54 protein-coding genes and 1 pseudogene (2 of these 55 cut by a window edge) are annotated in these 55,787 nt (G+C 73.9%); 26 read left to right on the top strand and 29 right to left on the bottom strand.

Annotation, left to right across the window (positions count from 1 at the left end; translation table 11 throughout):
* From lnt to ABTZ91_RS03725, 3 genes are all read right to left on the bottom strand, one after another.
* Positions 1–133, bottom strand: partial view of an apolipoprotein N-acyltransferase gene (lnt, locus tag ABTZ91_RS03735; protein WP_352075484.1) — the start only. The gene continues 1,478 nt to the left of window position 1, outside the view; the window shows 133 of its 1,611 coding nt (coding positions 1–133); it begins with the start codon at positions 131–133; its stop codon lies off the left edge, out of view.
* A gap of 287 nt (positions 134–420) precedes the next feature.
* Complete coding sequence (locus ABTZ91_RS03730; RefSeq protein ID WP_352075483.1) at positions 421–984, bottom strand: hypothetical protein; 564 nt, start codon at positions 982–984, stop codon at positions 421–423.
* A 60-nt stretch (positions 985–1,044) separates the two neighbouring features.
* A complete protein-coding gene (locus tag ABTZ91_RS03725; protein WP_352075482.1) occupies positions 1,045–1,830 on the bottom strand; it encodes an aspartate/glutamate racemase family protein in 786 nt (261 codons plus the stop codon).
* A 58-nt stretch (positions 1,831–1,888) separates the two neighbouring features.
* Here ABTZ91_RS03725 and ABTZ91_RS03720 point away from each other — a divergent pair, with 58 nt between their 5' ends.
* Positions 1,889–3,127, top strand: coding sequence for a glycosyltransferase (locus ABTZ91_RS03720; protein WP_352075481.1), 1,239 nt, complete (start codon positions 1,889–1,891; stop codon positions 3,125–3,127).
* 48 nt (positions 3,128–3,175) lie between these two features.
* On the opposite strand, the gene ABTZ91_RS03715 is transcribed toward ABTZ91_RS03720, so the two are convergent.
* On the bottom strand, positions 3,176–3,745 hold the full coding sequence (locus tag ABTZ91_RS03715) for an EF-hand domain-containing protein (protein ID WP_352075480.1): 570 nt from the start codon (positions 3,743–3,745) through the stop codon (positions 3,176–3,178).
* A gap of 174 nt (positions 3,746–3,919) precedes the next feature.
* On the opposite strand from ABTZ91_RS03715, the gene ABTZ91_RS03710 reads away from it, so the two are divergent.
* Positions 3,920–4,936: an endonuclease/exonuclease/phosphatase family protein gene (locus ABTZ91_RS03710; protein ID WP_352075479.1), complete on the top strand. Its 1,017-nt coding sequence runs from the start codon at positions 3,920–3,922 to the stop codon at positions 4,934–4,936.
* Here ABTZ91_RS03710 and ABTZ91_RS03705 read toward each other — a convergent pair.
* From ABTZ91_RS03705 to ABTZ91_RS03685, 5 genes are all read right to left on the bottom strand, one after another.
* Entirely contained in the window at positions 4,933–7,119 is a 2,187-nt protein-coding gene (locus ABTZ91_RS03705) for a cation-translocating P-type ATPase (RefSeq protein ID WP_352075478.1), read from the bottom strand. The two genes, ABTZ91_RS03710 and ABTZ91_RS03705, sit on opposite strands and share 4 nt — an antisense overlap.
* Before the next feature lie 2 nt (positions 7,120–7,121).
* Positions 7,122–7,421: a DUF1490 family protein gene (locus tag ABTZ91_RS03700; RefSeq protein ID WP_352075477.1), complete on the bottom strand. Its 300-nt coding sequence runs from the start codon at positions 7,419–7,421 to the stop codon at positions 7,122–7,124.
* Positions 7,422–7,523: 102 nt separating this feature from the next.
* Positions 7,524–8,459, bottom strand: a complete 936-nt coding sequence (locus ABTZ91_RS03695) for a metal ABC transporter permease (RefSeq protein WP_352075681.1) — start codon at positions 8,457–8,459, stop codon at positions 7,524–7,526.
* Positions 8,460–8,629: 170 nt separating this feature from the next.
* Positions 8,630–9,604: an ATP-binding cassette domain-containing protein gene (locus ABTZ91_RS03690; RefSeq protein ID WP_352075476.1), complete on the bottom strand. Its 975-nt coding sequence runs from the start codon at positions 9,602–9,604 to the stop codon at positions 8,630–8,632.
* The gene (locus ABTZ91_RS03685) at positions 9,604–10,509 is read right to left on the bottom strand and encodes a metal ABC transporter solute-binding protein, Zn/Mn family (RefSeq protein WP_352075475.1); all 906 of its coding nucleotides are present in this window, start codon (positions 10,507–10,509) and stop codon (positions 9,604–9,606) included. The genes ABTZ91_RS03690 and ABTZ91_RS03685 overlap by 1 nt, the downstream gene beginning before the upstream one ends.
* 203 nt (positions 10,510–10,712) lie before the next feature.
* Between ABTZ91_RS03685 and rpmF the strand changes: the two genes are divergently transcribed.
* The 6 genes from rpmF to ABTZ91_RS03655 all read left to right on the top strand — a co-directional run bounded on the left by rpmF (position 10,713) and on the right by ABTZ91_RS03655 (position 17,102).
* Complete coding sequence (rpmF, locus tag ABTZ91_RS03680) at positions 10,713–10,883, top strand: 50S ribosomal protein L32 (RefSeq protein ID WP_282697296.1); 171 nt, start codon at positions 10,713–10,715, stop codon at positions 10,881–10,883.
* A 6-nt stretch (positions 10,884–10,889) separates the two neighbouring features.
* Positions 10,890–12,050 (top strand): GTP-binding protein, encoded by a 1,161-nt coding sequence (locus tag ABTZ91_RS03675; protein WP_352075474.1) that lies wholly within the window; start codon positions 10,890–10,892, stop codon positions 12,048–12,050.
* A gap of 299 nt (positions 12,051–12,349) precedes the next feature.
* Positions 12,350–12,874: a DUF6643 family protein gene (locus ABTZ91_RS03670; protein ID WP_352075473.1), complete on the top strand. Its 525-nt coding sequence runs from the start codon at positions 12,350–12,352 to the stop codon at positions 12,872–12,874.
* A gap of 37 nt (positions 12,875–12,911) precedes the next feature.
* Complete coding sequence (locus ABTZ91_RS03665) at positions 12,912–13,745, top strand: MOSC N-terminal beta barrel domain-containing protein (RefSeq protein WP_352075472.1); 834 nt, start codon at positions 12,912–12,914, stop codon at positions 13,743–13,745.
* Positions 13,746–13,958: 213 nt separating this feature from the next.
* Positions 13,959–14,576, top strand: a complete 618-nt coding sequence (locus ABTZ91_RS03660; RefSeq protein WP_352075471.1) for a hypothetical protein — start codon at positions 13,959–13,961, stop codon at positions 14,574–14,576.
* A 120-nt stretch (positions 14,577–14,696) separates the two neighbouring features.
* Entirely contained in the window at positions 14,697–17,102 is a 2,406-nt protein-coding gene (locus ABTZ91_RS03655; protein ID WP_352075470.1) for a right-handed parallel beta-helix repeat-containing protein, read from the top strand.
* A 110-nt stretch (positions 17,103–17,212) separates the two neighbouring features.
* On the opposite strand, the gene ABTZ91_RS03650 is transcribed toward ABTZ91_RS03655, so the two are convergent.
* Entirely contained in the window at positions 17,213–19,690 is a 2,478-nt protein-coding gene (locus tag ABTZ91_RS03650) for a hypothetical protein (RefSeq protein ID WP_352075469.1), read from the bottom strand.
* Between the two features lie 169 nt (positions 19,691–19,859).
* Between ABTZ91_RS03650 and ABTZ91_RS03645 the strand changes: the two genes are divergently transcribed.
* The 3 genes from ABTZ91_RS03645 (at position 19,860) to ABTZ91_RS03635 (ending at position 21,736) form a co-directional block, all read left to right on the top strand.
* Positions 19,860–20,720, top strand: coding sequence for a DeoR/GlpR family DNA-binding transcription regulator (locus ABTZ91_RS03645; RefSeq protein WP_352075468.1), 861 nt, complete (start codon positions 19,860–19,862; stop codon positions 20,718–20,720).
* Positions 20,717–21,172 carry an SRPBCC family protein gene (locus tag ABTZ91_RS03640; protein ID WP_352075467.1) on the top strand — a complete coding sequence of 152 codons (456 nt, stop codon included), beginning with the start codon at positions 20,717–20,719 and terminating at the stop codon, positions 21,170–21,172. The genes ABTZ91_RS03645 and ABTZ91_RS03640 overlap by 4 nt, the downstream gene beginning before the upstream one ends.
* A 63-nt stretch (positions 21,173–21,235) precedes the next feature.
* Entirely contained in the window at positions 21,236–21,736 is a 501-nt protein-coding gene (locus ABTZ91_RS03635; protein WP_352075466.1) for an SRPBCC family protein, read from the top strand.
* On the opposite strand, the gene ABTZ91_RS03630 is transcribed toward ABTZ91_RS03635, so the two are convergent.
* On the bottom strand, positions 21,696–22,814 hold the full coding sequence (locus ABTZ91_RS03630; protein WP_352075465.1) for a PLP-dependent cysteine synthase family protein: 1,119 nt from the start codon (positions 22,812–22,814) through the stop codon (positions 21,696–21,698). The genes ABTZ91_RS03635 and ABTZ91_RS03630 overlap by 41 nt on opposite strands.
* A gap of 221 nt (positions 22,815–23,035) precedes the next feature.
* On the opposite strand from ABTZ91_RS03630, the gene ABTZ91_RS03625 reads away from it, so the two are divergent.
* From ABTZ91_RS03625 to ABTZ91_RS03610, 4 genes are all read left to right on the top strand, one after another.
* A complete protein-coding gene (locus tag ABTZ91_RS03625) occupies positions 23,036–23,338 on the top strand; it encodes a hypothetical protein (RefSeq protein ID WP_407077890.1) in 303 nt (100 codons plus the stop codon).
* Between the two features lie 292 nt (positions 23,339–23,630).
* Positions 23,631–24,182 (top strand): ATP-binding protein, encoded by a 552-nt coding sequence (locus ABTZ91_RS03620; protein ID WP_352075463.1) that lies wholly within the window; start codon positions 23,631–23,633, stop codon positions 24,180–24,182.
* A gap of 104 nt (positions 24,183–24,286) precedes the next feature.
* On the top strand, positions 24,287–24,871 hold the full coding sequence (locus tag ABTZ91_RS03615; RefSeq protein ID WP_352075462.1) for a TetR/AcrR family transcriptional regulator: 585 nt from the start codon (positions 24,287–24,289) through the stop codon (positions 24,869–24,871).
* A gap of 17 nt (positions 24,872–24,888) precedes the next feature.
* Positions 24,889–25,470, top strand: a complete 582-nt coding sequence (locus ABTZ91_RS03610) for a DUF4865 family protein (protein WP_352075461.1) — start codon at positions 24,889–24,891, stop codon at positions 25,468–25,470.
* Positions 25,471–25,476: 6 nt separating this feature from the next.
* Here the strand turns inward: ABTZ91_RS03610 and cpt are convergent, their stop codons facing one another.
* From cpt to ABTZ91_RS03595, 3 genes are all read right to left on the bottom strand, one after another.
* Positions 25,477–26,019: a chloramphenicol phosphotransferase CPT gene (gene cpt, locus ABTZ91_RS03605; RefSeq protein WP_352075460.1), complete on the bottom strand. Its 543-nt coding sequence runs from the start codon at positions 26,017–26,019 to the stop codon at positions 25,477–25,479.
* 42 nt (positions 26,020–26,061) lie between these two features.
* Complete coding sequence (locus ABTZ91_RS03600; RefSeq protein ID WP_352075459.1) at positions 26,062–26,871, bottom strand: class I SAM-dependent methyltransferase; 810 nt, start codon at positions 26,869–26,871, stop codon at positions 26,062–26,064.
* Between the two features lie 242 nt (positions 26,872–27,113).
* On the bottom strand, positions 27,114–28,349 hold the full coding sequence (locus ABTZ91_RS03595) for an ROK family protein (RefSeq protein ID WP_352075458.1): 1,236 nt from the start codon (positions 28,347–28,349) through the stop codon (positions 27,114–27,116).
* A gap of 162 nt (positions 28,350–28,511) precedes the next feature.
* Between ABTZ91_RS03595 and ABTZ91_RS03590 the strand changes: the two genes are divergently transcribed.
* Positions 28,512–29,738: an MFS transporter gene (locus ABTZ91_RS03590; protein ID WP_352075457.1), complete on the top strand. Its 1,227-nt coding sequence runs from the start codon at positions 28,512–28,514 to the stop codon at positions 29,736–29,738.
* 203 nt (positions 29,739–29,941) lie between these two features.
* Positions 29,942–30,685 (top strand): maleylpyruvate isomerase family mycothiol-dependent enzyme, encoded by a 744-nt coding sequence (locus ABTZ91_RS03585; protein WP_352075680.1) that lies wholly within the window; start codon positions 29,942–29,944, stop codon positions 30,683–30,685.
* A gap of 25 nt (positions 30,686–30,710) precedes the next feature.
* On the opposite strand, the gene ABTZ91_RS03580 is transcribed toward ABTZ91_RS03585, so the two are convergent.
* Positions 30,711–31,475, bottom strand: a complete 765-nt coding sequence (locus tag ABTZ91_RS03580) for a TetR/AcrR family transcriptional regulator (protein WP_352075456.1) — start codon at positions 31,473–31,475, stop codon at positions 30,711–30,713.
* A gap of 369 nt (positions 31,476–31,844) precedes the next feature.
* On the opposite strand from ABTZ91_RS03580, the pseudogene ABTZ91_RS03575 reads away from it, so the two are divergent.
* A pseudogene (locus tag ABTZ91_RS03575) lies at positions 31,845–32,309 on the top strand (nitroreductase family deazaflavin-dependent oxidoreductase); the annotation flags it as partial.
* Between the two features lie 104 nt (positions 32,310–32,413).
* Here ABTZ91_RS03575 and ABTZ91_RS03570 read toward each other — a convergent pair.
* Positions 32,414–33,760, bottom strand: a complete 1,347-nt coding sequence (locus ABTZ91_RS03570; RefSeq protein WP_352075455.1) for a geranylgeranyl reductase family protein — start codon at positions 33,758–33,760, stop codon at positions 32,414–32,416.
* Positions 33,761–33,929: 169 nt separating this feature from the next.
* Between ABTZ91_RS03570 and ABTZ91_RS03565 the strand changes: the two genes are divergently transcribed.
* The 4 genes from ABTZ91_RS03565 to ABTZ91_RS03550 all read left to right on the top strand — a co-directional run bounded on the left by ABTZ91_RS03565 (position 33,930) and on the right by ABTZ91_RS03550 (position 38,604).
* Positions 33,930–35,294, top strand: coding sequence for a dipeptidase (locus ABTZ91_RS03565; protein ID WP_352075454.1), 1,365 nt, complete (start codon positions 33,930–33,932; stop codon positions 35,292–35,294).
* Between the two features lie 84 nt (positions 35,295–35,378).
* The gene (locus ABTZ91_RS03560) at positions 35,379–36,071 is read left to right on the top strand and encodes an MBL fold metallo-hydrolase (RefSeq protein WP_352075453.1); all 693 of its coding nucleotides are present in this window, start codon (positions 35,379–35,381) and stop codon (positions 36,069–36,071) included.
* A 352-nt stretch (positions 36,072–36,423) separates the two neighbouring features.
* Positions 36,424–36,654: a hypothetical protein gene (locus ABTZ91_RS03555; RefSeq protein WP_352075452.1), complete on the top strand. Its 231-nt coding sequence runs from the start codon at positions 36,424–36,426 to the stop codon at positions 36,652–36,654.
* Positions 36,655–36,822: 168 nt separating this feature from the next.
* Positions 36,823–38,604, top strand: a complete 1,782-nt coding sequence (locus ABTZ91_RS03550) for an FG-GAP-like repeat-containing protein (RefSeq protein WP_352075451.1) — start codon at positions 36,823–36,825, stop codon at positions 38,602–38,604.
* 275 nt (positions 38,605–38,879) lie between these two features.
* On the opposite strand, the gene ABTZ91_RS03545 is transcribed toward ABTZ91_RS03550, so the two are convergent.
* On the bottom strand, positions 38,880–39,971 hold the full coding sequence (locus ABTZ91_RS03545) for an NUDIX domain-containing protein (protein WP_352075450.1): 1,092 nt from the start codon (positions 39,969–39,971) through the stop codon (positions 38,880–38,882).
* A gap of 155 nt (positions 39,972–40,126) precedes the next feature.
* On the opposite strand from ABTZ91_RS03545, the gene ABTZ91_RS03540 reads away from it, so the two are divergent.
* Entirely contained in the window at positions 40,127–40,306 is a 180-nt protein-coding gene (locus ABTZ91_RS03540; protein ID WP_352075449.1) for a hypothetical protein, read from the top strand.
* 216 nt (positions 40,307–40,522) lie between these two features.
* Here the strand turns inward: ABTZ91_RS03540 and ABTZ91_RS03535 are convergent, their stop codons facing one another.
* Positions 40,523–41,461 (bottom strand): ROK family protein, encoded by a 939-nt coding sequence (locus ABTZ91_RS03535; RefSeq protein WP_352075448.1) that lies wholly within the window; start codon positions 41,459–41,461, stop codon positions 40,523–40,525.
* Positions 41,462–41,654: 193 nt separating this feature from the next.
* Here ABTZ91_RS03535 and ABTZ91_RS03530 point away from each other — a divergent pair, with 193 nt between their 5' ends.
* Positions 41,655–42,692 (top strand): LacI family DNA-binding transcriptional regulator, encoded by a 1,038-nt coding sequence (locus ABTZ91_RS03530; protein ID WP_352075447.1) that lies wholly within the window; start codon positions 41,655–41,657, stop codon positions 42,690–42,692.
* Between the two features lie 317 nt (positions 42,693–43,009).
* Here the strand turns inward: ABTZ91_RS03530 and ABTZ91_RS03525 are convergent, their stop codons facing one another.
* From ABTZ91_RS03525 to ABTZ91_RS03500, 6 genes are all read right to left on the bottom strand, one after another.
* Positions 43,010–44,653, bottom strand: coding sequence for a serine/threonine-protein kinase (locus ABTZ91_RS03525; RefSeq protein WP_352075446.1), 1,644 nt, complete (start codon positions 44,651–44,653; stop codon positions 43,010–43,012).
* A gap of 81 nt (positions 44,654–44,734) precedes the next feature.
* Positions 44,735–46,024 carry a DUF6986 family protein gene (locus tag ABTZ91_RS03520; RefSeq protein ID WP_352075445.1) on the bottom strand — a complete coding sequence of 430 codons (1,290 nt, stop codon included), beginning with the start codon at positions 46,022–46,024 and terminating at the stop codon, positions 44,735–44,737.
* Positions 46,025–46,190: 166 nt separating this feature from the next.
* Entirely contained in the window at positions 46,191–47,153 is a 963-nt protein-coding gene (locus tag ABTZ91_RS03515) for an electron transfer flavoprotein subunit alpha/FixB family protein (RefSeq protein ID WP_352075444.1), read from the bottom strand.
* Between the two features lie 89 nt (positions 47,154–47,242).
* Complete coding sequence (locus ABTZ91_RS03510) at positions 47,243–48,028, bottom strand: electron transfer flavoprotein subunit beta/FixA family protein (protein ID WP_352075443.1); 786 nt, start codon at positions 48,026–48,028, stop codon at positions 47,243–47,245.
* A gap of 199 nt (positions 48,029–48,227) precedes the next feature.
* A complete protein-coding gene (locus ABTZ91_RS03505; protein ID WP_352075442.1) occupies positions 48,228–48,809 on the bottom strand; it encodes a flavin reductase family protein in 582 nt (193 codons plus the stop codon).
* A gap of 248 nt (positions 48,810–49,057) precedes the next feature.
* Complete coding sequence (locus ABTZ91_RS03500; RefSeq protein ID WP_345490944.1) at positions 49,058–49,369, bottom strand: thioredoxin family protein; 312 nt, start codon at positions 49,367–49,369, stop codon at positions 49,058–49,060.
* 224 nt (positions 49,370–49,593) lie between these two features.
* On the opposite strand from ABTZ91_RS03500, the gene ABTZ91_RS03495 reads away from it, so the two are divergent.
* The gene (locus ABTZ91_RS03495) at positions 49,594–50,334 is read left to right on the top strand and encodes a lysophospholipid acyltransferase family protein (RefSeq protein ID WP_352075441.1); all 741 of its coding nucleotides are present in this window, start codon (positions 49,594–49,596) and stop codon (positions 50,332–50,334) included.
* A gap of 9 nt (positions 50,335–50,343) precedes the next feature.
* Here ABTZ91_RS03495 and ABTZ91_RS03490 read toward each other — a convergent pair whose 3' ends face one another.
* The 5 genes from ABTZ91_RS03490 to ABTZ91_RS03470 all read right to left on the bottom strand — a co-directional run bounded on the left by ABTZ91_RS03490 (position 50,344) and on the right by ABTZ91_RS03470 (position 55,057).
* On the bottom strand, positions 50,344–51,036 hold the full coding sequence (locus ABTZ91_RS03490) for a phenylalanine--tRNA ligase beta subunit-related protein (protein WP_352075440.1): 693 nt from the start codon (positions 51,034–51,036) through the stop codon (positions 50,344–50,346).
* 10 nt (positions 51,037–51,046) lie between these two features.
* Positions 51,047–51,646 carry a transglutaminase-like domain-containing protein gene (locus tag ABTZ91_RS03485; RefSeq protein WP_352075439.1) on the bottom strand — a complete coding sequence of 200 codons (600 nt, stop codon included), beginning with the start codon at positions 51,644–51,646 and terminating at the stop codon, positions 51,047–51,049.
* 89 nt (positions 51,647–51,735) lie between these two features.
* Positions 51,736–52,815 (bottom strand): low specificity L-threonine aldolase, encoded by a 1,080-nt coding sequence (locus ABTZ91_RS03480; RefSeq protein WP_352075438.1) that lies wholly within the window; start codon positions 52,813–52,815, stop codon positions 51,736–51,738.
* Positions 52,812–53,573 (bottom strand): SDR family oxidoreductase, encoded by a 762-nt coding sequence (locus tag ABTZ91_RS03475; RefSeq protein ID WP_352075679.1) that lies wholly within the window; start codon positions 53,571–53,573, stop codon positions 52,812–52,814. The genes ABTZ91_RS03480 and ABTZ91_RS03475 overlap by 4 nt, the downstream gene beginning before the upstream one ends.
* Positions 53,574–53,650: 77 nt before the next feature.
* Complete coding sequence (locus tag ABTZ91_RS03470) at positions 53,651–55,057, bottom strand: DUF6421 family protein (RefSeq protein WP_352075437.1); 1,407 nt, start codon at positions 55,055–55,057, stop codon at positions 53,651–53,653.
* A gap of 274 nt (positions 55,058–55,331) precedes the next feature.
* Here ABTZ91_RS03470 and ABTZ91_RS03465 point away from each other — a divergent pair, with 274 nt between their 5' ends.
* Positions 55,332–55,787, top strand: the 5' portion of a protein-coding gene (locus tag ABTZ91_RS03465; RefSeq protein WP_352075436.1) for a glycerophosphodiester phosphodiesterase family protein. It continues 228 nt past the right edge of the window; only the first 456 of its 684 coding nucleotides appear in the window; the start codon lies at positions 55,332–55,334; its stop codon lies beyond the right edge, outside the window.

Raw genomic sequence — 55,787 nt, 5'->3', positions numbered from 1 at the left:
GCGGAAAGCTCAGGAAGAGCAGCACCCCGGCCAGCACGGCCGCGGCCGGCCGCACCGGCCACCGGGGCCGACGGCTGCGCTCGGGGGCGGCGGGGGTGTCGGGCACGTCGGCGGGGGCGATGGTGGTGCTCACGTGCGGGAGTCTACGGCGCGGGCCCGAGCGCGTGGGCGGTACGCCCCACGAGGCGGGAGCCTCACGGGCCTCCGCCCGGCCGAGGCGGTGCCGGGGTCTCCGTCCCGCCGAGGCGGTGCCGGGGTCTCCGTCCCGCCGAGGCGGTGCCGCTCGCCGCCCTGTTGCGGCCCGCCGTCGCACGAGCGCGGTATCACCCGTTCCTGGGCGGAGCCGGCTGGCTGGTGCGGGCCCCGGCACACGTGCGGAACGCGCCCGCCGGTGCGCCGTCCCGTGTGCCCACCCGTCGCTCAGGCCCCGCCCGTCGGTGTCGGCGGCGTCGTGCGGTGGAGGAGCAGGGTGCGGATGGCGTGGACCGCGGACTCCGCGTCGTCGACCGTCACCGTGAAGGTGCGGCCGTCGCCGAGGCGCAGGACCACGCCCTCGCCGCGGCGGACGACGACCGCCGTGCCCTTCTCGGGGCGCCAGCGGTAGCCCCAGCCGCCCCACTGGCGGGGGGTGACGGAGGGTGCGAAGTCGGCGCCGACGACGTGGGAGAGCGGGATGCGGCGGCGGGGGACGCCCATGTGGCCGCAGCGCACCTCCATGGCGCGGTGGTCGACGCGGACGGCGACGTGGACGAAGGCGAGCGTGCCGAAGAGCACGAGGAGGCCGGCGGCGACGCAGCCGATCACGGCCATCAGGAGCGGGGCGATGCCGGAGGTCCAGGGGGACGCGACGGCGAGGGTGACGCCGAGCGCCATGCAGGCGAGCCCGCCGATGGCCGGCAGCCACTGCATCCGGTTGGTCGCGCGACCGGTCCAGACCGGGGGTGCGGGTCCCTCGGGGCCCTGGTTCTGGGGTTGGTCCCTCATGGTGGCAGCCTACGCACGTTCCGTGGCGACGGCTCCTCGGGCGGAGCCGGCCGGTGACGTTCAGTACGCGGCGGTCGCCGCCCCCAGCAGGCGCCCTTCGGCGTAGCCGAGCGCGGCCTTCGGGAGCTCGCCCTCGCGGCCGCTCAGGAGCACGGTCAGGGCGCCCGTCGGGGCCGCCTCGGGGTCGGCCTCGGCGCCGATCCGCCGGAACGCCTGTGCGGCGACTGCCCCGGCGGAGCCGTGCAAAACGACCGGCGGCCCGTCGGTGCGGTGCAGGGCCGATCGGATGAGGCCGGCGACGAGCTCGTAGTGGGTGCAGCCGAGGACGACGGCGCGTACGTCCGGGGGCGTGAGGGCGGCCGCGGCGGCGACGGCCCGGCGTACGGCCTCGGTGTCGGCGTGCTCGACGGCGTCGGCGAGACCGGGGCAGGGCACCTCGGTGACCTCGGCGCCGTCCGCGAAGTCGCGGATCAGCCCGCGCTGGTAGGGGCTGCCGGTGGTGGCGGGGGTGGCCCAGATGGCGACCTTGCCGCCGCCGACCGCCGCGGGCTTGATCGCGGGGACGGTGCCGATCACGGGGATGCGGGGCTCGAGCTCGGCGCGGAGGGCGGGGAGGGCGTGGACGGTCGCGGTGTTGCAGCCGACGATCAGGGCGTCCGGCGCGTGCGCGGCGGCGGCGCGGGCGACGGCGAGGGCACGCTCGGTGAGGTCCTCGGGGGTGCGCGGGCCCCACGGCATGCCGTCGGGGTCGGAGGAGAGCACCAGATCCGCGTCGGGCCGCATGCTGCGGACGGCCACCGCTGCCGGGAGAAGGCCGATTCCGGAGTCCATGAGGGCGATCTTCACCCGGTCACCCTAGCCGACCACCCTTGATTCCCCGCCAATCTGGGGCAGACTGCGGCGAATGAGCCCGCTTGCCTGGATCGCGTTCGCCTCGCTGGCCGCCTGGGGATGGCTGCTCCTGGGCCAGGGATTCTACTGGCGCACGGACCAGCGCCTGCCCGGCCTGGCCGGTGGCGCCGGCGGGCGCCCGGACGGTTCCGCCGGCCCGGACGACGCCCGCGGCCGCCCGGACGGCGCCTCGGAGCACTCGCCGCGGGTCGTGGTGGTCGTGCCCGCCCGGGACGAGGCCGAGGTGCTGCCCGTCAGCCTGCCGTCGCTGCTCGCCCAGGACTATCCGGGGCTCGCGGAGGTGATCCTCGTGGACGACGGGAGCAGCGACGGGACCGGCCGGCTCGCCGAGGAGCTCGCGGTCAAGCACGGCGGGCTGCCGCTGACGGTGGTTACGCCGGGTGAGCCGGAGCCCGGCTGGACGGGCAAGCTGTGGGCGCTGCGCCACGGGATGGCGCTGGCACGCGCGCGTGGGCCCGAGTTCCTGCTCCTGACGGACGCGGACATCGCGCACGAGCCGGACAGTCTGCGGCTGCTGGTGGCCGCGGCGACGGGGCACCGCCTGGATCTGGTGTCGCAGATGGCGCGGCTGCGGGTGGAGAGCGGCTGGGAGCGCCTGATCGTGCCGGCCTTCGTGTACTTCTTCTGCCAGCTGTATCCCTTCCGCTGGATCAACCGGCCGCGCCCGCGGGCGACGGCGGCCGCGGGCGGGTGCGTGCTGCTGCGGACGGAGATCGCCGAGCGGGCCCGGGTGCCGGAGGTGATCCGGCAGGCGGTGATCGACGACGTGTCGCTGGCCCGCGCGGTACGGCGGGCCGGTGGCCGGGTCTGGCTGGGGCTGGCGGAACGGGTGGACAGCGTCCGTCCGTACCGGGGCCTGGGCGAGCTGTGGCGGATGGTCTCGCGGAGCGCGTACGCGCAGCTGCGGCACCATCCGCTGCTGCTGGCCGGCACGGTCGCGGGCCTCGCGGTCGTCTATCTGGCGCCGCCCGTGGCCCTGGTGGCCGGACTCGCGGCGGGGGACGGTCCGGCGGCGTGGGCCGGGGGGCTCGCCTGGGCGGTGATGGCGGGCACGTATCTGCCGATGCTCCGCTACTACCGTCAGCCGCCCTGGCTCGCTCCGCTGCTGCCCTTCACGGCGCTGCTCTATCTGCTGATGACGGTGGACTCGGCCGTCCAGCACTACCGGGGCCGTGGCGCGGCCTGGAAGGGGCGGACCTATGCCCGCCCCAAGACGGCGCCCGACCGGTGAGAGAACGCCGTCGGGAGCAGCCTGCTGAGCCGCCCCGCCTTGTCGGGCTCAGCCCTGCGGGAGGGTGAGGCGGCCCATCCACCAGTTGCCGGGCGCGTCCCGGTCCGGGCTGGACCAGAACTCGACGACGGCGGCGGTGAACTCGTCCGGTGACAGCCACCCGTCACCGTCGGTGTCGAGGTGCCGGAACGCCTCGGCCGCCTCCTCCTCGGCGAACCTGGGGAAGTGTCCGCGCTGGAAGGCCAGGAACTCGTCCGGGCTGATCCGGCCGTCCTGGTCGATGTCGGCGATCCTGAGGTAGGTCTCGGCGAGCCGGCCGAGGGTCGCCCTCGCGAGCTCGGGGTTCTCGGCGAGCGTCCGGGTCGAGGCCACGAACCGGCTCTTGGGGATTCCCTGGCCGCCGGCCGGGACGAACGGCAGATGCACCTCCCGCCAGATGGCGGTGTAGGCGTCGACGATCCGCTCGGTCTCCGGGGAGCCCTGGGCGTGCCCCAGCGAGGACGCCACCCGGCGGCCCATCTCGACGTGGTCGTCCTCGGTGAGCACGCCGTTGCCGTTCACGTCGAGCTGGTCGAATCCCTGCTCGATCTTCGCCGTCAGAAAGTCCTTGTCCACCACGACCGCTCCTCGCCGCTGTCCGAACACCATGACGGGGCGGACGTCCGCCCCCGCCCCGGGCAACGACGCGGGTGATCGGATGGAAACGGTCTCGTCGTACGGGCGACAGGAACTGCCCGGAACCGGTTCCCCGGGTGTCCCGTCCTGAGCGGTGACGTCGAACGGAGGAGGGCCATGGAGGGCAAAGCGGCGGCAGCGGCCCGGTGGGCGCGGCTCCGGTCCGGACCGCCCGCCGCGGGCGGGGCCACGGGGCCTGACCCACGGTGGGGGCCGGCCTGGCGGAGGGGACGGGTGCTCGCCGCCCTCGCGGTGCTGACGGCCGGGCTCATGGCCTTCCCCCGGGTGGTGCCCGGCTCCGCGGGGCGCCTGGGCAGTCTGCTGGAGACCTTCCTTCCCTGGCTGGGCCTCGTCACCGTGGGGCTGCTCGTCCTGGCCCTGCTGCGCCGTTCGGCGACCGCGCTGGTGGCGCTGCTGCTGCCGGCGGCGGCCTGGACCCATCTCTTCGCCGGGCTGCTCGGGCCGGATCCCGGCCGGGCCGACCTGGTCGTGACGCAGCACAACGTCAGCGACGAGAACGCCGACCCGGCGGGCACGGCGCGGGCACTGGCCCGCGCCGAGCCCGATCTCATCGCCCTGGAGGAGCTCGTGTCCCCGGCGCTGCCGGTGTACGCGCGGACCCTGGCGACGAGCCACCCGCACCACGCCGTCAGGGGAACCGTCGGACTCTGGTCCAGGCATCCGCTGACCGACGTCCGCACGGTGGACGTCAAGCCGCGGGCGATCACGGAGCCCTGGAGTCGCGGACTGCGCGCGGTGGCCCGGACGCCGCACGGCGACATCGCGGTGTACGTCGCGCACCTGCCGTCCGTACGTGTCGGGGCGAGCGGTCTCGCGTCCGCGTGGCGGGACGAGAGCGCGGAGCTGCTGGGCCGGGCGATCGCCGCCGAGGAACACCGGACGGTCCTGCTGCTCGGTGACCTCAACGGCACCGTCGACGACCGTGGGCTGGCCCCGCTCACCTCCCGGATGAACACGGCGGAGCGGGGTTTCGCCTTCAGCTTCCCCGCTTCCTTCCCCCTGGCCCGCATCGACCAGGTCATGGCCCGCTCGGCGACCGTCGGCCGCATCCGCACCCTGCCCGCGACCGGCAGCGACCACCTGCCGGTGACCGCCGGGATCTCGCTGGACTAGCGCACGCGGCGCTCCTCCAGGGGGGCCGCGTGGAGGATCTCGTCGCTGACGTGCGGCAGGTGCGGGGTGTGGTTGACCAGGCGGGCGGAGTTGCCGACGACGGCGATGCTGCTGGTGTTGTGGAGCAGGGCGGCGAGGACGGGGTTCATGGTGCCGCCGGCGCCCGCGACGAGGCCGAGCAGGTTGACGCCGATGGCGAGGCCGTAGTTCTGCCGTACGACCCGCAGCGTGTGGCGGCTGAGCTCGACGACCGCGGGGACCTGGCGCAGGTCGTTGCCCGCGAGGGCGATGTCGGCGGTCTCCAGGGCCACGTGCGAGGAGTGCTCGCCCATGGTGATGCCGACGTCGGCCAGGGCGAGCGCCGGGGCGTCGTTGGTGCCGTCGCCGACCATGGCGACGATGTGGCCCTCGGCCTGGAGGTCGCGGATCAGCTGGAGTTTGGCCTCCGGCAGGGCGTGGGCGTGGACCTCGGTGATGCCGAGGGCGTCCGCCACGACCTGGGCGGTCTCCGGCGCGTCGCCGGTGAGCAGGACCAGCCGCTGGACGCCGAGGTCGCGCAGCTGCCGTACGACGGTGTCGGCACCCGCGCGTACGGCGTCGGACACGCCGAGGAGGCCGATGAGGTCGTTGTCGTGGGCCAGGCAGATGACGGTCTCGCCGCCGCGGCGGAGGTGGTCGGTCCAGTCCTGGGCGGCGTCGGTGAGCTCGATGCCGTGCCGGCGCAGCAGGGCGGGGCTGCCCACCAGGAGCCGGGTGCCGTCGAGTTCGGCGCGCATGCCCATGCCGAGGACGACCTCGCACGCCTGGTGGAGCGGGACGTGCAGGTGCTGTTCCTCGGTGTGGGCGACGATGGCCTGGGCGAGCGGGTGGCGGGCGTGGAGCTCGCCGGAGGCGGCCAGGCTCAGCACCTCGTCGGCGCCGAAGCGCTCGCCGAGGGTGACGACGCTGGTGACCAGCGGCTTGCCGAAGGTCAGGGTGCCGGTCTTGTCGAAGACGACGGCGGTGACCCGGCCGACGCCTTCCAGGTGCGTGCCGCCCTTGATGAGGGTGCCGCGGCGGGCGCCGTTGCCGATGGCGGCGCTGATGGCGGTCGGCGTGGCCAGGCCGGCGGCGCAGGGGCAGGCGATGAGCAGCATCGTCATCGCCCTGCGGGCGTCGCGGGTGACCGCGTACGTGAGGGCGGCGAGCGCGAAGGAGACGGGGACGAAGCGCTGGGTGAAGCGCGCGGCGACGGTCTGGATGGGGGCCCGGTCGGTCTGGGCCTCCTCGACCCGGGTGATGATCCGGCCGACCGTGGTGTCGCGTCCGACGGAGTCGGCGCGGACGGTCAGGGAACCAGAGGTGACGAGGGTGCCGGCGTAGACGTGGGCGCCCTCCCGGGCGTACACGGGCAGCGCCTCGCCGGTGACGGCGGCCTGGTCGACCAGGGCCTCGCCGCCCACCACGTGTCCGTCGACGGGGATGCGGTGGTGCTCGTACACGGCGACGGTGTCGCCGGGCTCCAGCTGTTCGAGCGGCACCTCGACCTCGACGCCTTCCTCGCGGACCAGCCAGACGCGCTCGTCGCCGATGGTGAGCAGGTCCTCGATGGCGCGGCGGGTGCGGCGCAGGGTGAGGGTCTGGAGGAACTCGCCGATGTTCAGCAGCCACAGGACGGTGAGGGCGACGACGTTCTCCCGCAGGACCAGGGAGATGACGGTGGCGGCGGTGACCAGGGTGTCCGTGCCGGGACTGCTCCGGCCGCGCAGGGTGCGCAGGGCGCCCCGGAAGAACGGCAGGCCGGTGAAGACGGTGATCGCGCCGAGGAGACCGGAGGAGCCGACGCCGATCCGGGGCCGGGCGAGCAGTCGGCGCAGGGCCACGACGGCGAGCACGGCTCCGCCGACGGCTAGCCGGGCGACCTCCCCGGTGGAGGAGTCAGGGGCGGACCGGGTGGCCTTGGCGGGTGCGGAGGGCGGCGGGGCTTCGTCGAGGGCGTCGACCAGGGCGTCCACGTCGAGGTCGGCGGGTTCCATCCAGATGACGACGCTGCCGGTACGGGGGAAGACGCGCAGGGCGCGGAAGCCGGAGAGGCCGGTGAGCCGGTCGTCGACGAGACCGGCGCACCCGGGCCGGTCCCGCAGCCAGGGCACGGTCAGCCGGGCCCGCCCCGTCGCGACCGAGCGGACGAGTACGGCGGCCATGGTCAGTGCTCGTGGCCGTGGTCGTCGTGGTCGACCTTGACGGCCGAGGGCGGCGGGACCTCCTCGCCGAGCGAGGTACGGGCCTCCGCCAGCATGTCCCCGGCCTTGAGCCGGGCCTCCTCGGCGGCCGAGGACAGCCACCGGCCGGCCATGATGCCTCCCGCGAGCCCGCCCACCAGCGCCTTGCGCGCGGCCGGCTTCGCGTCGGGCAGTTTCTGCAGGATGAGCCCGCCCACGACGCCCGACACGGCGTAGTGGGCCAGCTTGCCGGCGGTCGCGCCGACGACGGCGAGGGGATGCATGGATGCCTCCTTCCGCGCACGCCCGGAAGGGCGCGACGGGCCTGTTTCCAGTCTGGCCCCGGGAGCACGCGCGGTCGAGCGCACCCCGTCCGCCCCGGCCCCTCACACCCGGGACACGGGCGGGTGTTCGGCGAGCGGCGCCGTCCGGGTGGTGCGCGCGGCCCGCCGGGAGCCCACCAGGCGGCAGCCGAGGTAGATCACGAAGGCGAGGGTCGTCACGTACGGGCTGATGGGAATGCTGCTGCCCACGGCGAGCAGGATGCCGCCCTCCATGGCGACCAGCGCGAACAGGACGCTCAGCACGGGCAGCAGCACCGGCGAGGCGGTGACCCGGGCGGCGGCCGCCGCCGGTGTGACGAGCAGGGCCAGCACCAGCAGGGCTCCCACGATCTGCACGCACAGGGCCACCGCGAGGCCGAGGATCAGCATGAACGCCAGCGACAGGACCCGTACGGGCACCCCGCGGGCGGCGGCCACGTCGGGATCGGCGCCGGCGAAGGTCAGCGGTCGCCAGAGCACGGCGAGGGCCGCGAGCACGACGACGGACGTGCCCACCAGCCAGGCCGTCTGCGGGGTGTCGACGGCGACGATCTGCCCGGTCAGAAGACCGAACTTGTTGGCCGCGCGCCCCTGGTAGAGGGACAGGAACAGCATGCCGAGACCCAGCCCGAACGGCATGATGATCCCGATCACCGAATTGCGGTCGCGGGCCCGGACGCCGAGCAGACCGATCGCGGCGGCGGCAAGCAGCGAGCCGACGATCGACCCGGCGACGACATTGAAGCCGGTCAGCAGGGCGGCCGCCGCACCGGCGAAGGACAGTTCGCTGATGCCGTGCACCGCGAAGGGCAGGTCCCGCGTGATCACGAAGACGCCGACGAGACCGCCCACGAGGCCGAGCAGGGCCCCGGCGAGCAGCGAGTGGTGCACCAGTGCCAGCAGCTCCGCGTAGTCGGTGAAGTCGAAGATCTGCTGCCAGACGCCTGGATCGGCGCCGTCGGCTCCGTCGGGGGCGTCGGCGGCGGCGTAGGGACCGATCGCGCCGGGCGGGTCGGTCGGGCCGATCGCGCCGGTCGGGTCCGTCGACCCGATCACGCCGATCGCGCCGGGCGGGTCGGGCGCGCCGGGCGGGCCGGTCGGGCCGGGCGGGCCGGTCGGGCCGGGCGGGCCGGTCGGGCCGGGCGGGCCGGGCGGGCCGGTCGGCGGTCTCACGGCGGTCCGGCCCCGTCCGGCCGGGCGGTGTGGTGCGGGACGGCGGCCGCGTCCGGCGCGCCGACGACCACGATCCGGCCGCGGACCCGTACGACGTCCACCTGGGTCCCGTACAGCCGGGACAGGACGGCCGAGGTCAGCACCTCCTCCGGCGGGCCGACGCGGAAGCCGCCCCCGGCCAGGTACAGCACCCGGTCGGCCGCCCCGAGGACCGGGTTGATCTCGTGGGTCACGAAGACCACGGCGGTGCCGGCGGCCCGGCGCCTGCGGTCCACGAGCTCGGTGACCGTGCGCTGATGCCGCGGGTCGAGGGAGAGCAGCGGCTCGTCGCACAGCAGGACCCGCGGGTCCGTCGCCAGTGCCTGGGCGACCCGCACCCGCTGCTGCTCGCCGCCGGAGAGCCGGCCGACCGGGACGTCGGCGTAGGGCAGCGCCCCGACGGACTCCAGGAGTTCGTCCACCCGGCGGCGGACCGCCCTGCGGGCGAGCGGCAGGCCCCAGCGGTGACCGTCGAGGCCGAGCCGTACGAGGTCCCGTGCGCGCAGCAGGGTGTGCGCGGGCAGCGCCTTGTGCTGCGGGACATAGCCGATGAGCCCGCCCGCGCGGCCCGGCGGGCGGCCCAGGACCGCGACCGATCCGGTGGTGAGCGGCTGCCGGCCCAGGAGGACGCGCAGCAGGCTCGTCTTGCCCGAGCCGTTCGGGCCGAGCACCGCGAGGAATTCGCCGGGCCGCAGGTCGAGGTCCAGGTCCCGCCACAGCAGACGGTCGCCGTACGCGAGCGCGGCGCCGCGCAGGCTCACGGCCGGCGGCCCGCCGTCCTGCCGCCCCCTCTGCTCCCTCTGCCCCGCCTGCTCCCTCTGCCCCGCCTGCTCCGTCCGCCCCGCCTGCTCCGTCCGCCCCGCCTGCCCGCCCTGCTCCGTTTCGAGCGGAAGCGGAAGCGGTTGCGGCGTGAGGCGGTCGGTGCGCTGCATCAGCGGTCCAGGGCGCGGTCGAGGGCCGTGATGGTGTCCGCCATCCAGCCGAGGTAGTCCTTGCCCTCCGGCAGCGTCTCCGTCACGGGCACGACGGGGATCCCGTTGTCCTCGGCGGCCTCCTTGGCCTGCTCCGTCTGCGCCCCGCTGGTCTGCTCGTTGTGGACGAGGGCCTGGACGCGCCCGCCGGTGAACAGCGCCAGCGTCTCCCGGAGCACCCGGGGCGAGACCTCGTCGCCCTCCTCGACGGCCTCGCTGAACGCGGCGGGCGTCCTGTTCACCAGGCCGCAGGCCTCGGTCAGGTAGAGCGGTACGGGCTCGGTGACCGCCACCGGCGTGCCGGCGTCACGCGCCTCGATCCGGTCCGTACGCGCTTCGAGCCCGGCCAGCTTCTCCTTGAAGTCCTCGGCGTTCTTCTCGAAGACGTCGGCGTCGGCGGGCGAGACGGAGCCGAGGGCCCGGGCGATCCGGTCGGCGACACGGCCCATCGTCGGCAGGTCGTACCAGACGTGCTCGTTGAACTCCCCTCCGTCGTCGGGTTCCTTGCCGGACACCTCGACGGCGGAGATCCGCTGGGCCGAGGAGTTGCCGGAGCTCCGCAGCATCCTGCCGACGAACTCGTCGTAACCGCCGCCGTTCTCGACGACCACTTCGGCCCGGGAGAGCTCCAGTCGGGTGCGCGTGCTCGCCTCGTAGGAATGCGGGTCCTGGGCCGGATCGCCGAGGACGGAGACCACGGACACCCGGTCGCCGCCGACCTGCCCGACGACGTCTCCGTACACGTTCGTGGAGGCGACGACAGGGATCGGAGCGGGCGCCGCGTCCACGGGTCCGACCCCCGCGCAGATCAGTGCGAGGGACGCTCCGAGGAGCGTGCTCGGTGCGCGGATCGGCAGGCCACGCATACGCCCTCCCTGCACGAGGGGAGCCCAAAAATGGCAATCACTTGGATTATCCCCCCGTGCGGCCGGGCTCTCCACAGCGGCGGCGGTCATGAGCGGGGGTGGCGCACGGAGTCGACGGGATGGTTCGATCGGGGCACGATTGGGAATGGCATCCATTTTCATATAGCCTCCCCACGTCACGCACCGGACCGAGGAGTCTCACGATGGCCGTCCCCAAGCGGAAGATGTCCCGCAGCAACACCCGCCACCGCCGCGCCCAGTGGAAGGCGACCACGCCCCAGCTGGTGCCGGTCACCGTCGACGGCGTCGTGCACCAGGTCCCGCAGCGCCTGGTGAAGGCGTACGAGCGCGGCCTGATCCGGCCGGAGGGCTGAGCGCTCATGGCACCCGCCGACCGGCTGCCCGTGACCGTGCTCTCCGGGTTCCTGGGAGCCGGGAAGACCACGCTGCTCAACCATGTGCTCGGCAACCGCGAAGGACTGCGGGTCGCGGTCATCGTCAACGACATGAGCGAGGTCAACATCGACGCCGCGCTCGTGCGCGGCGGTGAGGCGGCCCTGTCCCGCACGGAGGAGCGCCTGGTCGAGATGACCAACGGGTGCATCTGCTGCACCCTGCGCGACGACCTCCTGGAGGAGGTCGACCGGCTCGCCCGCGAAGGTCGCTTCGACTATCTGCTCATCGAGTCCAGCGGCATCTCCGAACCCCTGCCGGTGGCCGCGACGTTCTCCTTCCCCCGGGACGACGGCGCCACCCTCGGTGACCTGGCCCGCCTGGACACGATGGTGACCGTCGTGGACGCCGCGAACTTCCTGACCGAGCTCGACGTCGGCGACGAACTCGCCGCGCGCGGCCTCGCCCCGTACGAGGACGACGAGCGGACCGTCAGCGACCTCCTCGTCGACCAGATCGAGTTCGCGGACGTCATCGTCCTCAACAAGCTCGACCTGGTCGGGCCGGAAGAGGCCCGCCGGCTGCGCGCCACGCTCTCCCGGCTCAACCCGGAGGCGCGGATCGTGCCCGCCGTGCGCGCGCAGGTCCCCCTCGAACACGTCCTGGGTACGGGCCTGTTCGACGTGGAGAAGGCGCAGCAGGCCCCGGGCTGGGTGAAGGAGCTCAACGGCGACCACGTGCCGGAGACCGAGGAGTACGGCATCTCCTCGCTCGTGTTCCGCTCCGACCTGCCCTTCCACCCCGACCGGCTGTGGGCCTTCGTCACCAAGGGCCTCGACAGCGGCACCTTCGGGCGCGTCCTGCGTTCCAAGGGGTTCTTCTGGCTCGCCAGCCGGCCCCGCGTGACCGGGCTGTGGTCCCAGGCCGGCGCCATCGCGCGGTTCGAACCGTCCGGCGCCCGCGACGGGGACACCACGCAAGGCCAGGAACTCGTCTTCATCGGCACCGGCCTGCGCGCCGAAGCCCTCCGCGCGGCCCTGGAGGCCTGCCTGCTGGCACCGGGCGAGGCGGTTCCCACCGAGGACGATTTCCCGGCCTGGGAGACGTACGGGATCGCGGACGCCTGCGAGCACGAGCAGGCAGCCTGAAACCGCGCCCACGCACTCCGGGCCGGACGGTGGTCGCAGCCACGGCACCGTCCGGCCCGGCCCCCTTTTCCTCACGCCCCCGAAGGCGCGGAGCGGGCGGCCGAATCCTTTCAGCGTCCCGCCCATTACCATGCGTTACTTCTCGTTGCCGTAAGGCACTCCCGGCGGGAATTCACAGCCCCTCGCCAAGGGGCTCTTCAACCGCGTTTCAGCAGGTCAGCGAGAGAAAACCTGTCTAAAACGGATGACCCCGAGATTGGGTCTCCCCAACCAGCACATCGTGGGCTTAACTTATGGCCATGACCTCCCCGCGCTCCACCTACGGAGGCGGTTACTACACCGCGCCGTCGTTCCCCGACACCCCGATCTACGACTCCCTCGTCGCAGAACGGGGCACGCCTCAGATCGCCCCGATCCGAGTGCCTTCCGCGTACGACACCCCCAGCGGCTTCTCCGGAAGCAGCGGCCACCTGCCGGCGCTGCCCGCCGCCCTGCCCGCCCTCCCGGCGGCGCCCAGCCCGCAGCCCGCCCCCGCCTACGCCGGCCACACCGGTGGATACGGCTATCCGCAGGCCGCCCCCCAGATGACCCCGGCCGCGCAGATGGCGCCCGTACCGCTGCAGCACACCGGCCCCACCCCGTACATCCCGCAGCAGCCCACCGCCCCGCGCGGCTACCCGGGTCCGCAGGCGCCGCAGCCGCCGCGCCCGATGGCCGGCGGGTACGAGGCGATGCGTCCGGCGGCCCCGCGACCGGCTCCCGCGCCCTCGGGCGCGCCGTACGACGACCCGTACAACCAGCCGTACCAGGGCCGGGGGTACTGACCGTCGGGGACGGCGGAGCGGCTGGCAGGATGAGGGCATGCCGATTCCTGTCTTGCGCTCCGTCCATGTCCATCCGGTCAAGGCACTGCGCGGGTTCGCCCCCGCCGAGGCGGAGGTCCAGCCATGGGGACTGGCCGGTGACCGCCGCTGGACCGTGGTGGAGACCGCGGGCAAGGTCGTGACCCAACGCCAGCACGCACGGCTGGCGTTGGCCTCGGCCGCGCTCCTTGCGGACGGCGGGGTCACCCTGTCCGGCCCCGGCCGCGAGCCGCTCACCGTCGAGGTGCCGAGCCCTTCCGAGGCGAACGGCACGATTCCGGTGGACGTCTTCGGCACGACGGTGGAGGCCGTCCCGGCCGATCCCGCCGCGGACGCGTGGTTCAGCGGCTACCTGGACAGCGAGGTGCGGCTCGTCCACATGGACGACCCGGCCCGGCGCCGGCCCGTCGACCCGGACCATGCCCTGCCCGGCGAGACCGTCAGCTTCGCCGACGGCTATCCGCTGCTCCTCACCACCACGTCCTCCCTGGACGCCCTCAACTCCCTGATCGCCCAGGGCGACCACGCCGACGAGGGTCCGCTTCCCATGAACCGCTTCCGGCCCAACGTCGTCGTCGACGGCACCGCGCCCTGGGCGGAGGACGACTGGCGGCGGCTGTCGATCGGCGACGTGACCTTCCGGGTGGCCAAGTCCTGCGGCCGGTGCGTGGTCACCACCACCGACCAGCTGACGGGCGAACGCGGCAAGGAACCGCTGCGCACCCTGGCCCGGCACCGCAAGGACGGCGGCCGGCTGATCTTCGGGCAGAACCTGGTGCCCGAGCACCCCGGCGTGATCCGGGTCGGCGACCCGGTCAAGATCCTCGACTGACGAGGGGGCGGCCCCCTCCTCTCGTCCGGCCCCCTCCTCTCGTCCGGCCCCTCCCCTCGTCCAGCCCTCCCTCGTCCGGGTGCTTCGTCGATCTCGCGCCCGGTGATTCCCTCCGACAGGCGAGGAACCCACCCCCGGGGCACACTCGTTGGAGGAGCGGAAACCGCCGACGGGCCCTGGGCGGGCCGTCGGCGAGACGAGGGGGTGCGGAGCGTGCGCGCGGCCATCGGACTCTGGCGCTGGCGGCACAACCCCCTGTGCCGGACGACCGACCTGGTCGAGGCCTGGGTGGCCCTGACGGCCGTTCTGCTGCTGTGCCTGGCCGTGCCGCTGGCCGGCTGGGCCGCGGGCACCTCGGCCGACGCCTCGCTGCAGCGTTCCGCGCAGGCCCAGCAGCGGGAACGCGTCCCGACCGTCGCCCGGGTGGTGCGGCCCGCCGACACCGGGGAGGCCAGGCCGTCGGGGCAGCGGACCGTCGAGACCTCCGGGGAGCGGCGGCTCAGGCCCGCCGTCGTGGCCTCCTGGACCGCCCCCGACGGCACCCCGCGGACCGGCACCGTGACCACTCGGCGCGAGCTCGCCGACCCCGGTGACCACTTCCCGCTGTGGACGGACCGGACGGGGCGGGCCGTGACCCCGCCGATGCATCCGGAGACGGCCCGGACGCACGCGCTGATCGCCGGCCTCACCGTGGCGCTGCTCTCCGGACTCCTGGTCGAGTCCGCCAGGCGGATGGTCGTCCACCGGCTGACGCGGCGGCGGTACGCACGTCTCGACCGCGCCTGGGCCGAGGTCGGTCCGGACTGGGGTCGTACGGGCACGGGCAGCTGACGGCGTAGCGGGAGGGTTGCCGACCCGTCAACCCGGCGGCGCCGCGCGCGCTACGGTGGGGCAGCGGATCCTGGATCCGGGTTTCAGCGTCGACGCACGAGGCGGGGGCAGAGCACACCCATGGCACAGGGCACGGTCCAGGTGACGCACACCGGCACGTCGCGGTGGCGGCGCCGCACGGGCGAGTACGCCTCCCTCGCCGCCGCCCTGGAGGCCGCGGGCGACGGAGACGTCCTCACCGTGGCCCCCGGCACCTACCGGGAGAACCTCGTCGTCCGGCGCGCCGTCACCCTGCGGGGCGGCGACGGCCCGGTGCGGATCGCGCCCGCCGACGGTGTGCCGTTGACCGTACGGGCCTCGGCGACCCTGCGGGACCTGCACATCGAGGGGCAGGACGCGGCGGCTCCGGCGCTGCTCGTCGAGGACGGCACGCCCGAACTGCTCGACGTGCGGATCGTGACCCGCTCGGCCGCCGGCCTGGAGGTGCGCGGCGCGGCCCGGCCCACGGTCCGTCGCTGCACGGTCGACAATCCGGCCGGCGTCGGCATCGCCGTACTCGACGGCGCGGGCGGGGTGTTCGAGGAGTGCGAGGTCGTGGCCGCCGGCCAGTCCGGGATCTCGGTGCGCGGCGGGGCCCACCCGCGCCTGGAGCGGTGCCGGGTGCACCACGCCTCCGGCGCCGGGATCACCGTCAACGGCGAGGGCAGCGGCCTGGAGGGCATCGGCTGCGAGGTGTACGAGATCAAGGGCTCCGGTCTGCAGATCGCCGCGCGGGCCACCGCCCACCTCAGCGACTCCGCCGTGCACCGCACCTCGGCCGACGGCATCACCCTCGACACCGACGCGGTGCTCACGCTGTCCGACTGCGACATCCACGACATCCCCGAGAACGCCGTGGACCTGCGCTCGCGGTCGGTGCTCACGCTGACCCGTTCGACGGTACGGCGGTTCGGGCGCAACGGGCTTTCCGTGTGGGACCCGGGGACCCGGGTGGACGCCAACCAGTGCGAGATCCACGACAGCACCGGTGACTACCCGGCCGTCTGGGTCAGCGACGGGGCGACGGCGGTGCTCGAATCCTGCCGGGTGCACGACGTGCCCGACGCCCTGTTCGTGCTCGACCGGGGTTCGCGCGCCGACGTCGTCGACAGCGATCTGTCGCAGGTCCGCAACACGGCCGTGTCGGTGAGCGACGGGGCGACCGCGCAGCTGGACGACTGCCGGATCCGGGAGGCGTCCACGGGCGCGTGGTTCCGTGACCACGGCAGCGGCGGCACGCTGGGCGGCTGCACCATCGACGCCGTGCAGACCGGTGTCATCGTCACCAAGGGCGCCGACCCGACGATCGAGCGGTGCACGGTCACCTCCCCCGCCGAGGCCGGGTTCTACGTGTCGGCGGAGGGCCGCGGCTCCTTCCACGGCTGCCGGGTCACGGGCAGCGGCGGCTACGGCTTCCACGTGATGGACGGCTGCCGGACGATCCTGCGCCAGTGCCGTACGGAGCGGTGCGCGCGCGGCGGTTACGAGTTCCCGGAGGAGGGGCCGGTCGCCGAGGACTGCACCAGCGACGAGAGCCAGGTGCGGGCCGGGGCCCCGGAGAGCTCGATGCTGACGGCCACCCGGCCGGGCGGGCTGCTCGGCACCCTGCCCGTGCCCCGCTCCCCCGCCGTGACGCCGGCCGCGGTGCCGGTCCCGGCGCCGGAGCCGCCAGCCGCCCGTTCCTCGCAGGAGGTGCTCGGCGAACTGGACGCCCTGGTGGGCCTGGAGAGCGTCAAGCACGAGGTGCGCACGCTCACCAACATGATCGAGGTGGGCCGCCGGCGTCAGGAGGCCGGGCTCAAGGCGGTCTCGGCCCGGCGCCATCTGGTCTTCACCGGCAACCCGGGGACGGGCAAGACGACGGTGGCCCGGCTGTACGGGGAGATCCTCGCGTCCCTCGGGGTGCTGGAGCGCGGTCATCTGGTGGAGGTGTCCCGGGTCGACCTGGTCGGCGAGCACATCGGCTCGACGGCCATCCGCACCCAGGAGGCCTTCGACCGGGCGCGCGGCGGTGTCCTGTTCGTGGACGAGGCGTACGCGCTGTCCCCGGAGGACTCCGGGCGGGACTTCGGCCGGGAGGCCATCGACACGCTCGTGAAGCTGATGGAGGACCATCGGGACGCGGTCGTGGTGATCGCCGCCGGTTACACGGCGGAGATGGAGCGCTTCCTGACGGTCAACCCGGGTGTGGCGTCGCGTTTCTCACGGACCATCACCTTCTCCGACTACGCGCCGGAGGAGCTGTTGCGGATCGTGGAGCAGCAGGCGGAGGAACACGAGTACCGACTGGCGCCGGGCAGTGCCGAGGCGCTGGTGAAGTACTTCACCGAGCTGCCGAAGGGGCCGACGTTCGGCAACGGGCGGACCGCGCGGCAGACGTTCGAGTCGATGGTGGAGCGGCACGCGGGCCGGGTCGCCGCGCTCGCCGAGCCGAGCACGGACGACCTGACCCTGCTCCATCCGGAGGACCTGCCCGAGCTGCCCTGAAGCGGTACTTCCGGGAGCGGGGCCTACAGGGGCGGGGCTACTGAAGCGGACCTCCCTGGAGCGGGGCTTTCCGGCACGGGTCCTCCTGAAGCGGGGCCTCCTGAGCGGGCCTATGGGAGCGGGGCTTGCCGGGGCGCGGTTTCCTGGCGCGGTATGTCCGGGAGCTGCGGCTCGTCGTCGCGCTGGCGCGGCAGCGCGGGCGGCAGCCGGTCGAGGAGCGCCGAGCGGGCGTCGGCGAAGGCCGGGTCGGCCTGGTAGTCGGAGTGGCCCAGGATCGGTTCGGGCAGCGGGTGCCGGCGGGTGCGTCCGTACGCGACGGGGTCGAGCAGCTCGTCCCGGTCGACGGCCGGGCGGTCGCCCTCGGCGGGGACCCGTACGGGACCGCCGATGGGGTCGGTGGAGCGGTACAGGTTGCTCCAGCAGTGCACGGTCCGGTGCAGGTCGCGCAGGGAGGCGGGGCCGAAATAGGCGGGGAACCAGCGCCCGTAGAGACGTTCGAGCGGCGAGCCGTACGTGAGGAGGGCGACCCGGCCGCGGGTGGCGGGCGGCAGCTGCCAGACCGCCGCGGCGGCGAGGACGCTGCCCTGGGAGTGGCCGGAGATGACGAGGCGCCCGCCGGTCTGCCGGGTCCAGGAGCTCATCCGCCAGGTGAGGTCGGGGACGGCCCGCTCGGCGTAGCAGGGCGGGGCGAAGGGGTGGGCGGCGCGCGGCCAGAAGGTGCCGACGTCCCACAGGATGCCGATGGTGCGGCGCGCGGAGGCGTCCTTGTAGGCGCGGCGGCCCCAGGTGACGAAGAGCAGGAAGCCGAAGCCGATCATCCAGGAGCCGAGGGCCTGGGCGGCGGTGGCGGCCGAGGCGATCGCCGGGTGGGCGCCGTCGAAGGCCCGCCCGGGGACGTTGTCGCTGGCCCAGGCGCCGGCGACGGAGGCGGCGCCGAGGAGCAGGGTGGCGCCGGAGACGACGCCGACGAGGACGGGTGCCGCGTCGGTGAGCCCGGCGCGGGCCCGGCTCGCCGCGATCTGGCCGGTGCGCAGCCGGTCGGGGTCCTCGGTGCCGTAGTCGGCGTCGACGACCGGGCGGAGGCGGCGGGCGGCGAGGACGGTGCGGGCGACGAGCAGGGCGCTCGGTATGAGGAGGAGCAGGAGGAGGACCGGGATCACGGAGGCCTGCCAGCTGAGCAGGACGGGCGGCCCGGTGATGAGCCCGTCGCCGGTGCCGGGGGTGCCCGGCCCGTCGAGCCAGTCCGCGACCCGTTGGGCGACGCCGCCGGACATGACGCCGCCGAGGGCGCAGGCCAGCATGGCGACGGCGGGGCCGCCGAGCCCGTACAGGGCGGTGCGGGGGTGGCGGCGAGGGCGGTGCAGGAGCAGGGCGACCACGCCGAGGGCGACGACGAGGCCGCCCTGGACGAGGGTGAGGACGCCGAAGACGGTGTCGCCGGGCAGGGTGCCGGAGGAGCGCCAGCCGGGGCGGGCCCAGGCGGTGTGGACGGCGGTGAGCGCGAGCAGCAGCAGGGCGGTGGCGGGCAGCCAGGAGACGACGGCGCGTTCGATCCTCAGGTCCAGCCGGTGCTCGCTGCGGCCCCGGCGGCAGACCACCCAGAGCACGACGGCGGCGAGCACGCCGATGCCGCTCTGGACGGTCCAGCCGATCGCCTCGCGCGCCGAGTCGGCGAGGGCCCGCTGGTCGTGCCCGGCGGCCGCCCCGGAGAGGGCGGCGGCGACCGTGAGGAACCCGGCGGCGGTGTGCGCGGCGCGCAGCCGGGCGACGAGCCGGCGCCCGTACCAGAAGCCGGGCCGGCCGAGCGCGGGCCTCAGCTCGGTGGGGGCCTCGCTGTCGGCGGCCTCCGTGTCGACGGGGGCGACGGGGGCGGCGGTGGTGGCGGGGGCGGCGGGCGCTTCGGCGGCCGGGGTGCCGGGTGCCGGAGCGTCGGGTGTCGCCGGGTCGGTCTCGTAGCCGGTCGGCGGGCGCTGCGCCTCGTAGGCGCTCCAGGTGCGGTTGGACAGGTACCAGAGGAGTCCGACGAGGGCGGTGGGGACGAGGGCGGCGAGCGCGAGGCGGCGGCCGGGCTGCGACCACCAGCCGGCGCGCTCGGCGGACAGGAAGCCGAGCCAGGACCGCTGCCCGGCGCAGGGGCCGGAGCCCGCGCACTGCCAGGCCGTCAGGTCGAGCGCGACCTCGCAGGCGGCCGCGGTCAGCAGCACGGTGAGGCTGAGCGCGACGAGCCGGACGAGGACGCCGTAGAGCCGTACGAGCCCGGCGTGGCCCTCGGTGGCCGGGCGCATCCAGTGGGCGAGGTTGGCGACCATGAAGGGCAGGAGCAGCAGCCACAGGGCGCGGGTCCCGTTGCCGGAGGTCAGGTTGGACCAGCAGTACGCCTCGGGGACGGGCCGGTCGGCGTACCGCTCGGGGTGGTCCTCGGCGTCGACGTCGTCCCTGCGGCGGTGCATCGCGGCGGTCCGGTCGCCGGTGACCCGTACCGTGCGCGGGTCGTCCAGCATGTCGGCCGCGGTGGCTCCGCCCACGCCGTGGACGAGCAGTTCGAGCGCCGCACCCCCGCTCTTCGGGTCGGGTGTGGCAGGGGACACTTCGGGGACTCGCTCTCTGGGTGGGAGGATGCGACGGCGGGCACCAGGATCGCGGACGGCCGCGCCGCACGGCGCGGTCCTCACCGAATCCGACGTCCCTCTACGCCTTTACCCCTTCATCCAGTTCCTCAGTTCCCCAGTTCCCCTTCGGAAAGGACCGGCCCCGGCGGTGAGTGACAATCAGAACCTCCTCGCGGAACAGCGGCGCGCCCTGATTCTCGACGAGGTGCGCCGGCGCGGTGGTGTACGGGTCAACGAGCTGACGCGCCGTCTCAAGGTGTCCGACATGACGGTGCGCCGGGACCTGGACGCGCTCGCGCGGCAGGGCGTCGTGGCCAAGGTGCACGGCGGCGCGGTGCCGGTGGTCGAGGCGAGCACGCACGAGCCGGGCTTCGAGGCGAAGTCGGCGCTCGCGCTGGGCGCCAAGGAGGAGATCGCCCGGGCCGCCGCCGCGATGGTGCGGCCCGGCACGGCCATCGCCCTTTCGGGTGGCACGACGACGTACGCGCTGGCCCGGCATCTGCTGGAGGTGCCGGACCTGACGGTGGTGACGAACTCGGTCCGGGTCGCGGACGTCTTCTACGAGGCGCAGTACGCGGGCTCGGGCGGCGAGGCCCGGCCGGGGGCGGCGACGGTGGTGCTCACCGGCGGGGTGCGGACGCCGTCGGACGCCCTGGTCGGCCCGGTGGCCGACCAGGCGATCCGCTCGCTGCACTTCGACGCGCTGTTCCTCGGGGTGCACGGCATCTCGGTGGAGGCCGGGTTGTCGACGCCGAACCTGGCGGAGGCCGAGACCAACCGGCGGCTGGTGCGTTCGGCCCGCCGGGTGGTGGTGGTCGCGGACCACAGCAAGTGGGGGACGGTGGGCCTGAGTTCCTTCGCGACGCTGGAGGAGGTGGACACGCTGGTGACGGACGGCGGCCTGTCGCCGCGGGTGCGCGAGGAGATGGCGGAGCATCTGCCGGGCCTGGTGGTGGCGGGAGAGGAACCGGCCGACGGCGAGGGCGAGGGCGAGGAGGACGCGGAGTGAGCCGGTTCCGCGTCGAGCGGGCGGTGCCGCTGCCGCCCGCCGAGGTGTGGCGGCGGATCACGGACTGGCCGGCGCACGGCGCGCGGATCCCGTTCACCACGACCACCGTGCTCACGGAGGGGCCGAACGGGGTGGGCACCCGCTTCTCGGCGCGGACGGGTGTGGGGCGGCTCGCCTTCGACGACCCCATGGAAGTGGTGCGTTTCGATCCGCCGGTGGCGGGCCGGCCGGGTGTGTGCCGGCTGGTGAAGCGGGGGCGGGCGGTGCGGGGTTCGGCCGTCTTCGAGGTGACGGGCGGCGAGGGCGGCTCGGGGAGCCGCGTGGTGTGGGTGGAGGAGCTGCGGCTGCGCGGTGTGCCGGCCGCGCTCGATCCCGTATTGGCCGTGGCGGGACGGCTGTTGTTCGGACGGGCACTGGACGGACTTCTGGGCAAGGACGCGACCGTCGGCTAGGGTGTGCGCTTCGCTCGGTCCCGCCCCCACGGAGTCCCACGAGTCCCCACGGAGGTACGGTCCATGGCACGCCGACTGAGGCCGGTGGAGCTCGACTTCCTCGCGTCCGCTCCCGTCCGTCTGGTGTTCTCGGCGCAGGTGGCGGCCCCGCCCGCCGCCGTCTACCGCTCGCTCGCGGTGGAGGTGGGCAGCTGGCCCGCGTGGTTCTCGGCGGTCAGGTCCGCCGCCTCCAGCGGCGAGGGGGCGGGGCGGACGATCCGGCTGCGCGGCGGGGTCTTCTTCGAGGAGACGGTCATGGCGGCCGACCCGGAGGCGCGCTACGCCTACCGGGTCGACGCGACCAACGCGCCGGGCGTCACGGCGCTCCTGGAGGAGTGGGCCCTCTCCCCCGCCGCGGGCGGCACCCGGGTGCGGTGGACGATGGCGGCCGACGGCAGTCGCCCCTTCGCCGTGGGACTGCGGCTCGCGCGGCCCGGGATGGGCCTGTCCTTCCGGGACGCGGTCCGCCGCCTGGACCGGCGGCTCACTCCGGCCAGACACCCGTCGCCAGGAACCGGTCGATAGCGGCGGTGTAGGGCGCGATGTCGAGGCCCTGGGAGGCCAGCCAGTCGTCCGAGTAGTACTTGTCGAGGTAGCGCTCGCCCGGGTCACAGATCAGGGTGACGACGCTTCCCGTACGGCCCGCGGCGACCATCTCGGCGACGATCTTCAGCGCGCTCCACAGTCCGGTGCCGGTGGATCCGCCGGCCTTGCGGCCGATCGCGGCCTCCAGGGCGCGGACGGCGGCCACGCTCGCCGCGTCGGGCACCTTCATCATGCGGTCGATGGCGCCGGGGACGAAGCTCGGCTCCATCCGGGGGCGGCCGATGCCCTCGATGCGGGAGCCGCGGTCGGAGGTGGCGTGCGGGTCGCCCTGCGTCCAGCCGTCGAAGAAACAGGAGTTCTCCGGGTCGGCGACGCAGATGCGGGTGTCGTGCTGCATGTAGTGCACGTAGCGGGCGATGGTCGCCGACGTGCCGCCGGTGCCCGCCGTGGCGACGATCCAGGCGGGCTCCGGGTACCGCTCCAGCCTCAGCTGCTGGTACATCGACTCGGCGATGTTGTTGTTGCCGCGCCAGTCGGTGGCCCGCTCGGCGTAGGTGAACTGGTCCATGTAGTGGCCCCCGGTGCGCTCGGCGAGCGCGGCGGCCTCCTCGTACATGGTGCGCGAGTCGTCGACGAAGTGGCACTGACCGCCGTGGAACTGGATGAGCCGGCACTTCTCCGGGCTGGTGGTGCGGGGCATGACGGCGATGAAGGGGACGCCGATCAGCTTGGCGAAGTACGCCTCGGAGACCGCGGTCGAGCCGCTGGAGGCCTCGATGACGGGCGCGCCGGGGCGGATCCAGCCGTTGCACAGGCCGTAGAGGAAGAGCGAGCGGGCGAGCCGGTGCTTGAGGCTGCCGGTGGGGTGGGTCGACTCGTCCTTGAGGTAGAGGTCGATGCCCCAGCTCTCGGGGAGCGGGAAGCGCAGCAGGTGGGTGTCGGCCGAGCGGTTGGCGTCGGCCTGGACCTTGCGGACGGCCTCCTTGAGCCAGGACCGGTAGGCGGGGTCGCTGCGGTCGACGTCGACGGTGGCCATGGGGCTGTCGATGGTGGTCATGCGTGCGTGCCTCTTCTCATGGTGCCCACGGGGGTGGCCCGCTGCCGGGTGCCCACTGCCCGACGATACCGCTCTCACCTGGGCAAACGTTCCCTTTGAGGGTCCATAGGAGTGCCTTGCACCCGGCCCTTCTGGTGCCGGTGGCGGGCGCCCGGCACACTGGGGGGGAGGCAGTCTGCGCGAAGGGGGCGGAGTCCATGTCGGAGGTCACCTCGGATCCCATGCCCGAGCCCGTGTCGGAACCCACGTCCGAGCCCGACTTCATGGCCACGGGGGTGCGGATCGACCGCTGGCCCCGGTCGTTGACCCGGGCGGGCGAGGTCCGCATCGAGGACGGGCGCCTCTCCCTGCTGACGAGTTACGGCAGCGAGATCGACAGCGCCCCGCTGGGCACGGTCCGGACGGGCCGGCCGTGGTTCGCGAAGCCGGACGAGGCGGTGGCGACGGTGAACGGCACGCGCTACCGGATCTCGGGCTCGGGACGCCTCCTCGAAGCGCTCCAGAAGGCGACCGACGGTCACTGAGCGGCCCTGCCCGCGATACTTTCCCGGGCACGGACGGGGGCATCGACCCGGCACTGATCCGGAGCGCCCGCCGGTTCGGCGCGCGGTCGGTTCGCGCTGCGGCTCGCGACACACCGCTGACCTGCGGCGGGTCGCCGCGAGTTGCGGGGCGGTCACCACTGGTTCAGGCTGGAACCACCTCACCGAGGGTTGACCGGCGGTGACGCTGTGATCACAGCCCGCCGCCCTGCCACACCGTATGACAGATCCGAATCTCCGTCTTCTTCCGGACCCACTTCGGGGAGTCGCAGCCGTGATCAGTGAACCCAGCAGGTACTGCACGGTGGAGCTCCAGGCCCTGCCGTCGCGGATCGGACAGGTCCGCAGAATCATTTCGGCGCACTTGCGTCACTGGCAGGTCGACGCGTTGATCGACCATGCCACGCTCGGTGTCACCGAGCTTCTGACGAATGTGCACCTCCACGCACAGCCCGACAAGACGTGCACGGTCGAGGTCGAGCTGCTGCTCGACCGGCTGACCGTCTCCGTGCGGGACAACGACCCGCGACTGCCGGACCTGTGCGAAGCGCGCGGGGACGGCGACGAGTTCGCCACCTCCGGACGCGGCCTCGCCATCATCCAGGCGATGAGCGAGAGCTGGGGAGCCCGCCCCCACGGCGACTCCGGCAAGGTCGTCTGGTTCACCCTCCAGGCCCCTGCCTCCTGCCTCGCCCCGCCCCCGCGCGAGCGCGCCGTGTACGGCGCCACCACCACGGGCCCCTTCACCGACCGCCCGCTGGAGACGATCCGCTTCGGCGTCCCGGACGAGCCGCTGCGCGCACCGGCGGTGGCACAGTCGGCCTGACGCACCGGCGCACGCGGCCGCCCGGCTTCGCGCGTACGACGGAGGGAGCAGGCACGCCTCGCATGCCTGCTCCCTCGGTTCTCCGGCGCTGTGTACCTACTGGTATGTACAGTGGAACCATGAGCGCCAACGCGTCCGAGCGACTGATCGAGGCCACCCGCTCCCTGCTGTGGGAGCGCGGCTACGTCGGCACCAGCCCCAAGGCGATCCAGCAGGCGGCCGGGGCCGGGCAGGGCAGCATGTACCACCACTTCAGCGGCAAGCAGGACCTCGCCCTCGCCGCGATCCGGCGGTCCGCCGAGGAGATGCGGGCCGCCGCTGAGCGGGTGCTCGGCGGGGAGGGGTCGGCGTACGGGCGGATCGAGGCGTATCTGCTGCGCGAGCGGGACGTGCTGCGCGGCTGCCCCGTCGGGCGGCTCACGATGGACCCCGAGGTCGTCGCGGACGACGAGCTGCGCGCGCCGGTGGACGAGACGCTGGACTGGCTGCGCGGGCGGCTCGCCGGGATCGTCCAGGAGGGTCTGGACAGCGGGGAGTTCGGCGGCCCCCTGCGGGCGGAGGAGATCGCCTCGGCCGTCGTCGCGACCGTCCAGGGCGGCTATGTCCTCGCCCGCGCCTCCGGCTCCCCCGCCGCCTTCGACGCCGCCGTACGCGGCCTGCTCGCCCTGCTGACCCCGCGCACCCCGTGACCCGAGGAGCCCGAACCGTGCACGCCATGCAGTACGACATCACCCTGCCCGCGGACTACGACATGGGGATCATCCGCAAGCGGGTGGCGACCCGCGGCCATCTCCTCGACGACTTCCCGGGCCTCGGCCTCAAGGCGTACCTGATGCGGGAACGCGAGGACGGCTCACCGGTCAACCAGTACGCGCCGTACTATCTGTGGGCCGACCCGGCGGGGATGAACGCCTTCCTGTGGGGCCCCGGCTTCCAGGGCATCGTCCGCGACTTCGGCCGACCCGCCGTCCAGCACTGGACGGCGCTCGCGTACGACGAGGGCCCGGCGGCCTCCGCGGCGCCCCGGGCCGCCACCCGGCGCCGGCGGCCGCTGCCCGAAGGAGCCGCGCCGGCCGACGCGGTCGCGGAGGCGCTGGACCGGCACACGCGTGAGGCGGCGGCGGACGGGGTGGTGGCGAGCGCCCTCGCCGTCGACCCGCGTCACTGGGAACTGCTGTCCTTCACCCTGTGGGCGGCTCCGGAACCGCAGGACGAGGGCGAGCACTTCCAGGTCCTGCACCTGTCGGCGCCGGGACGCGGGCGGTTGCGTCCGGGACGGCTGTGGTGAGCCGGGTCAGCGGACGACGCGGGCGGCGATGAGGCGGGCGCACTCCAGGGCCTCGGTACGGGTGGTGTCGACCTCCAGGTCGTAGACGACGCCCTGGTGGACCAGGTCCGCCTGCTGGGCGGCCATGCCCGAAGTGCGGTCGCCCCGGGCGATCTCCCGGCCGGAGGCGACCGCGCTGTCACACCGGACGCCGACCCACAGCACGTCCGCGTCGAGGTCGCCGAGGGCCTTGCGCCAGCGTTCCTGCGAGGCGGGACCGCCGAGGAAGACGTCGTCGACGACGATCCTGGCGCCGGCGCGGGCCATCGTCACGATGCCCTCCGTCCAGGCCGCCTCCAGCGTCCGGAAGTCCTCCCCGACGCTCACCCCGCCGTCGTCCGCGAACACGATCCCCTCGTCCGAGGAGCGCATCGCGGCGGGCAGCGCGTCCACGAAGGAGTCGCAGCCGAAGGCGAGCCAGGGGTCGGGGAGCACGGCTTGCAGACACCGTACGATCCCGGACTTCCCGGCACTGGAACCGCCGTTGAGGATGATCATCTTTGTGGCCATCGCGTCACCGTAGGCGGCCGGCGGCGGGTCATCAACCGCTTTTCAGCCGACCGGCACCAGGGTGAGGTAGGCGATGCCGAGGATCTGGCGGTAGCCCAGCCAGGCCGCGCGCTGACGGTCGACGCGCGCGCGGGTCTCGGCGGCGAGCGGATGGTCCGGGTGGGCGGCGAGCCAGAGCTCGGTGGCGTGGCGGTAGCCCGACTCGAACTCCTCCCACTCCTCCGGGCTCGCCGTCTCCACCCACGCGGGCCGGAAGCCGGTCTCGATCGCGAGGTCCACGAGGGCGTCCAGCGGAAGGTGGTCGTCGGCGTGGGCGCCGGGCCACATCCGGGTGAGCTCCGCGTCGGTGGGGGTGCGCTGCCAGAAGCCCTCGCCGAGCAGGACGCGGCCGCCGGGCCGTACCAGCCGGCGCAGTTCGCGCAGCACGGCGGCCGGATCGTACGGGCCCTCCGGGTCGCACAGCGCCTGTCCGGAGCCGAGGCACAGCACGGTGTCGGCGGGGCCGCGGGTGGTGGCGAGCGCGGACTCCTCGGCGTACTCGACGCGTTCGGCGAGGCCGCGTGCGGCGGCGAGGCGGCGGCCGAGGGCGAGGTCCTCGCCGTTGATGTCGATGCCGAGGCCCTGGGCTTCGGGGACGGCGGCCAGGAGGCGCAGCAGCAGTTCGCCCCAGCCGCAGCCGATGTCGAGGACGGTGCGGGGCGAGGCGTCGGCGAGGCGCGCGACGATCCGGCCGGCCCGGGCCTCCGACAGCGGGCCGTGGAAGGTGAGTCCGGCGCCGAGGGGCGGCGGGTCGGTGGGGGGTGCGGCGGCCGTGGCCGTACCGGATGCGAGGGTGGCGCTCGGATCGATCATGTGACCGGACCCTAGTCGGCACGGGCCGTCGCGCCCAGCGCTTTACGCCGGACCTGGTCGGCGGGGCCGCACGAACCCTGGTCGCCGCAGGCCGCCCCGCCCAGCGCCGCGAGCCGGACCGGGGCCTGGTCGGCCCTGGCCGTACCGCCCGGTGCTGCGCGGACCGTCGCGCCGGGCGCTGCGAGCCGGACCGGGTCCTGGTCGGCCCTGGCCGTACCGCCCGGTGCTGCGCGGGCCGGGCCCTACTCGGCCCCGGCCCTGCCCCCCAGCGCCGCGAGGGGGTCGTCGAGGACCGGCTGCCAGGCGAGTTCGGCGGCGCCGACCAGGCTGTTGTGGTCGAGGGTGCACGGCAGGATCGGAACGCCGCCGCTGCGGCCCCACAGGCTGCGGTCGGCGACCACGGCCCGCAGCCGGTCGGGGTCGGCGCCCAGGAGCTCGCGGTGCAGGCCGCCGAGGATGATCCGGTCCGGGTTGAGGATGTTGACGAGGCCGGCCAGACCGAGGCCGAGCCGGTCGATCAGCTCTTCGGTCGCGGCCCGCACGCCCGGGTCGTCGGGGTGGTCGCGCAGCAGGTCACGGGCCTGCTGAAGGAGGGAGACCTCGGGGCCCGGCTCGCGGCCGGCGACGGTGAGGAAGGCGAGCGGATCGGTCTCGACGTCGAGGCAGCCGCGCGAGCCGCAGTGGCAGGGGCGGCCCTCGGGGTTGACGGTGAGGTGCCCGACCTCCAGGGCCAGGCCCGAACTGCCGGTGTGCAGGCGGCCGTCCAGGACGAGCGCGCCGCCGACGCCACGGTGGCCGGTGGCGACGCAGAGCAGGTCCTTCGCACCGCGTCCGGCGCCGTGCCGGTGCTCGGCGAGGGCGGCGAGGTTGACGTCGTTGCCGGTGAAGGCGGGGCCCTCGATCCCGGCGGCGCGGACCTGCTCGGCGAAGATCTCGCGGACCGGCGCGCCGGCGGGCCAGGCCAGGTGCAGCGGGTTGAGCGCGGTGCCCTCGGGCTCGGCGACGGCGGAGGGCGCGGCGAGCCCGGCTCCGACGCAGTGCCGTCCACTGGCGCGCAGCAGCGCGGCGCCGGCCTCGACGACGGCGCCGAGGACCTGCGCGGGGTCGGCGGAGACGGTGACGCAGCCGGGGGCGGTGGCCTCGATGGTGCCGCCGAGGCCGACGAGCGCGGCGCGGAAGCCGTCGGCGTGGACCTGGGCGGCGAGCGCGACGGGGCCTTTCTCGGCGACCGCGAGGCGGTGCGAGGGCCGGCCCTGGGAGCCGGCGGCGGCACCGGGGTTGGAGTCGACGCGGATGAGGCCGAGCGCCTCCAGTTCGGCGGCGACGGCTCCGGCGGTGGCACGGGTGACGCCGAGCTCGGCGGTGAGCACGGCCCGGGTGGGCGCCCTGCCCGTGTGCACCAGTTCCAGCGCGGGGCCGAGGGCGCTGCGCCCCCTGTCCAGCCGTGTCCGCGTCGCCGTCGTCGCCTTGCCGTTCATGGGGCCGAGTCTCCCATGATCGGCAGGTCCCGGGTCGCCCCCGCCCGGCTTCGGCCGGGACCCGGCCCTCGTCGTCCGGATCCGGCGCCGTGCGCGCCCACCGACGCCGTACGGGCGGACGACGGGTTGAAACCGTCCGGCGGAGGCCCCTATCCTGAGTTTGTGCCGCTACTAAACAAAGTACGGACGGCCGCATCGGGGGAATCCCGCGGAGACACCGCCTCCCTCCCCCTGTCCCGCCTCCGCCTCGCCCTGACCCTGTTCTTCGCGCTCGACGGCTTCCTCTTCGCCGGCTGGGTGGTCCGCATCCCGGCCATCAAGCAGCAAACCGGCGCCTCCGCCGGCGATCTCGGACTCGCCCTGCTCGGCGTCTCCGCCGGTGCCGTCGTCACCATGACGCTCACCGGACGCCTCTGCCGCCGCTACGGCAGTCACCCCGTCACCGTCGCCACCGCCGTCCTGCTCTCGCTCTCCCTGGCCCTGCCGCCACTCACCCGCTCCCCGCTCTCCCTGGGGCTCGTCCTGCTGGTGTTCGGCGCCGCCTACGGCGGCATCAACGTGGCGATGAACAGCGCCGCCGTCGACCTCGTCACCGCCCTGCGCCGGCCGGTGATGCCGAGCTTCCACGCCGCCTTCAGCCTCGGCGGCATGCTGGGCGCCGGGCTCGGCGGCCTGGTCGCCGGGATCCTGTCGCCCACGGCGCACCTCCTCGGCCTCACCGGGGCCGGACTCCTCCTGACGGCCGCCGCGGGGCCCGTACTCCTGCGCCACCCCTCCCCCGCCCCGCCCGAGTCGGTCCCGGCGGAGCCGGCCGGCCCCGCGGACCCGCCCGCCGCGCCGACCGCCGGCCATCGCCGCACGGTGCTCCTCTTCGGCGTGATCGCGCTCTGCACGGCGTACGGGGAGGGCGCGCTGGCCGACTGGGGCGCCCTGCACCTGGCGCAGGACCTGCACGCGCACCCGGGCGTGGCGGCCGCCGGATACTCGCTGTTCGCGCTGACCATGACCGCGGGACGGCTCTCGGGCACCGCCCTGCTCGAACGGCTCGGCCAGACCCGCACCCTGGTCGCGGGCGGTCTCACCGCCGCCGCCGGCATGCTGCTCGGGGCGCTCGCCCCGACGGTGTGGGCCGCCCTGCTCGGCTTCGCCGTGACCGGCCTCGGCCTCGCCAACATCTTCCCCGTCGCCGTCGCCCGCGCCGGCGCCCTCGCCGGACCGGGCGGGGTCGCGACCGCCTCCACCCTCGGCTACGGCGGCATGCTGCTCGGACCGCCGTCCATCGGCTTCCTCGCCGACTGGTTCTCGCTGCCGGTGGCCCTCACGACCGTCGCCGTCCTCGCCGCCGGCGCGGCCGTGATGGGCTACGCCGCCCGTCCCGCCCGTGGGTAGGGGGCGGGCCGGCGCCCCCGGTTCGTAGCCACGGGCCCCACCCCGCCACGCCCTTGGGCAGCGGGCGGGCCGGCGCCCCGACGTCGTAGGCCACGGGCCCAAGTCGGCCAAGCCCTTGGCCAACGGGTGGGCCGGTGCCCCGGCTTCGTCGGCCACGGGCCTGAAGTCGGGGGCAGGGAGCCATAATCCGGTTCATGGACACCCTGAGCATCGACGCCCACATCGACGCACTCGACACCGCGGGCAAGGCACTCCTGGAGGCCGCGGCGGCGGCCGGGCCGGACGCCGAGGTCCCGACCTGCCCGGGCTGGCGGGTCCGCGACCTGCTGCGGCACACCACGATGGTCCACCGCTGGGCCACCGCCTTCGTCGCCGAGGGGCACACCTCCTACCACCCCGACGGCGGCGAACCCGACCTCGACGGCGACGCGCTCCTGTCGTACGTACGCGACGGGCACGCCCGCCTGGTCTCCGCCCTGCGGGAGGCGCCCGGGGACCTGGAGTGCTGGACCTTCCTGCCGGCGCCGTCGCCGCTCGCCTTCTGGGCCCGGCGCCAGGCGCACGAGACGACCGTGCACCGGGCCGACGCCGAGTCCGCGCTGGCCGCCGGACCGGGCCCGGTGGACCCGCGGCTCGCCGCCGACGGCGTCGACGAACTCCTGCGTGCCATGCACGGCCGCGACCGCAGCCGCGTCCGCACACCCGAGCCGCGCACGCTGCGGGTGCGCGCCACCGACACCGGTGACGTGTGGACCGTACGGCTGTCGCCCGAGGCGCCCCGGACCCGCACCGACGCGGAGGGCCCGGCGGACTGCGAGCTGAGCGGCCCCGCCGACCTGCTCTACCTGACGCTGTGGAACCGGCTGCCGCAGGAGGCCGTGACCGTGACCGGCGACGCGTCCCTGGCCCGGCTGTGGCGGGAGAACTCCGCGATCACCTGGTCGTAGACCGGGCGCGTGGGGCGGGCCGAGGTCAGGGCTTGGGCTTGGGCCTGGGCCTGGGCCTGGGGCTGGGCTTGGGCCTGGGCTTGGGGCTGGGCTTGGGGAGCAGGCCGACCTCGCGGCCGAGGCGTTCGGCGGCGGTGGTGAAGAAGGCGTCGCGGTCCTCGACGATCCGGTTGAACTGGCCGAAGACCTCGAAGGAGACCACTCCGAAGAGCTGGGCCCAGGCGAAGACCAGGGCGACGGCGAGGGCCGGCGGGAGGTCCGGCGCCAGGTCGGCGGCGAGCCGTTCGGCCTCGGGGTGCAGGGGGGCCGGGAGCGGCGGCAGGGCGATGCCCTGGTCGCGGTAGGCGGCGCGGGCGATGGAGACGAGGAGGAGGCCGACGCGCGAGGCGGGGGCGACGGTGTCCCGGGGCGCGGTGTAGCCGGGGACCGGGGAGCCGTAGATGAGCGCGTACTCGTGGGGGTGCTCGACGGCCCAGGCGCGAACGGCGCGGCAGACGGCGGTCCAGTGGGCGAGGTGGTCGCCGGGCGCCGCCGTCTCGGCCGTGGCGTGGGCCCGTTCGGCGGCGGCGCCGACGGCATCGTAGGCGTCGATGATGAGCGCGGTCAGGAGGTCGTCGCGGCTCGGGAAGTAGCGGTAGAGCGCGGAGGAGACCATGCCGAGCTCGCGGGCCACGGCGCGCAGGGAGAGTTTGGCGGCACCCTCGGCGGCGAGCCGGCGGCGGGCCTCGTCCTTGATGGCGGCGGTGATCTCGATCCGGGCGCGGGCGCGGGCTCCTTGAACGGCGGTCATGGAGAGCAGTGTGCCATGCCTGGAGCACCGCTCTTAAGAGAGATCGGTGTTCGAAAGAGAGATCGGTGTTCGCAGGAGAGATCGGTGCTCTTGCTTGGGAGCACCGATCCGTGCACACTGGACCCAACCGAGAGCAGTGCTCACACTTCAGAGCAGCGCTCCACCCATCCATCCGGAGGCCCGATGTACGCCGCCACCACCCCGCAGCCGCCCACCGGTCCCGTCAACCCCACCAACACCACCGCCCCCGTCGGCCCGGGCAGCCCGGCCGGTCCCCCGAGCCCCACCGAGCCTGCCCATCCCACCAGCCGCACCAGTCCCGCTGGCCCCACAAGCGCCACCGCCCCCACCGCCCCCGCCGGCCCCCTCCACGTCCTCAAGCCCGGCTGGTTCACGGTCAACGTCCTCAACCGGGCCGTCGCCTGGGTGACCCGCCGGGGCATCAGCGTCTGGGGCTCCCGAGTGCTCGCCGTACGCGGCCGCAAGAGCGGCGAATGGCGCCGCACCCCCGTCAACGTGCTGACGGTGGACGGCGCCCGCTACCTGATCGCCCCGCGCGGCCACGTCCAGTGGACCCACAACATGCGGGCGGCGGGCGGCGGTGAGCTGCACCTCGGCAGGCAGGTGGAGCCGTTCACCGCCATCGAGGTAGCGGACGACGACAAGCCCGTACTGCTCCGCGCCTACCTCAAGCGCTGGAAGGCGGAGGTCGGCGTCTTCTTCCAGGGCGTCGGACCGGACTCCACGGACGCGGAGCTGCGCGCCATCGCGCCCAGGCACCCGGTCTTCCGGATCACCACCACCCGGATCACCACCGCGCCCCCGAACGCCTGAGGGCGGCACGGAGATCCTCCGCACCGCCCCCAGGAGCCACGCCTCGACCGTCGCCAGGCACGCCCCAGGCTGCCCCGGTGAGGCCCAGGCCGCCCCAGTACGCCTCAGGACGCCTCGGGCGCGCCGTCCTCCTTGCGCGGCGCGACACCCCGCCCCACCGGGCCCACGCCCGCCGAGGTGTCGATCCGGCGGTCCAGCAGGTCGAGGGCGCGGTGGGCGAGGCCGTTGCCACGGACCAGGCCGGCCAGGGTCGTCGCACCGCGCGTGATGTCCGTGAACGCCCGCCACGCGGGCCGCAGTCCCGTGATCGCCGCGTGCAGCAGACCGGGCCGCCGCTCGAACACGGCGAGCATCCGGCGTCCCACGGCCATCTCCACACCGAGGCCGGCCTTGATGGCGAAGGCGTAGTTGAGCGCCTGCCGGCGCGCGTCCACCGCGTCGCCCGCCTCGGCGATCCGGACCGCCCACTCGCCCGCGAGCCGCCCCGAGCGCAGGGCGAAGGAGATGCCCTCGCGCGTCCACGGCTCCAGGAGGCCGGCCGCGTCGCCGCAGACCAGGACCCGGCCGCGGGAGAGCGGGGAGTCGTCGGTGCGGCAGCGGGTCAGGTGCCCGGACGAGATCGCCGGTTCGAAGCCGGCAAGACCGAGCCGGGCGATGAAGTCCTCCAGATAGCGCTTGGTGGCCGCGCCCTCGCCGCGCGCCGAAATGACGCCGACGGTCAGCGTGTCGTCCTTGGGGAACACCCAGCCGTAACTGCCCGGCAGCGGGCCCCAGTCGATGAGGACCCGGCCCTTCCAGTCCTCGGCCACCGACGGCGGCACGGGGATCTCCGCCTCCAGACCGAGGTCGACCTGGCCGAGCTTGACGCCGACGTGCGCGCCTATCCGGCTCGCGCTGCCGTCGGCACCGATCACGGCGCGGGCCAGCACGGTCTCCCCGTCGGCGAGGACGACGGCGACGGTCCGGCGGTCCGGCACGGCCGGGCCGTGCTGTTCGACCCGCGTGACGGTGACTCCGGTGCGCAGCTCGGCGCCCGCCTTCTGGGCGTGCTCGACGAGCCGGGCGTCGAACTCGGGCCGGTTGACGAGACCGAACAGCATCCGCCGGGAACGGCGGGTGCGGGCGAAGCGGCCCTGGTGGGAGAAGGTGACGGCGTGCACGCGGTCCTGGAGGGGCAGTTCGAAGCCGGGCGGCAGCGCGTCGCGCGACGGACCGATGATCCCTCCGCCGCAGGTCTTGTAGCGGGGGAGCTCGGCCTTCTCCAGGAGCAGGACCCGGCGTCCGGCGACGGCCGCCGCGTACGCCGCGGAGGCGCCGGCGGGCCCGGCGCCCACCACGACCACGTCCCAGACGGAGCTCCCGTCCGGGGCCGCCGCCCCCGATGCGGCCTCCGCGGACCCTTCGGTCCCTTCGGCCTCTGCCGCTCCGGCGTCTGCGTTCTCGCTGCTCACGATGTGCTTCTGCTCCTGATCCGACCGGTCGTTCCTGCTCTGCACGCATCCTACGGCTCGGTAGCGGGGCCCGGCCGTGTCGCCCTGCGCCGTAGGATCGGCCATGCGTTCGCCGTACAACCGAACACGGCGTCGTCCTGACAACGTCGCACCCACCAGGAGCGTGCCCATGACCGCGAATCCGATCGCCGAGACCGTCGCATCCCTGATGCCCCGTGCCAAGGCGGAGCTGACGGAGCTGGTGGCCTTCCAGTCGGTCGCGGACGAGGCCGTCGCCCCCCGCAGCGAGTGCGAGGCCGCCGCGAACTGGGTGGCGGACGCGCTGCGCGCCGAGGGCTTCGAGGAGGTGGCGCTGCTGGACACCCCGGACGGTTCGCAGTCGGTGTACGGCGTGCTGCCCGGCCCGGCCGGCGCCCCGACCGTCCTGCTGTACGCGCACTACGACGTGCAGCCGATGCTGGTCGAGTCGGCGTGGGTGACGCCGCCGTTCCAGCTGACCGAGCGGGAGGACGGCCGCTGGTACGGGCGCGGCGCGGCCGACTGCAAGGGCGGCTTCATCATGCACCTGCTCGCGCTGCGCGCCCTGAAGGCGAACGGCGGGGTGCCGGTCACCGTCAAGATGATCGTGGAGGGCTCGGAGGAGCAGGGCACGGGCGGTCTGGAGCGTTACGCGGAGGCGCACCCCGAGCTCCTCGCGGCGGACGCGATCGTCATCGGCGACGCGGGCAACTTCCGGGTCGGTCTGCCGACCGTGACGGCGACGCTGCGCGGCATGACGATGATCCGGGTGACCATCGACACGCTGCAGGGCAACCTGCACTCGGGGCAGTTCGGCGGGGCCGCGCCGGACGCGCTGGCGGCGCTGATCCGCGTACTGGACTCGCTGCGGGCGGAGGACGGTTCGACCGTCATCGACGGGCTGCCGGCGGACGCGGTGTGGGAGGGCCTGCAGTACCCGGAGGCCGACTTCCGCAAGGACGCGAAGGTGCTCGACGGGGTGGAGCTGCCGGGCAACGGCACGGTCGCCGACCGCATCTGGGCGCGGCCCGCCGTGACGGTCATCGGCATCGACGCCCACCCGGTGGCGGGCGCGACGCCGTCGATCCCGGCGACGGCCCGCGCGCAGATCAGCCTGCGCGTGCCGCCCGGCCAGGACGCGGCGAAGGCCACGGAGCTGCTGTACGCGCACATCGAGAAGCACACGCCGTGGAACGCGCGGGTCAGCCTGGAGCAGGTGGGCCAGGGCCAGGCGTTCCAGGCGGACACGTCGAGCCCGGCGTACGTCTCGATGGCGGAGGCGATGAAGGTCGCCTACCCGGGCGAGGAGATGCAGACGGCGGGCATGGGCGGCTCGATCCCGCTGTGCAACACGCTGGCCACGCTCTACCCGGAGGCGGAGATCCTGCTGATCGGCCTGAGCGAGCCCGACGCGCAGATCCACGCGGTGAACGAGTCGGTGTCGCCGCAGGAGCTGGAGCGGCTGTCGGTGGCGGAGGCGCACTTCCTGCTGAACTACGCGCGCTCGAAGGCCTGATGGTGGCACGGTCACGCTCTGGGCGGAACTCGCCCAGAGCGTAGACCGGGCCGGAAAGGGGTGCCGGGCACGTACGTTCACGGCATGGACTTCGTAGAGATCACTCCTCGCCTGCACATGCTGCGTTTCCCGATCGGCCAGGCCTATCTGTGGCGCGACGGCACCGGGGACGACCCGGAGCTGACCCTGATCGACGCGGGCTGGGCGGGCGCGGCCGACGAGATCGCGTCGGGGCTGCGCGGGGCCGGCCTCGACCCGTCCCGCATCCGGCGGATCGTACTCACCCACTGCCACCGCGACCATGTGGGCGCGGCCGGGGAGCTCGCGGACCGCTTCGGTGCCGAGATCCTGGCGCACGCGCTGGACGCCCCGGTGATCCGGGGTGAACTCCCGGTCCCGGAACCGGACCTGCTCGACTGGGAGCGGCCGCTGTACGCCCACGGGCTCACCGTCCCGGAGGCGCCGCCGACCCGGGTGGACCGGGAGGTCGGGGACGGCGAGCCGCTCGGCTTCGGCGACGGCGCCGTGGCCCTGCACACCCCCGGCCACACGCCGGGCTCGCTCGCGGTCCATCTCCCGCGCCACGGCGTGCTGTTCACCGGCGACACGGTGGCGTCGGTGCCGGACGTGATGTTCGGCGTGTTCCACGTGGACCGCGCCGAGGCCCTGTCCTCGATGCGCCGGCTCGCCGGGCTGCGGCCGTCGGTGCTGTGCTGCGGCCACGGCGATCCGGTGACCGTCGACACGGCGGAGCGGCTGGCGAAGGCGGCGAGCTAGGAACTGCCCGGCCGGTCATGTGACCGGACCGTGCTCGGGTCGCCCCGTGTGGCCCTGGGGCGGGGTGATCCGAGGGGTGCCGAGTGGTCGACGCCACCGCGTACGGCCCGCTCGTCCCTCCTGCCGGGTTGCCGGGTCCCGGCAGTATGCCCCGCGGGAGCCTGCCGCGCTCTGCCCGTGCGCAGCACCTGGTGGTGCACCATCATGAGGGCTCGGCCGCACGGAGCCGAGGCGTTGCGACGTGGTCCGTCCGCCGGGTCGCCGCCGCACGTGTGCGACGGCGACCGTGCACCGACCTGCCCGGGCAGCCTCGCCCCCCTGGGGCGGCCTTGACCAGCGGAGGGGGAACCAGATGACCGCCGTCCTGATCCTGTTCGGCTCGCTCGGGGGAATCGGCCTCCTCCTGGTCATCCTGGTACTCCGCCGCTCCAGCAGTCGAACGGAATCCGCCGACGGGCTGCGGATCGAGCATGAGGCGCGGCGCCAGGCGCAGCTGGACCGTGTGTCGTACAACGCCCGCGCCGTCCACAACTCCCTGCCCACCGCCGGCGACAGCTACCAACGACGCCATCGCCGCGGCTGAGCCGGGGTGGCTGCCGGCAGGCCCGGTTGACGCCGCACTTCGTCCCGGGACGAGCGGTGAGGGGGCGGGCGCGGGCAAGCCCCTGCCCCCAGCCGCCGTTCCCGGGCGGCGTGCCTAGACTCCTCAAGATCCACGGCCGGTGCGGCCTGGAGGTCAAGGGGAGGGACAGTGAGGAAGTCAGCCGTCAGGGCGGTGGGCGCGTTCGCCGCCGCGGTGATGTTGTGGGGCGGTACGCAGGCCACCGGCGTGCAGGCCGCGGAGGCCGGGACCGTGGGAGCCGCGATCACGACCGCGCCGTATCCGGGTGAACTGCGGGTCGTCAGCTGGAACATCTGCGGGGAGGCGGGCGGTGCGCGCGGCCAGGTCGGCTACTGCGCGTACCGCAACGCGCCCGAGGTTAAGGCCGATCAGGTGGCCGGGCTGGTCGCCGAGCAGCAGGCGAACGTCGTGATGCTGCAGGAGGTCTGCGGCTACGACGAGGAGGTGCCGGAGGCCCAGCGGCGGGCCAACTGGCCCAAGAGCCACATGGCGTTGCTCAAGGAGCGCCTGGGTCCCGGCTGGTCGTTCGCGCACGCGGTGGGCAACCGGGAATCGGACCTGGACTCGCGCTGCCGGGGCGAGGCGCTGGGCGGCGACCTCGGTGTGCTGCTCGCCGTGAAGGGCACCTTCGACGGGCCCGTCGAGCGGGTGGAGACGGTGCCCGCCGAGCTGTCGGCCCGCAGGCTGCCGCTGCTGTGCGCGCGGATGACGGGGTACGCCGACACGCTGTGCACCACCCATCTCGTTCCGGACGAGCCGGAGATCGCCCGGCGGCAGGCGGAGTTCGTCCGCGATCACCTGGCCCAGGCGCATCCGGCCGGTGCGGTGATCGGCGGTGACTTCAACCGCAACTCCGAGGCGGCGGAGCTCGCTCCGATCGCCGGGACCATGAGCCGCTGCGTCAACGGCGACCACACCTACCAGTACTGGGGCTCCACCGCCGCGAGCCCGAGCAGGCACCGCCTCGACCACCTGTTCGCGACCAAGCGGACGCGGGGCGGCAGGTTCGTGACGTGCGGGGTCGACCACTCCCGCCTTGACACCACCCAGAACACGGGCACGGAGCTGACGAATCCGCCGAACGGCTACTCCGACCACGCCCCGGTGATCGGCTACTTCCGTGACGCCCCCGTCCCGGGCGACCTGAGCGGTGACGGCCGGCCCGACCTGGTCGCGGTCGACGACGCGGGACGCCTGCGTCTGTACCCGGGGCAGGGCTCCGGCGCCCTCGGCTCGTACACGCTGATCGGTACGGGCGGCTGGGCGGGTGTCTCGGTCACCCACCGCGGGGACTGGACCGGGGACGGCCGGGAGGACGTGGTCGCCCGCGTCGGCGAGGAACTGCGCGTCTACGCCAACCGCGGCGGCGGGGCCCTCGCCGCGCCGGTCGTCGTCGACCGGCTGCCCGTGACGGCGCGGATCGTCGGTGTCGACGACCACACCCACGACGGTCACCCGGATCTGGTGGTCTCCCACGACGACCGGCTGTGGCTGTACGCGGGCGTGCGGGGCGACGTCCCGGACGTGGCCGTTCCCGTGCTGATCGGCGCGTCCGGGTGGAACGTGATGACGCTGACCTCGCCCGGTGACGCCGACCGCGACGGCCGCACCGACCTGCTCGCCCGTGACACCCGCAACGGTGACCTGTGGCTCTACCGGGGCTTCGACGACGGCGGTTTCGGCGCTCGCACCCGCTACGGCCACGGCTACGGCACGCTCAACCGGCCGCTGCTCGCCGGCGGCGCGGACGCCGACGGCAACGGCGTGGCGGACCTGTGGGCCACCACCGACGAGGGCACCGGCACCCTGATGTTCTACGCGGGCGGGACGAACGCGTCGGGCGACCCGGTGGACGGGACCCGGACGACGGTCGGTCTGGGCAGCTGGAACACGATCCGTTCGATCGGCTAGCGACGGCGGATCCGAGTGACCGGGTCGTGAGCGACCAGGTGCAAGGCGACCGGGGCCGAAGCGACTGGGGCCGAGGGGACCGGGGCGTGACCGACCAGGTCCGAGGAGACCGCGTCCGAAGTGACTTGGCCTGAGCGACCGGGGCCTGAGCGACCGGGCCTGAGCGCCGCCCGTGTCCGCGTTCGCGGGCGGCGCCGGGACCGGCCGGAGTCTTCCCGGGGATCGAGGAGACGACCGGGGGGACGACCGGGGCCGCCCCGAGAGGGTGGCCGGGGTCAGCCCACCGGGACGCCCGCCTCCAGGTTCAGGACGGTGCCGCGTTCGCGGGCGCGCAGGGCCCAGCGGAGGCGGTGGTAGCGGACCGGGGGCAGCAGGTCGGCGGCCTCCTCCTCGGTGACGAAGCGCCAGGCGCGGAGCTCGGCACCGGGCAGGAGGAGGCGGTCGGCGTCGGCGGCCGGCAGCCGGCCGCCGTCGAAGAGGAGGCGCAGCCCGCCGTAGCCGGGAGGCTGCGGGCGCTCCCAGTCGACGAGGAGGAGGCGGGGGACGGCGTCGAGTTCGAGGCCGATCTCCTCGGCGACCTCGCGCATGCCGGCGCGGGCGGGCGGTTCGCCGCGTTCGACGACGCCGCCGGGGAACTCCCAGCCGGGCTTGTAGGTGGGGTCGACGAGCAGGAAGCGGTCCTGCTCGTCGAAGAGGAGCACGCCCGCGGCCAGGGTCTCGCCGGTGGGTTCGGGGGTCTGGACGATGCCGCAGGGGGCGGCGTGGCCGGCGGCGACGGCGTCGGCGACGGCGCGGGCGGTCTCGGCGGCGGTGAGCGCGGAGTTGTCGACGGCGTAGGCGTCGGCGGAGAGCCAGCCGTCGAGGGCGGCGCGGTAGGGGTCGATGTGGTCGAGGCACCAGCGGCGGGCGCGGGCGACGGCCTCGGCGGCACTCTCGTCGCCGTGCGGGGTCCCGGCACCGGTCTCGTCGGGGTCCGCTTCGCCGGCGAAGGCGGCCCGGCTGTCGATCCGGCCACGCAGGATCGTTTCGTCGGGTGTGAGCACCACATGCCGCACCTCGATCCGCCGGGCGGCGAGCCCGCCGAAGATCTCGTCGCGGTACTCCTGGCGGAGCAGGGTCATCGGTACGACGAGGACGCCGCCCATCTCCGCGAGCAGCGCGGCGGCGGTGTCCACGACCATGCGGCGCCAGATCGGCAGGTCCTGGAAGTCGGTCACCTCCGCGAGACGTTTCCGCGGGAGCATCCGGCCGATGGCGCCGCCGGTGAGCTCCGGGTCGTACAGCGTGCTGTTCGGGATCAGATCGACCAGCTCGCGCGCGGTGCTGGACTTCCCCGCGCCGAACGCACCGTTGATCCAGACGATCACGATTCCCCCTCTTCGGTCGGCCCCAGTGAGCCCCCAGTGGACTGCCCGCACCACCCTGCCACCAAAACCCCCCGCGGGAACCGGGCTCCCCCGCCACGGCGTAACACTTCACGAGGCGCCGTCGTTGGAAACGGCGAGCACAAGGGGGTGCGGAGATGGACCGAACGGTACTGGAGCGTTTTCCGGCGGGCGGCCCGCGCGGCAGCTGGCCCGCGGAGGAGTTCGCCAACGCGCGCCGCGAGGAGGGCCTGCCCGCGCGCGTGGTCATGGATCTGGAGGCGGACGCCTTCCTGGTGATCGTGGAACAGCGTTCCCCGGAGTCGGTACGGGGCTGAGGCCGGAGCGGACCGGGAGGCGTACGGCTCACGGAGCAGCGGTCGGGCGACGGAGGCGTACGGCTCACGGGGCAGCGGTCAGGCGACGGAGGCGTACGGCTCACGGAGCAGCGGTCAGGCCCTTTTGGGGACGGCCGGCGGCGGGGAGTGCGGCCCACGGGGGCGGGGCAGGCCGGGGCCCGGGATGCCTGCGCTCGCCGGGGCGGGCGGCCCGGCTCAGTGGACGGTGCCGTCCGGCAGTGCCGCGGCCGCGGCGCCCAGCAGTCCCGCGTCCGTGCCGGTACGGGCGGGGACCACGGTGAGTCCCCGCACGAAGGACAGCGTGGCGTACGAGCGGAGGCTGCGCCGCAGCGGTGCGAAGAGGACCTCGCCCGCGCCGGCCACTCCCCCGCCGATCACCGCGATGTCGACCTCGACGAGGGTGGCGGTCGCGGCGATCCCGGCCGCGAGGGCCTGGGCGGCGCGCTCGAAGGAGGCGACCGCCACGGGGTCGCCCGCACGGGCGGCGGCGGCCACCGCCGCGGCGGAGCGGTCGCCGTCGGGGCCCGGGCGCCAGCCGTCGTCCCGGGCGCGTCGGGCGATGTGCGGGCCGCTGGCGATCCGTTCGACACAGCCGCGTCCGCCGCAGGCGCACGGGTCACCGTCGAGGTCGACGCTGATGTGGCCGATGTGACCGGCGTTGCCGGTGGGGCCGGGGTGGAGGCGTCCGCCGAGGACGAGTCCGCCGCCGACGCCCGTGGAGACGACGAGGCACAGCGCGTTGTCGTGGCCGCGGGCCGCGCCCTGCCAGTGCTCGGCGGCGGTCATGGCGACGCCGTCGCCGACGAGGGTGACGGGCCGTCCGCCGGTGGCCCGGTGGACCCGTTCGACCAGCGGGAAGGCGCGCCAGCCGGGCACGTTGACCGGGCTGACGGTGCCGGCCGAGGCGTCGACCGGGCCGGCGCTGCCGATGCCGACGGCACCCGCCGACGCCCAGAGCGGCGAGCCGGAGAGCTCGTCGAGCACGTCCGTCACCGCCCGCATCACCGTCTCGCCGTCCTCCCGGGCGGGCGTGGGCCGCTGCGAGCGGACCCGGATCCGGCCCTCGGCGTCGACCAGCGCTCCGGCGATCTTGGTGCCACCGATGTCGAGGGCGACGACGAGGTCAGTGCGCATGGGCTCCGTGTCTCCGTGGGGGCAGTGGATGTGACCTACAGTCTTCCCGGCTCTGACAACGTTGTCCAGGTCCTATGCTCGACAGCAACGAGATCGAGATCGACACCGGGACCGGGCCAGGCCGAAAGCGAGACCGGCATCGGTACCGGGACCGGGACCGACGACCCCGCACACGACGGAGGAACCGCGCACCGTGGCCGACATCGCCCGCCGCCCCGAGCACCGTTACGGCCATCGGCCCACGATGAAGGACGTCGCCGCGCGGGCCGGGGTCGGCCTCAAGACCGTCTCGCGGGTCGTCAACGGCGAGGCGGGCGTCACGCCGGACACCGAACGCCGCGTGCAGGAGGCCATCGACGCGCTCGGCTTCCGCCGCAACGACAGCGCGCGGGTGCTGCGCAAGGGACGCACGGCGTCGGTCGGGCTCGTCCTGGAGGACCTGGCCGACCCCTTCTACGGGCCGCTCAGCCGCGCCGTCGAGGAGGTGGCCCGGGCGCACGGGGCGCTGCTCATCAACGGTTCCAGCGCGGAGGACCCGGACCGGGAGCGGGAACTGGCGCTCGCGCTGTGCGCCCGGCGGGTGGACGGACTGATCGTCATTCCGGCGGGCGCCGACCACCGTTACCTGGAGCCGGAGATCCGGGCCGGCGTGGCGACCGTCTTCGTGGACCGCCCCGCGGGCGGCATCGACGCGGACACCGTCCTCTCGGACAGCTTCGGCGGCGCCCGGGCGGGCGTGGCGCACCTGATCGCGCACGGCCACCGCCGCGTCGGCTTCATCGGCGACCGGCCCCGCATCCACACCGCGACGGAGCGCCTGCGCGGCTACCGGGCGGCCATGGAGGACGCGGGCCTCGCGGTGGCCGACGCGTGGGTGTCGCTCGGCCCGACCGATCCGGAGCGGGTGGCGGAGGCGGTCGACGCGATGCTGTCCGGTCCGGAGCCGGTGACGGCGCTGTTCGCGGGCAACAACCGGGTGACGGTGACCGCGGTACGGGTCCTGGCGGCGCGGGAACGGCCCGTGGCCCTCGTCGGCTTCGACGACATCGAGCTCGCCGACCTGCTCGGCATCACGGTCATCGCCCAGGACGCGGCGGCGCTGGGCCGGACGGCGGCGGAACGGCTCTTCCGCCGCCTCGACGGGGCCGAGGAGCCCCCGGCGACGGTCGTCCTGGAGACGAAGCTGCTCGCCCGCGGCTCGGGCGAGATCCCGCCCCCGGCGGAGCGCTGAGGGCCGCCGGAAGGGCGGCCGGCACGTACGTCCGCCACGGCGTCGGCCTCGGGCGCGCCTTCGCGCGCGCACCGGCCCTCCACCAGCCGCTGCCCGGCGAGCCGCCCGGCCGGGCCAGGCCGACGGCCGACGCCGCCGCCGTTCGGCGCGATCACCGGGGTCGCCGGGACCTCAGCGTCGTCCAGGTGCCGCCCGACATGCCGCCCGGTCAGGCCGGCGGCCGACACCGCCGCGCCGCCGTTCGGCGCGGTCGCCGAAGTCGCCGCGACCGCGGCGGTCGTCCACCTCATGGCGGGGTGGCCGACCGCCGCCGGGGCTCAGCAGACCGGCAGGCCCGGCAGCGGCTGGTCGTTGTCGCCGCCCTTGATGTAGACAAGGCTGAAGTACACGTCGGTGTTGCCGCTGTCGTCGTCGGTCCTGGCCCACCAGACGTTGCTCCACTCGCCGTAGGTCTCGCGGCGGCCGAGGTTCGTCTGGCAGTAGAAGTAGTTGGTGCCGGCGTTGAGGACGCCCATCTGGGCGCCCCCGTGGCTGTACGTCTTCTCGGTGCGCCACACCTGGCAGTCGTACTTCCCGCCGCCGCGCGAGAAGCAGACGGGTGCGGGTGGCGGGGCCGCCCCGCCCCCTCCGCTGGTCGTGGTCGAGCCGCCGGTCGTCCCGCCGCTGCCGCCCGTGCTCCCGCCGGACGCGCCGCCCGGAAGGGGCGCCTTGGAGGTCCTGGCGGAGGGCGAGGGGGAGGCGGAGGCGGTACGGAGCGGGAACAGCGGGCCGACGGGCATCGGCACCGCGCCGTGTCCGCCGGGCCCGCCGTGAGGAACCGGCCCAGCGAACGGGGACGCCGCTTCGGGCCCCGCCACCGGACCACCCGTCATACCGGACGGGACCGCCCCACCGAACCCGGACGCCGGGCCACCCGTCATGCCGTACGCATCCGGCCCGCCGAACCCGTACGCGCCCGCCGGCCCCGCGGCGGCCGTCCCCTGGACGCCCGCACCGCCCTCCGGACGGAGCGGTACGGCGGCGGGCTCGGTCGGCACCCACAGGTGCGGTGCCCCGCCGTGCCCGCCGGAAGGCGCGCCCGGCCCCGTGCCGGGCCCGGTGGTCATCGGCGGAACCGCCGGCTCCGTGCCGTCGGCCACCGCGGCCAGCAGGCGTGCCGCCGTCCGGGCGTCGGGGCGCCGGGACGGGTCCTTGTCCATGAGCTGCCGGAGCACCGGGCCGAGCGGGCCCGCGTTGCGGGGCTCGGGCAGGGGCTCGACGACGATGGCGTTGAGCGTGGACCAGGTGGAGGTGCGGCGGAACGGCGAGGCGCCCTCGACCGCCGCGTACAGGGTCGCGCCGAGCGCCCAGACGTCGGAGGCGGGGCCGGGCTGCTGCCCCTGGGCGCGCTCGGGCGCCAGGTAGTCCAGGGAGCCGACGATCTCGCCGCTGCGGGTCAGATGGGTGGCGGAGCCGTCGCCGGGGTCGTCCATGGCGGCGATGCCGAAGTCGGTGAGGACGATGCGGCCCGACCGGTCGAGCAGGACGTTGCCGGGCTTGACGTCGCGGTGGAGGACACCGACGTCGTGGGCGGCGGCCAGGGCGTCCAGGACGGCGGCGCCGATCCTCGCGGCCTCGCGCGGCGGGAGGGTGCCGCGTTCGCCGAGGACGCCGTCGAGCGAGGGCCCGTCGACGAGTTCCATGACGATGACGGGGCGGCCCTGGTGCTCGGTGACGTCGTGGACGGCGACGACTCCGGGGTGGCGGACCCGGGCCGCGGCCCGCGCCTCGCGCTGCATGCGCAGGCGCAGGTCGTCGAGCTCGGGGCCCGAGGCGTCGTTGTAGGTGCGCAGTTCCTTGACGGCCACCTCGCGGCCGAGGACCTCGTCGACCGCGCGCCAGACGATTCCCATGCCGCCGCGCCCGAGCTGCCGCACGACGCGGTAGCGGCCGGCGAGCCGCTCGTTCTCCCCCGAAGACACCCGTGCCCCGTTCCCTGTTCGGCTGTGATGAACGCGTACAGGGTACGGGGCGGGGCGGTCGGGTCCGCGCGGGCCTCGGGGCTACTGGGCGGTCGCCGTCAGGTCGCCGCGGCGCGGGGCGGCGAAGCGGGCGAGGTCGGCGCGGGTGAGGCCGGTGAGGGCGTCGACCTCGGCGGTGTCGAGGGCGCCGCAGTCGATGCCGCGCAGCAGGTAGGAGCTGAGGGCCTTGGCGGTGGCGGGCTCGTCCATGACGTCGCCGCCGGCGTGGTTGGCGTAGGCGGACAGGCGCTTGGCGGCGGTCTCGAAGCCCTCGCGGTAGAAGGCGAAGACGGCGGCGTAGCGGGTGGGGATGTGGCCGGGGTGCATGTCCCAGCCCTGGTAGTAGGCGCGGGCCAGGGCGCGGCGGGTGAGGCCGTAGTGGAGCTTCCACGCCTCGTGGACCTGGGCGGTGGGGCCGACGGGGAGGACGTTGGTGGAGCCGTCGGAGACGCGTACGCCGGTGCCGGCGGCGGCGACCTGCATGATCGCCTTGGCGTGGTCGGCGGCGGGGTGGTCGCTGGCCTGGTAGGCGGCGGAGACGCCGAGGCAGGCGCTGTAGTCGAAGGTGCCGTAGTGCAGGCCGGTGGCGCGGCCCTCGGCGGCGTCGATCATGCGGGCGACGGTGGCGGTGCCGTCGGCGGCGAGGATGGCCTGGCTGGTCTCGATCTGGATCTCGAAACCGAGGCGGCCGGCGTCGAGGCCGTGGGCCTTCTCGAAGGCTTCGAGGAGGCGGACGAAGGCGGTGACCTGCTCGGGGTAGGTGACCTTGGGGAGGGTGAGGACGAGGCCGTCGGGCAGGCCGCCGTTCTCCATGAGGCCGGTGAGGAAGACGTCGGTGGTGCGGATGCCGCGGTCGCGTACGGCGGCCTCCATGCACTTCATGCGGATGCCCATGTACGGGGCGGCGCTGAGGTCGGCGTAGGCCTCGGTGATGATCCGGGCGGCGCGGGCGGCATCGTGGTCCTCGTCGCTGCCGGCGTAGCCGTCCTCGAAGTCGACCCGCAGGTCCTCGATGGGCTCGCGCTCCAGCTTGGCGCGGACGCGGCCGTAGACGTCCTCGGCGAGGTCGTCGGCGAGGCCGAGGACGGCAGCGAAGGTGGCGGCGTCGGGGGCGTGCTCGTCGAGGGCGGCGAGGGCCTGGTCGCCCCAGGAGCGGATGGTTCCGGCGTCGAAGGCGTTGCCGGGGACGTAGACGGTGTGGACGGGCTGGCGGGTGCCGGGGTCCCCTGGGTAGCGGCGGTCCAGCTCGGCGTCCACGGCGGCGAGGGAGGCGCTGATGTCCTCGCTGACCGCGCCCGCGAGGCTCGTCGACACCTTCTCCTGCTGACCCATCCCACATCCTCCTGTTTTCCGCTGCACGGAATCAACAATCCGTATAGCGAAGTTAGTAGTCCGCCGGGACCTGCGTCAATGGTTGTCCGAAACGGCGCGGGGCCGCACGGCGAGAGTTCGCCGTGCGGCCCCGGGTCCGACAGAACCGCTGGTCAGCCGCTGGTCATCAGCCCTTGCGGGACTTGACCTCCTCGGTGAGGGCGGGGACGACGTCGAAGAGGTCGCCCACCACGCCGTAGTCGACGAGGTCGAAGATCGGGGCCTCGGCGTCCTTGTTGACGGCGACGATGGTCTTCGAGGTCTGCATGCCGGCGCGGTGCTGGATCGCGCCGGAGATGCCCGCGGCGATGTAGAGCTGCGGGGAGACCGACTTGCCGGTCTGGCCGACCTGGTTGGAGTGCGGGTACCAGCCGGCGTCGACGGCGGCGCGGGAGGCGCCGACGGCCGCGCCGAGGGAGTCGGCGAGCGCCTCGATGATCGCGAAGTTCTCGGCACCGTTGACGCCGCGGCCGCCGGAGACCACGATCGCGGCCTCGGTCAGCTCCGGGCGGCCGGTGGACTCGCGCGGGGTGCGGGCGGTGATCCTGGTGCCGGTGGCCTTCTCCGAGAAGGAGACGGACAGCGCCTCGACGGTGCCGGCGGCCGTGGCGGCCTCGACGGGGGCCGAGTTCGGCTTGACCGTGATGACCGGGGTGCCCTTGGAGACACGGGACTTGGTGGTGTACGAGGCGGCGAACGCGGACTGCGTCGCGACCGGGCCCTCGGCACCGGCCTCCAGGTCCACGGCGTCGGTGATGATGCCGGAACCGATGCGGACCGCGAGGCGGGCGGCGATCTCCTTGCCCTCGGCGGAGGACGGGACGAGCACGGCGGCCGGGGACACGGCCGCGTACGCGGCCTGGAGCGCGTCGACCTTCGGGACGACGAGGTACTCGGCGAACTCGGGGGCGTCGGCGGTGAGGACCTTGACGGCGCCGTGCTCGGCGAGGGCGGCGGCGGTGTCGGCGGCACCGTTGCCGAGGGCGACGGCGACCGGCTCGCCCAGGCGGCGGGCCAGCGTCAGCAGCTCCAGGGTGGGCTTGCGGACGGCTCCGTCGACGTGGTCGACGTAGACGAGAATCTCAGCCATGGGACTTCAATCTCCTGCGAACGAAAAGGGGGCGGTCTGGTGGCTCTGCGCGAGCCCGCCGGTCCCGGGGCCGCGCCCCGGGAGTCCGGCTAGATGAACTTCTGGCTCGCGAGGAACTCGGCCAGCTGCTTGCCGCCCTCGCCCTCGTCCTTGACGATCGTGCCCGCGGTGCGCGCCGGGCGCTCGTCGGCGGAGTCGACCTTGGTCCAGGCGCCCTCCAGGCCGACCTCGTCGGCCTCGATGTCGAGGTCGGAGAGGTCCAGGGACTCCACCGGCTTCTTCTTGGCGGCCATGATGCCCTTGAAGGACGGGTAGCGGGCCTCGCCCGACTGGTCCGTCACGGAGACGACGGCCGGAAGCGAGGCCTCCAGCTGCTCGGAGGCGGTGTCGCCGTCACGGCGGCCCGTCACCTTGCCGTCCTCGACCTTGACCTCGGAGAGCAGGGTGACCTGCGGGACGCCCAGGCGCTCGGCGAGGATGGCCGGGAGGACACCCATGGTGCCGTCGGTGGAGGCCATGCCGGCGATGACCAGGTCGTAGCCGGTCTTCTCGATCGCCTTGGCGAGCACCAGCGAGGTGCCCATGACGTCGGTGCCGTGCAGGTCGTCGTCCTCGACGTGGACGGCCTTGTCGGCACCCATGGACAGCGCCTTGCGCAGGGCGTCCTTGGCGTCCTCCGGGCCGACCGTGAGCACGGTGACCTCGGCGTCGTCCGCCTCTTCGGCGATCTGCAGCGCCTGCTCGACCGCGTACTCGTCGAGCTCCGAAAGGAGGCCGTCGACGTCGTCGCGGTCGACCGTCAGGTCATCGGCGAACTTCCGGTCGCCAGTGGCGTCCGGCACGTACTTCACACAGACAACGATCCTCAAGCTCACGCCGGCTCTCCTACTGCATCGTCATAACTGGGCTGCGTTGCTGCTCGCAGCATAGGCGCCTGAAGGGCGGGTTTCCGGTCGGGGCCTCCGTAGCCCCACCGGAAATATTACTCGTCAGTACAGCCAGTTCGTTACCGGTGAGCAAGCGCTCAGCCATGTGACCTTGCCAACGCCGCCGCGGTCGGCCGTACGGGAACTCTCAGTCCCGCAGCGCGTTGAAGCGCCCCTGGTGGTACAGCAGCGGACGGCCGGCCTCGCCGGGGCTGCCGTCGCCGGAGCCGGCGGCGCGGGGATCGCCGGCGACCACCTCGGCTATGACGATCCGGTGGTCCCCGGCCGGGACGCGCGCCACCACCCGGCCCACCAGCCAGGCGAGCACACCGTCGAGGACGGGAACGCCCTCGGGGCCCGGGCCCCAGCGGGTGGGCGGGGCGAAGCGGTCGGCGCCGCTGCGGGCGAAGGTGGTGGCCAGCTCCCGCTGGTGCTCGCCGAGTATGTGGACGCCGACGTGCTCGGCCTCGGCGAGCACGGGCCAGCTGGAGGAGCCGGTGCCCACGCCGAAGGAGATCAGCGGAGGGTCGGCGGCCACGGAGTTGAGCGAGGTGGCGGTGAAGCCGACCGGCCGCTCGCCGTGCGCGGTGATGACCGCGACTCCGGCGGCGTGCTGCCGGAAGACGGAACGGAGCAGGTCGGGAGAGCCGGTGCGGGGTGCGCCGACGGCGGGGACGTCGGTGCGGCCGGGAATCGTCGGCAGCGTGCGGAGCTCGGGCGAGACCGTCATGGAGTCGTCCTTCAGCGGGGGCGGCGGGAGGGGGGTCGCGGGTTCGTCAGACACCCGGACAGCGCGCGCTCGCGTTGCGGGCGAGGTCCACGTGGGCCCGGCCGTGAAGAAGGAGTTCTGGCACCATTGCGCCAGCCTGACGATCGTTGACGTGTGCAGTCAAGTGCGGACCGTCAGATGGGAGCAGGGTCACCACGTGGCACGGGCCGCCACGTCGGATGGGCCACCGCGTCACACGGACCACCAGGTCAGACCGCGCGCCCGAGGGCGGCGATGACGTCGGCCTTGCGGGGCTGCCCGGCGGCCCTGCGGACGATCCGGCCGGACCGGTCGAGGACCAGCACCGTGGGCGTACGGACGATGCCCAGGTCCCGTACGAGATCGAGGCGCTCCTCGGCGTCGATCTCGACGTGTCCCACGCCCTCGACCATGGCGGCCACCTCGGCGAGGGTGCGGCGGGTGGCCCGGCAGGGCTGGCAGAAGGCGGTCGAGAACTGGACCAGGGTGGCCCGCTCCCCCAGCTCAGCGCCGAGCTCCGCCGCGCCCAGGACCTCGGTCATCCGTCCGCCTCCTCGCCTGTCGTCCACACCGGATCAAGCGTCCCACGGGACCGTTCGATTCCCGCCACGGCGACCGGGAGTGACGAGAATCTCCCCGTACGAAGCCGTCAGGGCTGGTTATGAGCCCCCACATGGGGCACGATCTGCCCAAAGCCGAAAACCTACGGCCGCGTAACTTCGCCGGGAGAACCCTCCCGAGGCACAGACGAAGGGTTTCCCTCCAGATGGCAGAGCTTGTCTATCGACCGGTCATCGGCGCCGCACTCACGATGTTCAAGGCGCTGGACCTGAAGATCGACACTCAGGGTTCGCAGCACATCCCCCGCCAGGGCGGGGCGGTCCTCGTGAGCAACCACATCAGCTATCTGGACTTCATCTTCGCCGGTCTCGCCGCGCTGCCGCAGAAGCGGCTGGTGCGGTTCATGGCGAAGGACGCGGTGTTCCGGCACAAGGTGTCCGGGCCGCTGATGCGCTCGATGAAACACATCCCGGTGGACCGCGCGCAGGGCGAGCACGCCTACGAGCACGCGCTGAGCGCGCTGCGGGCGGGCGAGATCGTCGGTGTCTTCCCCGAGGCGACCATCTCGCAGTCGTTCACGCTCAAGAGCTTCAAGTCGGGTGCGGCGCGCCTCGCGCAGGAGGCCGGGGTGCCGCTGATCCCGATGGCGCTGTGGGGCACCCAGCGCATCTGGACCAAGGGCCGGCCGCGCAACTTCCGGCGCAGCCACATCCCGGTCACCATCCGGGTCGGCGAGCCGGTGGAGGCGCCGGCCGACCAGTACGCGGGGGCGATCACCCGGCGGCTGCGCGGGCGGGTCCAGGAGCTCCTGGAGGCGGCGCAGCGCGCGTACCCGGTGCGCCCCAAGGACGCGGCTGACACCTGGTGGGTGCCCGCGCACCTCGGGGGCACGGCGCCGACGCCGGAGGAGCTCAAGGCCGCCGAGCGCGGCGACGGGATCCAGTAGGACCGCCGGTCACTCCGGGTCGCGGACGGTGATCCGGGCTCCGGGGCTGACCTTCTGGAGCAGTTCGGCGAGTTCCTCGCCGGCGGTGCGCAGGTCGCCGAGGGTCATCGGCTCCAGCGACTCCAGCAGGAACAGCGCGTCGGTGGTGTCGTCGTCGATGCGGGTGCGGGGGCCCTGGCGCCAGTTCCAGCGGCGGCAGGTGACGCCCGCCTCGTCGCACCAGACGACCTCGCCGGGTTCCGGGTGCTCGATCGTCTCCTCGCCGCCCGCGACGGTGACGAACTCCTCCCGGCCGGTGGCGCGGACGAGCCGCATGCCGCCCTGGATCCTGTTCAGGTCCTCGCCTCCGACGGGGATCAGGTGGGCCACGCTGATCGCGTTGTAGGCGTCGACGAGCCGGTTGATCCGGGGCAGGCCGCCGTCGGCGAGGGCGCGTCGGGCGAGCGCCTCGGCGGAGTTGCGGGTGCGGGAGGGCTTGGCGCCGAAGGCGGAGTACGCGGCGCGCCAGGCGGCGACGTGCGGGTCCTGGTCCGGGGTCCGGCCGGCCAGGCGCTCGGTGAGCCGGCGGGCGGCGTCGTCGAGCAGGGCCGAGCTGGTCGCGTCGCTGGGTCCGTTGACGAGTCCGTGGGCCTCGACGGCGAGGTGGGTGAAGCCGGGCACGAGGGTGCGAACCTCGTCGGAGACGGTGAGGGTCAGAGTCATGATCCGCCGTTCAGAGTTGGCTGGGAAGCAGCGTCCACAGGTGGGGCCGGTCCCGTGCGGCCCGCAGGGCGGCCAGGACGGCCGGATGCGGTTCATCATAGAGCACCGGATAGTCCACTTCATTGAACTCCGGTCGTACGGGCCAGGCCAGCCGCTCCTCGTCGAGCGAGAACCGCGCGTCCACCACTCCCGCCAGGTTGCCCCGGGGGTCCTGCCGCGCCCAGCGGTCCTGTCCGGGCAGCTTCACGGCGACGAGGCCGTGGATCATCGGGTTCGCCCCGTCGTCGGCGAGGCGCTGGTAGCAGAAGGCGGTGGGGATGGACCGGGCCCGGAGCAGGGCGGCGAGGGCGTGCGACTTGGCGGAGCAGGTGCCGTTGCGGGTGGCGAGCACGTCGGAGGCGCGCCAGGTGACGCGCGGGTCCCCGGAATCGGCGGAGTGCGGGACGGCGTCCCGTACGTACTCGTAGGCGGCCTTGGCGTATGAATATGCGTCCGGATGGTCACTCCACAGTCGGTCGGAGCGCTCCCGCACCACGGGGTGCTCATGGTCGACGGCTTCACTTGCCGCCAAGTAGGCGGCGATGTCCGGAGTCTTCTGGATGAGTTCCATGATCCGTGAGCATAGGAATGCGGCCGGACGCAAGTCAATGACTTTACATCCGGCCGCATACTCATGCACCCTCGGGGAGGATGGATCGCTCAGCGCGCCATCTCTTCCTTCAGCGCTTGGAGGAAGGCGTCCACGTCGTCCTCCGAGGTGTCGAAGGAGCACATCCAGCGCACGTCACCGGCCGCCTCGTCCCAGAAGTAGAAGCGGAAGCGCTCCTGGAGTCGGCGGCTGACCTCGTGCGGGAGCCGCGCGAAGACCGCGTTCGCCTGGACCGGGTAGAGGATCTCCACCCCGTCCACGCCCCGCACGCCCTCCGCGAGGCGCTGGGCCATCGCGTTGGCGTGCCGGGCGTTGCGCAGCCACAGGTCCTTGGCGAGCAGCGCCTCCAGCTGGACCGACACGAAGCGCATCTTGGAGGCGAGCTGCATGGACAGCTTGCGCAGGTGCTTCATGTGGCTGACCGCGTCCGGGTTGAGGACGACCACGGCCTCGCCGAAGAGCATGCCGTTCTTGGTGCCGCCGTACGAGAGCACGTCGACGCCCACCGCGTTGGTGAACGCCCGCATGGGCACGTTCAGCGACGCGGCCGCGTTGGCTATGCGGGCGCCGTCGAGGTGGACCTTCATGCCCTTGGAGTGGGCGTGCTCGACGATGGCCCGGATCTCGTCGACCGTGTAGACGGTGCCGAGCTCGGTGTTCTGGGTGATCGAGACGACCTGGGGCATCGCCCGGTGCTCGTCCTCCCAGCCCCAGGCCTGCCGGTCGATCAGCTCGGGGGTGAGCTTGCCGTCCGGGGTGGGCACGGTGAGCAGCTTGAGGCCGCCCATCCGCTCCGGCGCGCCGCCCTCGTCCACGTTGATGTGCGCGGACTCGGCGCAGATCACCGCGCCCCAGCGGTCGGTGAGCGCCTGGAGCGCGGTCACGTTCGCCCCGGTCCCGTTGAAGACCGGGAAGGCCTCGGCCGAGGGGCCGAAGTGGCTGTGCATGATCCGCTGCAGGTGCTCGGTGTACTGGTCCTCGCCGTAGGCGACCTGGTGGCCGCCGTTGGCGAGGGCGATGGCCGCGAGGACCTCCGGGTGGGCGCCGGCGTAGTTGTCGCTGGCGAAGCCCCGGACCGACGGGTCGTGGTGACGACGGGCGTCGGTCCTGGAGCCCAGGGCCGTGGTCACGGCTTGGGGGTCAGCCACAGGCGCTGTCCATTCACTTCCTCGGCGGGCCTGTCCCACAGTCCGGCGATGGCGTCGGCCAGGTCCGTGACGTCGGTGAAGCCCGCGAACTTCGCATTCGGGCGCTCGGCGCGCATGGCGTCGTGCACCAGTGCCTTGATCACCAGGATCGCAGCAGCCGCCTGCGGACCCTCGTCGCCCCCCGCCTTGCGGAAGGAGTCCGCGAGGGCGAGCGTCCACGCCTCGGCGGCGGCCTTGCCCGCGTTGTACGCGGCGTTGTTGGCCAGCGGCTTGTGCGCGCCGACCTGGCTGACCAGGGCGTAGCGGCCGCGGCCGCCGCTGCGCAGCAGGCCGTCGTGGAAGGCGAGCGAGGTGTGCTGGACCGTACGGATCAGGAGCTTCTCCAGGAAGTCCCAGTCCTTGAGGTCGGTCTCGGGGAAGGAGGAGCTGCCGCGCCAGCCGCCGACGAGGTGGACCAGGCCGTCGATCCGGCCGAACTCCTTCTCGGTCTTGTCGGCCCACTCGCGGGTGGCGTCCAGGTCGAGCAGGTCGACGGTGTCGCCGGTGACGGTGGCACCGCCGTGGGCGTAACGGGCGGCGTCGACCGCCTCGGCGAGCCGTGCCGGGTCCGCGTCGGAGGCGACGACGGTCGCCCCCGCCTCGGCCAGGCGCAGGAGGGCCGCCCGGCCCGCGGGGCCCGCCGCGCCGGCGACCGCGATGACGGCTCCGTCCAGCGCTCCGCCGTTTCCGTTGCCGCTCATGGTCGTCGCCTCCTGCTCCGTCGCCTGGGTGGGTCCGGTGGACCCGTCGTTCGCCCGTGCCGTGTGGGTCGCGTCGGTCACGCGGCGGCCTGCTCGGCCGGCGCGGTCTTCGCGGCGGTGATGCCCTTGGTGGAGGCGATCACGCCCTTGAGCTTCTTGGCAAGGGCCTCATAGAACATGCTGAGCGGAAACTCGTCAGGAAGCACGTCGTCCACGAGCTTGCGCGGCGGCTGGGTCAGGTCCAGGGCGTCGGGGCCCTTGGCCCAGGTGGAGCCGGGGTGCGGGGCGAGGTAGGTGGAGACCAGCTCGTACGCCTTGAACCAGTGGACGAGCTTCGGGCGGTCGATGCCGTCGCGGTACAGCTTCTCGATCTCGCCGCAGAGCTGGTTGGTGACCTCGGGGGCCCGCTTCCAGTCGATCTTCAGCGTGTTGTCGGTCCAGCGCACCACGTCGTGCTTGTGGAGGTACGCGAAGAGCAGCTGGCCGCCGAGACCGTCGTAGTTGCGGTTGCGGTCGCCCGAGACCGGGAAGCGGAACATCCGGTCGAAGAGCACCGCGTACTGCACGTCACGGCCGTGCGCGTTGCCCTCGGCCTCCAGCTTCACGGCCTCCTTGAAGGCGGTGAGGTCGCAGCGCAGCTCCTCCAGGCCGTACATCCAGAACGGCTGGCGCTGCTTGATCATGAACGGGTCGAAGGGCAGGTCGCCGTGGCTGTGGGTGCGGTCGTGGACCATGTCCCACAGGACGAACGCCTTCTCGCAGCGCTCCTGGTCCTCGACCATGGCGGCGATGTCCTCGGGCAGGTCGATGCCGAGGATGTCGACGGCGGCGCCGGTGACCTTGCGGAAGCGGGCGGCCTCGCGGTCGCAGAAGATGCCGCCCCAGGTGAAGCGCGCGGGGGCCTCGCGCACGGCGATGGTCTCGGGGAAGAGGACGGCGGAGTGGGTGTCGTAGCCGGCCGTGAAGTCCTCGAAGGTGATGCCGCAGAAGAGCGGGTTGTCGTAGCGGGTGGCCTCCAGCTCGGCGAGCCACTCCGGCCACACCATGCGCAGCACGACCGCTTCGAGGTTGCGGTCCGGGTTGCCGTTCTGGGTGTACATGGGGAAGACGACGAGGTGCTGGAGCCCGTCGACGCGGTTCGCGGCCGGCTGGAAGGCGAGCAGCGCGTCCAGGAAGTCGGGGACCTCGAAGCCGCCCTTGGCCCACTTGCGCAGGTCGGCGACGAGCGCGTGGTGGTAGTCCGCGTCGTGCGGGAGCAGCGGGGAGAGCCGCTCGACCGCGGCGACGACGCGCTCGACGGTCTGCTCGGCGTGGGCGCGGGTCGGCGCGCCCTCGGCCTCGAAGTCGATGGAGCCGTCCGCGCTCTGCCAGGGACGGAGCTCCTCCACGGCATTCTTGAGCTCGGGCCATGCGGGGTGGTCGATCACCGGAGCGTCGGTGGAAGTCCCCCCACCGGTCACGTCCTGCACAAGAATTTCCGTCATGCCTCTTCCTCCACAGGAGAACCTTGCGTCAAGACACCGTATGCATCCACGGTTCTTCCCCGCAAGAGGGGGTAAGAGAAATTATCCTGCGCGACCCCCCTTGTCGCCGCGAATTTTCCTGTCGAGTGGGCTTGCGCGATGAGAAACACGGGCTTCCGTGGGGACGCTTCCCGTTTTGCCCCCATCTACTAGGCTGCGCCCCGAGCCGACCCGCACCGAGCCGCACCCGGCCCGGCGGAGCCACGGGCCGGACCCCGACGGAAGCGAGAAGATCTTGAGTTTCCTCACCATCGGTCATCGCGGAGTCATGGGCGTCGCGCCCGAGAACACCCTGCGCTCCTTCGTCCTCGCCGAGCAGGCGGGCATGGACGCCGTCGAACTCGACCTCCACCTCAGCAAGGACGGCGCGCTGGTCGTCATGCACGACGCCGACGTCGACCGCACCACCGACGGCAGCGGGCCCGTCGCCGGCAAGACCCTCGCGGAGCTGCGCGAGCTCGACGCGGGCGAGGGGGAGCGCGTCCCCGTCTTCGAGGAGGTCCTGGAGGCGGTCCGGGCCCCGGTCCAGGCCGAGATCAAGGACGTCGCCGCGGCCCGGGCCCTCGCCGGGGTGATCAACGAGCGTGGCCTCACCGCGCGGGTGGAGGTCCTCTCCTTCCACGACGAGGCCCTGGCGGAGATCAGCGGCCTCGTCCCCGGGGTGCGCACCGCGCTCGTCGCCGACCATCCG

The sequence above is a fragment of the Streptomyces sp. NPDC126499 genome (genome assembly GCF_040302485.1).
In the GTDB taxonomy this organism is placed as follows: Bacteria; Actinomycetota; Actinomycetes; order Streptomycetales; family Streptomycetaceae; genus Streptomyces.
Note: the sequence above shows the minus strand (reverse complement) of the source record. Positions and strands in the feature narration are given on the sequence as shown.

Coding starts and splice junctions, on each gene's coding strand:
- ABTZ91_RS03730 (WP_352075483.1), bottom strand. CDS start 984: ATGAGGGACCAACCCCAGAACCAGGGCCCCGAGGGACCCGCACCCCCG.
- ABTZ91_RS03720 (WP_352075481.1), top strand. CDS start 1,889: ATGAGCCCGCTTGCCTGGATCGCGTTCGCCTCGCTGGCCGCCTGGGGA.
- ABTZ91_RS03710 (WP_352075479.1), top strand. CDS start 3,920: ATGGAGGGCAAAGCGGCGGCAGCGGCCCGGTGGGCGCGGCTCCGGTCC.
- ABTZ91_RS03705 (WP_352075478.1), bottom strand. CDS start 7,119: ATGGCCGCCGTACTCGTCCGCTCGGTCGCGACGGGGCGGGCCCGGCTG.
- ABTZ91_RS03700 (WP_352075477.1), bottom strand. CDS start 7,421: ATGCATCCCCTCGCCGTCGTCGGCGCGACCGCCGGCAAGCTGGCCCAC.
- ABTZ91_RS03690 (WP_352075476.1), bottom strand. CDS start 9,604: ATGCAGCGCACCGACCGCCTCACGCCGCAACCGCTTCCGCTTCCGCTC.
- ABTZ91_RS03685 (WP_352075475.1), bottom strand. CDS start 10,509: ATGCGTGGCCTGCCGATCCGCGCACCGAGCACGCTCCTCGGAGCGTCC.
- rpmF (WP_282697296.1), top strand. CDS start 10,713: ATGGCCGTCCCCAAGCGGAAGATGTCCCGCAGCAACACCCGCCACCGC.
- ABTZ91_RS03675 (WP_352075474.1), top strand. CDS start 10,890: ATGGCACCCGCCGACCGGCTGCCCGTGACCGTGCTCTCCGGGTTCCTG.
- ABTZ91_RS03670 (WP_352075473.1), top strand. CDS start 12,350: ATGACCTCCCCGCGCTCCACCTACGGAGGCGGTTACTACACCGCGCCG.
- ABTZ91_RS03665 (WP_352075472.1), top strand. CDS start 12,912: ATGCCGATTCCTGTCTTGCGCTCCGTCCATGTCCATCCGGTCAAGGCA.
- ABTZ91_RS03655 (WP_352075470.1), top strand. CDS start 14,697: ATGGCACAGGGCACGGTCCAGGTGACGCACACCGGCACGTCGCGGTGG.
- ABTZ91_RS03635 (WP_352075466.1), top strand. CDS start 21,236: ATGGCACGCCGACTGAGGCCGGTGGAGCTCGACTTCCTCGCGTCCGCT.
- ABTZ91_RS03630 (WP_352075465.1), bottom strand. CDS start 22,814: ATGACCACCATCGACAGCCCCATGGCCACCGTCGACGTCGACCGCAGC.
- ABTZ91_RS03625 (WP_407077890.1), top strand. CDS start 23,036: ATGCCCGAGCCCGTGTCGGAACCCACGTCCGAGCCCGACTTCATGGCC.
- ABTZ91_RS03615 (WP_352075462.1), top strand. CDS start 24,287: ATGTACAGTGGAACCATGAGCGCCAACGCGTCCGAGCGACTGATCGAG.
- cpt (WP_352075460.1), bottom strand. CDS start 26,019: ATGGCCACAAAGATGATCATCCTCAACGGCGGTTCCAGTGCCGGGAAG.
- ABTZ91_RS03600 (WP_352075459.1), bottom strand. CDS start 26,871: ATGATCGATCCGAGCGCCACCCTCGCATCCGGTACGGCCACGGCCGCC.
- ABTZ91_RS03595 (WP_352075458.1), bottom strand. CDS start 28,349: ATGAACGGCAAGGCGACGACGGCGACGCGGACACGGCTGGACAGGGGG.
- ABTZ91_RS03580 (WP_352075456.1), bottom strand. CDS start 31,475: ATGACCGCCGTTCAAGGAGCCCGCGCCCGCGCCCGGATCGAGATCACC.
- ABTZ91_RS03565 (WP_352075454.1), top strand. CDS start 33,930: ATGACCGCGAATCCGATCGCCGAGACCGTCGCATCCCTGATGCCCCGT.
- ABTZ91_RS03560 (WP_352075453.1), top strand. CDS start 35,379: ATGGACTTCGTAGAGATCACTCCTCGCCTGCACATGCTGCGTTTCCCG.
- ABTZ91_RS03555 (WP_352075452.1), top strand. CDS start 36,424: ATGACCGCCGTCCTGATCCTGTTCGGCTCGCTCGGGGGAATCGGCCTC.
- ABTZ91_RS03540 (WP_352075449.1), top strand. CDS start 40,127: ATGGACCGAACGGTACTGGAGCGTTTTCCGGCGGGCGGCCCGCGCGGC.
- ABTZ91_RS03535 (WP_352075448.1), bottom strand. CDS start 41,461: ATGCGCACTGACCTCGTCGTCGCCCTCGACATCGGTGGCACCAAGATC.
- ABTZ91_RS03520 (WP_352075445.1), bottom strand. CDS start 46,024: ATGGGTCAGCAGGAGAAGGTGTCGACGAGCCTCGCGGGCGCGGTCAGC.
- ABTZ91_RS03515 (WP_352075444.1), bottom strand. CDS start 47,153: ATGGCTGAGATTCTCGTCTACGTCGACCACGTCGACGGAGCCGTCCGC.
- ABTZ91_RS03505 (WP_352075442.1), bottom strand. CDS start 48,809: ATGACGGTCTCGCCCGAGCTCCGCACGCTGCCGACGATTCCCGGCCGC.
- ABTZ91_RS03500 (WP_345490944.1), bottom strand. CDS start 49,369: ATGACCGAGGTCCTGGGCGCGGCGGAGCTCGGCGCTGAGCTGGGGGAG.
- ABTZ91_RS03495 (WP_352075441.1), top strand. CDS start 49,594: ATGGCAGAGCTTGTCTATCGACCGGTCATCGGCGCCGCACTCACGATG.
- ABTZ91_RS03490 (WP_352075440.1), bottom strand. CDS start 51,036: ATGACTCTGACCCTCACCGTCTCCGACGAGGTTCGCACCCTCGTGCCC.
- ABTZ91_RS03485 (WP_352075439.1), bottom strand. CDS start 51,646: ATGGAACTCATCCAGAAGACTCCGGACATCGCCGCCTACTTGGCGGCA.
- ABTZ91_RS03475 (WP_352075679.1), bottom strand. CDS start 53,573: ATGAGCGGCAACGGAAACGGCGGAGCGCTGGACGGAGCCGTCATCGCG.
- ABTZ91_RS03470 (WP_352075437.1), bottom strand. CDS start 55,057: ATGACGGAAATTCTTGTGCAGGACGTGACCGGTGGGGGGACTTCCACC.